General features: G+C 65.0%; 46 protein-coding genes and 2 pseudogenes (1 of these 48 cut by a window edge). 18 read left to right on the top strand and 30 right to left on the bottom strand.

Annotation, left to right across the window (positions count from 1 at the left end):
• Positions 1–303, top strand: the end of a protein-coding gene (locus DL237_RS04185; protein ID WP_199671971.1) for a Tex family protein. It extends 2,067 nt beyond the left edge of the window; 303 of the gene's 2,370 nt are visible here — the last part of the coding sequence; its start codon lies beyond the left edge, outside the window; its stop codon occupies positions 301–303.
• A 1-nt stretch (position 304) separates the two neighbouring features.
• Here the strand turns inward: DL237_RS04185 and DL237_RS04180 are convergent, their stop codons facing one another.
• From DL237_RS04180 to DL237_RS04170, 3 genes are all read right to left on the bottom strand, one after another.
• Entirely contained in the window at positions 305–1,540 is a 1,236-nt protein-coding gene (locus DL237_RS04180; protein WP_119397784.1) for a TetR/AcrR family transcriptional regulator, read from the bottom strand.
• A gap of 235 nt (positions 1,541–1,775) precedes the next feature.
• Entirely contained in the window at positions 1,776–2,210 is a 435-nt protein-coding gene (locus tag DL237_RS04175; RefSeq protein WP_119397783.1) for a hypothetical protein, read from the bottom strand.
• A 161-nt stretch (positions 2,211–2,371) separates the two neighbouring features.
• Positions 2,372–3,220 (bottom strand): MurR/RpiR family transcriptional regulator, encoded by an 849-nt coding sequence (locus tag DL237_RS04170; protein ID WP_119397782.1) that lies wholly within the window; start codon positions 3,218–3,220, stop codon positions 2,372–2,374.
• A 108-nt stretch (positions 3,221–3,328) separates the two neighbouring features.
• Here DL237_RS04170 and DL237_RS04165 point away from each other — a divergent pair, with 108 nt between their 5' ends.
• The 5 genes and pseudogenes from DL237_RS04165 (at position 3,329) to DL237_RS21055 (ending at position 7,509) form a co-directional block, all read left to right on the top strand.
• A complete protein-coding gene (locus DL237_RS04165; protein ID WP_119397781.1) occupies positions 3,329–4,066 on the top strand; it encodes a 5-formyltetrahydrofolate cyclo-ligase in 738 nt (245 codons plus the stop codon).
• 116 nt (positions 4,067–4,182) lie between these two features.
• Positions 4,183–5,154 (top strand): ABC transporter substrate-binding protein, encoded by a 972-nt coding sequence (locus DL237_RS04160; protein ID WP_119397780.1) that lies wholly within the window; start codon positions 4,183–4,185, stop codon positions 5,152–5,154.
• A complete protein-coding gene (locus DL237_RS04155) occupies positions 5,154–5,942 on the top strand; it encodes an ABC transporter ATP-binding protein (protein WP_119397779.1) in 789 nt (262 codons plus the stop codon). Before DL237_RS04160 ends, DL237_RS04155 begins: the two co-directional genes overlap by 1 nt.
• Positions 5,833–6,624 (top strand): annotated as a pseudogene (locus DL237_RS21060) (ABC transporter permease); the annotation flags it as partial. The gene DL237_RS04155 and the pseudogene DL237_RS21060, both read left to right, overlap by 110 nt.
• A gap of 171 nt (positions 6,625–6,795) precedes the next feature.
• Positions 6,796–7,509: an ABC transporter permease gene (locus DL237_RS21055; protein WP_407691899.1), complete on the top strand. Its 714-nt coding sequence runs from the start codon at positions 6,796–6,798 to the stop codon at positions 7,507–7,509.
• Between the two features lie 56 nt (positions 7,510–7,565).
• Here the strand turns inward: DL237_RS21055 and DL237_RS04145 are convergent, their stop codons facing one another.
• The 7 genes from DL237_RS04145 to DL237_RS04115 form a co-directional block, all read right to left on the bottom strand.
• Positions 7,566–10,664 carry an efflux RND transporter permease subunit gene (locus DL237_RS04145; RefSeq protein ID WP_119397777.1) on the bottom strand — a complete coding sequence of 1,033 codons (3,099 nt, stop codon included), beginning with the start codon at positions 10,662–10,664 and terminating at the stop codon, positions 7,566–7,568.
• Positions 10,665–10,667: 3 nt separating this feature from the next.
• Positions 10,668–11,903 (bottom strand): efflux RND transporter periplasmic adaptor subunit, encoded by a 1,236-nt coding sequence (locus DL237_RS04140; RefSeq protein ID WP_119397776.1) that lies wholly within the window; start codon positions 11,901–11,903, stop codon positions 10,668–10,670.
• Positions 11,904–11,908: 5 nt separating this feature from the next.
• Positions 11,909–12,415, bottom strand: coding sequence for a GbsR/MarR family transcriptional regulator (locus tag DL237_RS04135; protein WP_199671966.1), 507 nt, complete (start codon positions 12,413–12,415; stop codon positions 11,909–11,911).
• Positions 12,416–12,631: 216 nt separating this feature from the next.
• On the bottom strand, positions 12,632–13,642 hold the full coding sequence (locus DL237_RS04130; RefSeq protein ID WP_119397775.1) for a glycosyltransferase family 4 protein: 1,011 nt from the start codon (positions 13,640–13,642) through the stop codon (positions 12,632–12,634).
• A gap of 29 nt (positions 13,643–13,671) precedes the next feature.
• The gene (locus DL237_RS04125) at positions 13,672–14,670 is read right to left on the bottom strand and encodes a glycosyltransferase family 2 protein (RefSeq protein WP_233544860.1); all 999 of its coding nucleotides are present in this window, start codon (positions 14,668–14,670) and stop codon (positions 13,672–13,674) included.
• A 99-nt stretch (positions 14,671–14,769) separates the two neighbouring features.
• Positions 14,770–15,705 carry a glycosyltransferase family 2 protein gene (locus DL237_RS04120; RefSeq protein ID WP_119397774.1) on the bottom strand — a complete coding sequence of 312 codons (936 nt, stop codon included), beginning with the start codon at positions 15,703–15,705 and terminating at the stop codon, positions 14,770–14,772.
• A 1-nt stretch (position 15,706) separates the two neighbouring features.
• On the bottom strand, positions 15,707–16,945 hold the full coding sequence (locus DL237_RS04115; RefSeq protein WP_119397773.1) for an oligosaccharide flippase family protein: 1,239 nt from the start codon (positions 16,943–16,945) through the stop codon (positions 15,707–15,709).
• Between the two features lie 315 nt (positions 16,946–17,260).
• On the opposite strand from DL237_RS04115, the gene DL237_RS04110 reads away from it, so the two are divergent.
• Entirely contained in the window at positions 17,261–18,442 is a 1,182-nt protein-coding gene (locus DL237_RS04110; RefSeq protein WP_119397772.1) for a polysaccharide biosynthesis/export family protein, read from the top strand.
• Positions 18,443–18,507: 65 nt separating this feature from the next.
• Here DL237_RS04110 and DL237_RS04105 read toward each other — a convergent pair whose 3' ends face one another.
• The 5 genes and pseudogenes from DL237_RS04105 to DL237_RS04090 all read right to left on the bottom strand — a co-directional run bounded on the left by DL237_RS04105 (position 18,508) and on the right by DL237_RS04090 (position 24,260).
• Complete coding sequence (locus DL237_RS04105; protein ID WP_119397771.1) at positions 18,508–21,135, bottom strand: ATP-binding protein; 2,628 nt, start codon at positions 21,133–21,135, stop codon at positions 18,508–18,510.
• A 45-nt stretch (positions 21,136–21,180) separates the two neighbouring features.
• Positions 21,181–21,711, bottom strand: a complete 531-nt coding sequence (locus DL237_RS04100; protein ID WP_233544859.1) for an oxidoreductase — start codon at positions 21,709–21,711, stop codon at positions 21,181–21,183.
• 177 nt (positions 21,712–21,888) lie between these two features.
• The gene (locus DL237_RS21020) at positions 21,889–22,311 is read right to left on the bottom strand and encodes a hypothetical protein (protein ID WP_321186023.1); all 423 of its coding nucleotides are present in this window, start codon (positions 22,309–22,311) and stop codon (positions 21,889–21,891) included.
• Positions 22,312–22,424: 113 nt separating this feature from the next.
• A pseudogene (locus DL237_RS21015) lies at positions 22,425–22,727 on the bottom strand (UTP--glucose-1-phosphate uridylyltransferase); the annotation flags it as partial.
• A gap of 120 nt (positions 22,728–22,847) precedes the next feature.
• On the bottom strand, positions 22,848–24,260 hold the full coding sequence (locus DL237_RS04090) for a WecB/TagA/CpsF family glycosyltransferase (protein ID WP_233544858.1): 1,413 nt from the start codon (positions 24,258–24,260) through the stop codon (positions 22,848–22,850).
• Between the two features lie 350 nt (positions 24,261–24,610).
• Between DL237_RS04090 and DL237_RS04085 the strand changes: the two genes are divergently transcribed.
• The 3 genes from DL237_RS04085 to DL237_RS04075 all read left to right on the top strand — a co-directional run bounded on the left by DL237_RS04085 (position 24,611) and on the right by DL237_RS04075 (position 28,162).
• Entirely contained in the window at positions 24,611–25,225 is a 615-nt protein-coding gene (locus DL237_RS04085) for a response regulator transcription factor (protein WP_119397770.1), read from the top strand.
• Between the two features lie 109 nt (positions 25,226–25,334).
• Entirely contained in the window at positions 25,335–26,825 is a 1,491-nt protein-coding gene (locus DL237_RS04080) for a GumC domain-containing protein (protein ID WP_119397769.1), read from the top strand.
• A gap of 8 nt (positions 26,826–26,833) precedes the next feature.
• A complete protein-coding gene (locus DL237_RS04075; RefSeq protein WP_119397956.1) occupies positions 26,834–28,162 on the top strand; it encodes an O-antigen ligase domain-containing protein in 1,329 nt (442 codons plus the stop codon).
• Here DL237_RS04075 and DL237_RS04070 read toward each other — a convergent pair.
• Genes DL237_RS04070 through DL237_RS04055 form a run of 4 tightly spaced genes read right to left on the bottom strand, consistent with a single transcriptional unit; the run spans position 28,159 to position 34,113 of the window.
• Positions 28,159–28,845, bottom strand: a complete 687-nt coding sequence (locus tag DL237_RS04070; protein WP_119397768.1) for a TetR/AcrR family transcriptional regulator — start codon at positions 28,843–28,845, stop codon at positions 28,159–28,161. The two genes, DL237_RS04075 and DL237_RS04070, sit on opposite strands and share 4 nt — an antisense overlap.
• Positions 28,842–31,925 carry an efflux RND transporter permease subunit gene (locus tag DL237_RS04065; RefSeq protein WP_119397767.1) on the bottom strand — a complete coding sequence of 1,028 codons (3,084 nt, stop codon included), beginning with the start codon at positions 31,923–31,925 and terminating at the stop codon, positions 28,842–28,844. The genes DL237_RS04070 and DL237_RS04065 overlap by 4 nt, the downstream gene beginning before the upstream one ends.
• Positions 31,922–33,013 carry an efflux RND transporter periplasmic adaptor subunit gene (locus DL237_RS04060; RefSeq protein ID WP_119397766.1) on the bottom strand — a complete coding sequence of 364 codons (1,092 nt, stop codon included), beginning with the start codon at positions 33,011–33,013 and terminating at the stop codon, positions 31,922–31,924. Before DL237_RS04060 ends, DL237_RS04065 begins: the two co-directional genes overlap by 4 nt.
• Positions 33,010–34,113, bottom strand: a complete 1,104-nt coding sequence (locus tag DL237_RS04055; RefSeq protein WP_158585584.1) for an efflux RND transporter periplasmic adaptor subunit — start codon at positions 34,111–34,113, stop codon at positions 33,010–33,012. Before DL237_RS04055 ends, DL237_RS04060 begins: the two co-directional genes overlap by 4 nt.
• A gap of 318 nt (positions 34,114–34,431) precedes the next feature.
• Here DL237_RS04055 and DL237_RS04050 point away from each other — a divergent pair, with 318 nt between their 5' ends.
• The 4 genes from DL237_RS04050 to DL237_RS04035 all read left to right on the top strand — a co-directional run bounded on the left by DL237_RS04050 (position 34,432) and on the right by DL237_RS04035 (position 41,411).
• Positions 34,432–35,955 (top strand): efflux RND transporter periplasmic adaptor subunit, encoded by a 1,524-nt coding sequence (locus DL237_RS04050; RefSeq protein ID WP_119397764.1) that lies wholly within the window; start codon positions 34,432–34,434, stop codon positions 35,953–35,955.
• A gap of 3 nt (positions 35,956–35,958) precedes the next feature.
• Positions 35,959–39,099, top strand: a complete 3,141-nt coding sequence (locus DL237_RS04045) for an efflux RND transporter permease subunit (RefSeq protein WP_119397763.1) — start codon at positions 35,959–35,961, stop codon at positions 39,097–39,099.
• A gap of 160 nt (positions 39,100–39,259) precedes the next feature.
• Positions 39,260–40,387, top strand: a complete 1,128-nt coding sequence (locus DL237_RS04040; protein WP_119397762.1) for an FAD-dependent monooxygenase — start codon at positions 39,260–39,262, stop codon at positions 40,385–40,387.
• Between the two features lie 175 nt (positions 40,388–40,562).
• Positions 40,563–41,411, top strand: a complete 849-nt coding sequence (locus DL237_RS04035; RefSeq protein ID WP_119397761.1) for an IclR family transcriptional regulator — start codon at positions 40,563–40,565, stop codon at positions 41,409–41,411.
• A 12-nt stretch (positions 41,412–41,423) separates the two neighbouring features.
• Here DL237_RS04035 and DL237_RS04030 read toward each other — a convergent pair whose 3' ends face one another.
• On the bottom strand, positions 41,424–42,206 hold the full coding sequence (locus DL237_RS04030; RefSeq protein WP_119397760.1) for an IclR family transcriptional regulator: 783 nt from the start codon (positions 42,204–42,206) through the stop codon (positions 41,424–41,426).
• Positions 42,207–42,350: 144 nt separating this feature from the next.
• On the opposite strand from DL237_RS04030, the gene DL237_RS04025 reads away from it, so the two are divergent.
• Positions 42,351–43,298 carry a cupin domain-containing protein gene (locus tag DL237_RS04025; protein WP_119397955.1) on the top strand — a complete coding sequence of 316 codons (948 nt, stop codon included), beginning with the start codon at positions 42,351–42,353 and terminating at the stop codon, positions 43,296–43,298.
• 329 nt (positions 43,299–43,627) lie between these two features.
• Here the strand turns inward: DL237_RS04025 and DL237_RS04020 are convergent, their stop codons facing one another.
• From DL237_RS04020 to DL237_RS03980, 9 genes are all read right to left on the bottom strand, one after another.
• Positions 43,628–44,176, bottom strand: a complete 549-nt coding sequence (locus tag DL237_RS04020; RefSeq protein ID WP_119397759.1) for a CHAP domain-containing protein — start codon at positions 44,174–44,176, stop codon at positions 43,628–43,630.
• A 357-nt stretch (positions 44,177–44,533) separates the two neighbouring features.
• A complete protein-coding gene (locus DL237_RS04015) occupies positions 44,534–46,018 on the bottom strand; it encodes an aldehyde dehydrogenase family protein (protein ID WP_119397758.1) in 1,485 nt (494 codons plus the stop codon).
• The gene (locus DL237_RS04010) at positions 46,015–46,359 is read right to left on the bottom strand and encodes a cupin domain-containing protein (RefSeq protein ID WP_119397757.1); all 345 of its coding nucleotides are present in this window, start codon (positions 46,357–46,359) and stop codon (positions 46,015–46,017) included. The genes DL237_RS04015 and DL237_RS04010 overlap by 4 nt, the downstream gene beginning before the upstream one ends.
• A gap of 5 nt (positions 46,360–46,364) precedes the next feature.
• Positions 46,365–46,721 (bottom strand): cupin domain-containing protein, encoded by a 357-nt coding sequence (locus DL237_RS04005; protein WP_119397756.1) that lies wholly within the window; start codon positions 46,719–46,721, stop codon positions 46,365–46,367.
• A complete protein-coding gene (locus DL237_RS04000) occupies positions 46,718–47,995 on the bottom strand; it encodes a nucleotide disphospho-sugar-binding domain-containing protein (RefSeq protein WP_119397755.1) in 1,278 nt (425 codons plus the stop codon). The genes DL237_RS04005 and DL237_RS04000 overlap by 4 nt, the downstream gene beginning before the upstream one ends.
• Before the next feature lie 55 nt (positions 47,996–48,050).
• Positions 48,051–49,103, bottom strand: a complete 1,053-nt coding sequence (locus DL237_RS03995) for an ABC transporter ATP-binding protein (protein WP_119397754.1) — start codon at positions 49,101–49,103, stop codon at positions 48,051–48,053.
• A complete protein-coding gene (locus DL237_RS03990) occupies positions 49,100–49,888 on the bottom strand; it encodes an ABC transporter permease (protein WP_119397753.1) in 789 nt (262 codons plus the stop codon). Before DL237_RS03990 ends, DL237_RS03995 begins: the two co-directional genes overlap by 4 nt.
• The gene (locus DL237_RS03985) at positions 49,881–50,729 is read right to left on the bottom strand and encodes an ABC transporter permease (protein ID WP_233544856.1); all 849 of its coding nucleotides are present in this window, start codon (positions 50,727–50,729) and stop codon (positions 49,881–49,883) included. Before DL237_RS03985 ends, DL237_RS03990 begins: the two co-directional genes overlap by 8 nt.
• Positions 50,730–50,790: 61 nt before the next feature.
• On the bottom strand, positions 50,791–51,828 hold the full coding sequence (locus DL237_RS03980; protein ID WP_119397752.1) for a polyamine ABC transporter substrate-binding protein: 1,038 nt from the start codon (positions 51,826–51,828) through the stop codon (positions 50,791–50,793).
• 197 nt (positions 51,829–52,025) lie between these two features.
• On the opposite strand from DL237_RS03980, the gene DL237_RS03975 reads away from it, so the two are divergent.
• From DL237_RS03975 to DL237_RS03965, 3 genes are all read left to right on the top strand, one after another.
• Positions 52,026–52,958 carry a GntR family transcriptional regulator gene (locus DL237_RS03975; RefSeq protein WP_119397751.1) on the top strand — a complete coding sequence of 311 codons (933 nt, stop codon included), beginning with the start codon at positions 52,026–52,028 and terminating at the stop codon, positions 52,956–52,958.
• On the top strand, positions 52,955–54,232 hold the full coding sequence (locus DL237_RS03970) for a nucleotide disphospho-sugar-binding domain-containing protein (RefSeq protein ID WP_119397750.1): 1,278 nt from the start codon (positions 52,955–52,957) through the stop codon (positions 54,230–54,232). Before DL237_RS03975 ends, DL237_RS03970 begins: the two co-directional genes overlap by 4 nt.
• 344 nt (positions 54,233–54,576) lie before the next feature.
• Positions 54,577–56,475: an ATP-binding protein gene (locus tag DL237_RS03965; protein ID WP_119397749.1), complete on the top strand. Its 1,899-nt coding sequence runs from the start codon at positions 54,577–54,579 to the stop codon at positions 56,473–56,475.
• Between the two features lie 697 nt (positions 56,476–57,172).
• On the opposite strand, the gene DL237_RS03955 is transcribed toward DL237_RS03965, so the two are convergent.
• On the bottom strand, positions 57,173–57,586 hold the full coding sequence (locus tag DL237_RS03955; protein ID WP_119397747.1) for a response regulator: 414 nt from the start codon (positions 57,584–57,586) through the stop codon (positions 57,173–57,175).
• Positions 57,587–57,671: the final 85 nt, after the last annotated feature.

Raw genomic sequence — 57,671 nt, 5'->3', positions numbered from 1 at the left:
AAGGACCCGCACGAGGTGGTCAAGGCGGGCGATGTCGTCAAGGTGACGGTGACCGAGGTCGACGTGCCGCGCAAGCGTATCGGGCTGAGCATGCGCAAGGACGGGGGTGCCTCGGCCAGGGAGGACCGTGCGGCGCGGGATGGCAACCGGGATCGGGGCGGGCCGCGTGGCGGCCAGCCGAAAGGACGCGCGCAAAAGGGTGGATCGCACAAGGCGGGATCGCACAGCGCCGGCCCTGCCGCGCGGCAGGATGCGCCGGGGGGGTTTGGTGCGGCCCTGCTGGACGCGATGAAAAAGAAGTGACCTAGTCGAAAAAACCGAAGGCGAGCGGTCCGGCGTAGTCGCGGATCGCCGCCTGGGCCGATGGCCATCGGCCAGCGCGCGAGGCCATGTCGGCCGCCGAATTGACCATGCCCATCAGGCATTGCGCGGCGATTGTCGGATCGACAGGCCGGATCGAACCTTCGGCGATGCCGTCGCTGATCATGCCCGCAAAGCGCCGCGCCAGGCGGTCCGACCTGCGCACGACATGGGGCCGCATGTCAGGCGGCAGCGCCAGCATGGCGGTGTCGCGCAACAGCGGCAGGTGGCCGGCGACCTGCACCTCGAGCAGGCTGGCCAGGGCGCTGGTCAGGCGATGCCACTGGTCGCCGGGCAGCGCGATGGCATGGTGCTGGGCCGCCGAGACGCGGGAATAGCTGCGGTCGAAACAGGCGGTCACAAGGTCATCCTTGCCCGACAGGTGGTGATAGAAACTGCCCTTGGACACCTGTAGCTGCGCGACGATCCGCTCGACCGACGCCCCGCGATAGCCGCGTTCGTTGATCAGGCGCGTGGCGGTGCGCAGGTAGGTATCGGCGCTGATCGCGGCAGGCGCCGGCCCTTCGGGATCGATGGGAAAGACCTTTGGCTGCCATGTGGCGCCGGGGCGGGCAAAGCCGTGGGTCAGCAGATCAAGCAGGCGGGCCTGAACGCGCGGCAGATCCGCCTCGGCGTAGAGTTCCAGCCAGCTGCGGGACCAGTGCAGGATATCGCAGAGCAATTGACCGCGTGCGATATTGCGGGCCTTTTCCGCGCTGTCGGTTGCGATACCGAAGCGTGTCGAGACCTGCGCGACAAGGCGGAAGTAATCGGAAATCAGCCGCGTGCGATCCGGTTCCTCAAGTGCGCGGGTATCCGACAGGATGGTCAGCGGGGCCGCTTCGCCCCGGCGGATCGCGGCATAATAGGCACTGTTGCGACTGAGCACCCCGGCAAGATAGGTCCGGGGATCGGCGTCCAGGTCGGCCTCAGGCAGCAGGATCGCGGCAAAACGGTTCAGCGCATCCTGAACGGCCGCGGCGGCCAGCAGCTCCTTTCGCTTGAAATAATAGGTGATGGAGGTGGTGTTGAGCCCCACCATCTGCGCCACACCGACCAGCGTCAGCCCCTTTAGCCCACGCTGGGCGATCTGCACGGCTGCTGCGGCGACGATTTCATCCCGCTTGCGCAGGAATCGGTCGCTGTTGTCGGTGCTTGAGGCGGTGAATGTATCGTCCATCCGCCCTGATTAGCAGGCCGGAGCGGTCAGTGTCATCTGGAAGTGATCAGACGTCGTCGCGGCGACCACGGGCGTAGATGCGCGGTGGCGATCCCCGGCCGTTCAGTGCAGGCCGAGCCATTCAGCGCAGGCCGGGCCGTTCAGCGCAGGCCGGGCCATTCAGCGCGGGCCGGGCTGTTCAGCGCAGGCCGGGCCGTTCAGCGCAGGCCGGGATGGTCACCGCAGGCCGGGATGGTCACCGCAGGCGTCGTGACGTCCCGCGAAAGGGCGCCGGGGTCCGAAAGTGCGGCCTAGGCGCCCGAGGGACATCGCGAATGCGGGCGAGGCGTCGTTGCGGGCGGTATACCAGGCAGACGCCGACCAGGATGGCGAGCAGAGGTGTCACCGTGACATGCACCAGCAGGGAGAGGATGACACCGGCCCCGAAATGATAGGCAAGCGCCGCCATGAAGACACCGCCAAGACCGCCGAGGATGGCAATCACGAACCCCGGCCCGCTGGGCGACCCCCGAACGACGGCGCCTGTGTCGCCTGTCGCCGCCCCTTGCACGGACGCAGCCGCAGGGCGGACGTCGGGGCCGGATTCCCCACCGCGATGTGGGAAATCGTCTGAATGATCGGCGAGGCCACTGCCACCGTGCCTGCCGCCCGTGATGTGATGGTCAATCATGTGTGACTCTCCTGCGCTGCGAGGACAGTAGCGACTGAAATCTTAACGCCCGGTAACGATCTCTGCCGAAGACCGGAAAGATAAAGAAAACTTGTCGCTTTGAGGTGCCACATTCCGAGGCGCAGCGGGGGCCGTGTTGGCCGTCGCGCGGGCTGCCTGCGCTATTCGAACAGATCCAGTTCCTCGTTGATCGCGTCGAGGGTATCGGCGCGCTGCTTTACCGCCTCGGGGTTCTTGCCGATGTAGGCGATGGCCAGCAGGCGCAGCATCGACAGCAAGGTCGCGTGGGTCGGCAGGATGCCGAAACTGGAGACGTGGCAGGGCAGCACCGCTTCGGAAAAGCGTTCGGCCTGGGCCATGAAACCGTGATCGGTCAGCGTCACGATCCGCATCCGCGAGGTGCGGGCATAGGCCAGCAGCGCGCGCAGCATCCGCGGTCGCGGCTCCAGCGTCAGCAGGATCAGAACGTCCCGGGGACCGATCACCGCCAGGTCGCTGGCCCAGTCCTGTCCCGCGCCTTCCAGCTGGCGCACGCCGTGGCGCAGGCGCGAAAACAGCACCTTGCCCAGCCGCGCCGCGCCATCCTCGGCACCGAATCCCAGGAACCAGACCCGCGGCGCGGCCGCGATGATGTCGGCGATCTCGGGCAGACGATCCGAACGCAGTTCTTCGAAGGTGCGTGTGAGGTTGGCGATTTCAAGATCCAGGTGATCACCGATAGAACGCCCCAGAATCGTCGGGTCGGGGTGCGTTTCAGTTTTGCGGTAGGGTTCCAGGCTATTGCGTTCCTCGCGCGCCTGAAGGCGGACCTCTTCAAAGTCGGTGTAACCGAGAGTGCGGAAAAAACGGGCAGTCGTTGCTTTTGAGACGCCAGCGAAACTGGCCAGCTCGGTGGCCGTGTGCGTTTCAATAAGGCCCTGATTCTCAAGCAGAACCTTGGCGATCTTTTGCTCGCTGCCGGTCAGGCGCTGCTGCTTTTCATGAATGCGAAGGATGAGACGGGACGCCATCAGAGCCGGTTTCCCCTGACTTGTTTCAGATTTTCATTGACCATTGAAACACGAGTTTCAATAATATGAAACAGTGAAACGCGCTGCGAAACGAACAAGGGAACCACGATGTCAACCTCCAGGGTCATCCGCGAAAGAATATGGACAAGGCTGCGGGACGTGGCCAGACCGGATACCCGGTTTCACATGAACTTTGCCGAGGTGATCCCGGATTTCGACGGATCGGAGGCAGCGACCGAGCTGCTGGTGCAGGACCCGGCCTACCAGCAATCGCAATTTGCCTTCATCACGCCTGACAATTGCCTGGCAGACCTGCGCCGGCGGATGATCGAGGATGGCAAGACATTCGTGATGTCCACCTACGGGATCTATCGCGGTTTCCTGCTGCTGGACCCGGCGAAGGTGCCCGAGGGGGCCGCGCTGTATGCCAGCTGGCTGGACGGGATGGAGCATTTCGGCACGCCCATCACGCTGGAGGAAATCGCGGGCATGGGACGGTTCGACTATCTTGTGACGGGGGCCTCGGCGGTGTCGGTCAATGGCGTGCGCTTTGGCAAGGGGCACGGCTTCTTCGACCTGGAATGGGGCATGTTCACCGACCTCGGGCTGGTGGACGAGCAGACGCCGGTTCATGCCGTGGTGCATGATGTCCAGGTCGTGCAGGACAATCTGCAACCCTCGGAAACCGATATCCTGGTCGACCGGATCTATACGCCGGGCGGCTGCCACACGGTCGAGCGCCGCGCCCGCCGCCCCAAGGGCGTGAAATGGCCGCTGCTGGAACCCAAGCAGATCGAGGCAACGCCGCCATTGCAGGAATTGCAGCGCATTCAAGGGCTTGCCTGAGCATTGCACAGACTTGCGCACCACCGACAGACCATGCGCGGCGGCCCTTCGTGGCGCGTGGCCCCGATTAGCAAGACACCAGATAACAAACTGCACCCCAACAGAGGAGAGTGACCATGACCCTCAGACTGAACCGCCGCCATTTCCTTGGCACTGCGGCCTGCGGCCTTGCCGCCGCCGGCCTGCCGCTGCGCGCCCGTGCCGCGACTCCGTTCACCTTTCAGGCCAGCTGGATCAACGATGCCGAATTCAGCGGTTATTTCGCCGCGATGGACCTGGGGCTGTACCAGGCCGAGGGGCTGGACCTGACCTATCTGTCCGGCGGGCCTGACGTGATCCCCGAAAGCACGATCATCGCCGGGCGGGCCGACCTGACGTTGACCACCCCGGACACCACGATCAAGGCGATCAGCGAACAGGGCGCCCCCTTTCGCATCATCGGGGCGCAGTACCAGAAGAACCCACTGGGCATCGTGTCGCTGAAATCAAACCCGATCAACAGCCCCGCCGAACTGGTGGGCAAGACGCTGGCCGTGCCGCCGGTCAACGTGATTTCCGTGCAGGCAATGCTGAAGATGAACGGCATCGACGTGGCAGACGTCAATATCGTGCCCTATGCCTATGATCCGACACCGCTGATCAAGGGCGAGATCGACGCAAGCCTGGATTTCACCACGAACGTGCCCTACACGATCGGCCTTCAGGGGGCCGAGGCGACATCCTTCCTGCTGTATGACTACGGCTTCACCACCTACAACGACACGGTCGTCGTGACCGAAGAGACCCTGAAGACCCGCCGCGCCGACCTGGTTGCCTGGCTGCGCGCCAGCCGCCAGGGCTGGACAGCCGCACTGGAAGACCCGGCAGAGTGGCCTGCGAAATGGGCCGACAGCCATTTCGACGGCACCGGTCGCAGCATCGAAAACGAGATCTACTTCAACACCGCGCAGAAGCCGCTGATCGAAAGCCCCGCGGGCATTTTCGCGATGACCGAAGACGGGATCGAGGGGAATATCGCCGCGCTGGAGGCCGTTGGCATCAAGGCAACGCGGGACATGTTCGACACCACGCTGCTTGAGGAGATCTGATGCCTGCCCCGGAGCAAAACCTCCCTGACGGGATCGCGCTTACCGGGGTTGGCAAGACCTTCCGGGGGAGAGGACGTGATGTAGAGGCCTTGCGGGACATTTCCCTTTCCTGCCCCGCCGGGTCCTTTACCGCGATCATCGGTCCCTCGGGATGTGGCAAGTCCACCGTAATGCGTTTGGCGTCAGGTCTGGAAGAGGCCGACGCCGGGAACATCGCAATCGCAGGGGACATGCCACTGGCGGCCGCCAGGGCGGGGCTGACGGGGGTGGCGTTTCAAGACGCCGCGCTTCTGCCCTGGCGGAGCGTCCGCCGCAATGTCGAGTTGCCCTTGCAGGTGCTGGGGCGCAGACCCGCAGACCACGCCGACGATGTCGAGGCCCTGATCCGCCTGGTCGGATTGGCGGGGTACGAGAACGCGCTGCCGGGCGAATTGTCGGGCGGCATGCGCCAGCGGGTCGCCATTGCACGCGCGTTGGTCACACGGCCCCGCGTGCTGTTCATGGACGAACCCTTTGGCGCTTTGGATCAGATTCTGCGCCGGCTGATGAACGTCGAGCTGCAACGGATCTGGGCCGAGACGGGCGCCACGACGCTGCTGGTCACGCATGGGATCGACGAGGCGGTCTTTCTGGCCGACCGGGTGGTCGTCATGCACGCCAATCCGGGCCGGATCGTCGATGTCATCGAAGTGCCGTTCGCCCGCCCGCGCGACCCGGCAATTTTTTCCCACCCCGCGTTTCATGCGCTCTGTGACCGGATTGCCGAGGTGTTGCATGGCGGCGCGTGATCCGCGGCACCTGTTTCACAGGAGCGGCCTGCGCACCGCCCTGGCCCTGCTGATCCTGTGGGAAGTCATCGGCCAGCTGGATCTGGTGGCAGGCGGCGCCCTGCCCGCCCCGAGCGCCATCCTGATGCGACTGTGGATCGACGGAGCGGATTACCCCCGGCACGTGCTTGCCACGCTCTACGCCTCGGCGGCCGGGTTCGTGATCGGCAACCTTGCCGGGGTGCTGGCCGGTGTGATCTTTGCCCTGTCCCCCGCCATGCTGCGGCTGTTTCGTGGCGTGAACATTGCGGTTTTCGCGCTGCCCCCGATCGCCATCGCCCCGATCCTGGCACTGACGCTGAGCGGCATGGCCCCTCGGATCACGCTGGCCGCCCTGGGCGTCTATTTCGTGACGATGTCGGCCACGGTGATCGGGCTGAGCCAGGCAGACAGCCGCGCCACCGACCTGATCCGGGCCTACGGCGGCAATCGCCGCCAACAGCTGCGCCTGGTGTCGTTTCGCGGGGCGCTGCCGTCGATCCTGGCCGGGCTGCGCATTGCCGCACCGAACGCGGTGCTGGGCGCGATCCTGGCCGAATTCGGCGGCGGGGGCCGTTGGGGGCTGGGCGCCTATCTGCTGGGATCGCTGGGCCGGGGCGAGCCGGAGCGCCTGTGGGGAATCGGGCTGATCGCGACCGCCATCGCAGGGCTGAGTTATGCCGGGTTTGCCCTGCTGGCGGGCCGCTTGATCGGGGCAAGTCGGGCGGTGACGATGAATGCCGCCCTGCCCGACGCCCCGACCGAGAAGGAACACCCGCTGCTGGCGGTTGCGCTGCGGGCGGGCATGATCGCCCTGCCGTTCGCATTGTGGTGGATGTTCATCTGGGGCACCGGGGTGCCTGCGCTGATCGCCAAGACACCGCTGGGCGTGGTCGATTACCTGTTCTTTTCGCCCGCTTCTGCGTCCGCCCGTTCGCGGTTGCTGGAGGCCATGGGCCAGACCTTGCCCGTCACCGCGCTTGGCATGGTGGCCGGGCTGGGCTTTGCCTTTTTGCTGGCGATATCGTCGCGGCTGTTTCCACGTGCGATCCGGGCCTTCATGCCGGTCGCCCTGGTGACGCAGACCATGCCGCTGGTGGCGCTGACGCCGCTGCTGGTGCTGGTGCTTGGGCGGGGCATGTCGTTGACGCTGTGGGTGACGATCTCGGTCACGTTCTTTCCCGCCTTCGTGACGCTGGCGCAGGGGATTGCCCTGGTGCCACGCTCGGCCCAGGATGTACCGCGGGCCTATGGGGCAAGCGCCTGGACCGAAATGAGGCTGGTCACGATCCCCGCCTCTCTGCCCTATCTTTTTGCCGCGACGCGGTTGACGGTGCCACGCGCATTGCTGGGGGTGATGATCGCGGAATGGCTGGCCACGGGAAAGGGCCTGGGCAACCTGCTGAACCAGTCACGCGGCTTCATGGATTATGGCATGATCTGGACCGTGGCCGCAGTGTCGGTGCTGCTGTCCGTCGTGTTCTACCAGTTGGTCGTCGTGGCGGAACGGCGGGTTCTGCGCCGATTGGGGATGCAGACCGCCGAATAGCCCCCTCTGCGCCCCCTCTGGCGGCGGCATCGCGACGGCAGGAGCCTGACCGGCGATCATGCGTGATCGGGGGCCCGGGGAAACAGGCCCGACACGCGTTTGCCGAAGGTATCGACGTAGGTCAGGATCACCGGCACAACGACCAGCGTCAGCAGCGAGGACGAGATCAGCCCCCCGATCACCGCATGTGCCATCGGCGCGTTCTGCCCGGAGCCACCGTGAATGTTCAGCGCCAGCGGCAGCATCCCGAAGATCATCGCCAGCGTCGTCATGACGATGGGACGGAACCGGGTCGCGCCCGCTTCGAGCAGCGCGTCGAACAGGTGCATGCCTTCGGCCGTGCGGTGATTGGCGTTGTCGACCAGCAGAATGGCGTTTTTCACCACGAGACCCATCAACATGATGAACCCGATGGCCGAGAACATGTTCAACGTCGATCCCCCCACCAGCAGTCCAAGCATCACCCCGACCAGGGCCAGTGGCAGCGACGACATGATCGCGAGCGGTTGCAGGAAGCTGCCGAACTGCGACGCCAGAACGAGGTAGATAAAGACCAGTGCCAGCAGTAGGGCCGTGCCTGCGGTGGCGCTGGTTTCGGCAATATCCTCGGCGTCGCCGCCCATCGTGGCACGGTAGCCCGGGGGGACCGCCAGCGCATCGACCTTGGCCTGTACCGCCTTGGTCACATCCCCCACCTTCTTGCCGTCCAGGTTGGCGGTGACCTGAACCGAGCGCTGGCGATCTTCGCGCGTGATTTCGCCAGGCCCTTGGGATTGCACGATATTGGCGACCTGATCCAGGCGGATGACCCCATCGCCGCTGGCATTGGCGGCAATCGGCAGCGCCCCGAGGGCACCGACATCGTCGCGATATGCCTCGGGCAGGCGGACGATGACATCCATGCTTTGTCCCTGCGGGTCGGTCCAGTCGGAAACGGTCGTCCCCCCCAGCATCGGGTTCAGCGCATTGCCCACCTGCGACAGTGTGATGCCCAGGTCGGAGGCCGCATCGCGGTCGATCTGCACGCCCAGCGTCGGCTGGGGATCATCGAGCGACGTCCCGATATCGACCAGGCCGTCAATGCCCTGCAAGCTGTCCGCAAGGTCCTGCGCGAGGCGTTCCAGGACATCCAGGTTGTCCCCGAATATCTTGATCACGACCGGGGCGGAGATACCACCGAGGCCCGGATCGGCGGCAACCTTGTATTTCGCCCCGGGAACGGTTTTCAGCGCATCGCGCACGAGGCCCGTCATCTGTTCGGGCGAGCGGGTGCGTTCCTGCGGCGGCGTCATCTGGGCATAGATGGTGGCCACGTTCGACGCACTGGAGGTGCCGGAATTTACCGTGGCATAGGTGCCGGTGAATTCAGGGAACTGGCGCAGGACGCGGTCGACCTGGGTGATCTTTTCCGCCGTGCGGTCCAGGGTGGAGCCGACGGGCGTGGTCAGTTCGACCTGCATCTCGGAATTGTCGGCGGGGGGCACGAATTCCGTCCCGACGATGGGAAAGGTCATCAGCCCGGCAACAAAGGCGGCCAGCGCAGCCAGCAGCGTCATCTTGCGCCAGCGCAGGCAGGTGCGCAGCAGGGACACGTAGCCGCGCGAGATCCATTCGAAGAAACGGTCGAACTGGGCCACCGCCCGCCCGATCGGGCCGCGCCTGGCACCCGGCATGGCCGAAGGGTCGTACCAGACCGACGACATCATCGGATCGAGCGTGAACGACACGAAGAGCGAGATCAGCACCGCGACAGACACCGTGATGCCGAATTGCAGGAAAAACCGCCCGATGATCCCATCCATGAAGGCGACCGGCAGGAAGACCGCACAGATCGACAGGGTGGTCGCCAGCACGGCAAGGCCAATTTCATTGGTGCCGTCCAGCGCGGCGTCGTGGTGCGATTTGCCCATGTGCAGGTGGCGCATGATGTTTTCGCGCACCACGATGGCATCGTCGATCAGCAGGCCGACCGACAGAGACAGCGCCATCATCGTCATCATGTTCAGCGTGAAGCCGAGGAAATAGATCGCGGCCATGGTGCCGATCACGGAAATCGGCAGCGTCAGCCCGGTGATCACCGTCGAGCGCCAGGAGTTGAGGAAGAGGAACACGATCGCGGTGGCCAGCAAGGCACCCTCGACCAGCATGGACTGGACGGATTCAAAGCTCGCCTCGACCGGCTTGGCATTGTCGCGCAGCACCTCGAGGGTGACACCCTCGAACTGCGGCTCGGTCATCATCTTGTCCAGTTCCTTGCGCACGCCTTCGGCAACGCCGACGGTGTTGGAGCCCTGCGTCTTGACGATATCGACCGCCAACGCCCTCTGGCCGTTGAGCATGGCAAGGGAATCGGCATCTGCCAGATCGGTCCCCACCGTCGCGATATCGCCCAACCGCACCGGCTGACCGCCGCGCCGCGCGATGATCACGTCATCGAAATCGCGCAGTCCGATGATGCGCCCTTCGACCTGAACCGATTGTTCGCTGGACCCGCTGGTGACGCTGCCGGCAGGCAGGTCGAGGTTGTCGGCCGACAGCGCACTGGTCACCTCGGCCACGCCGATGCCGAGGGCGGTCTGGCGATCCGGGTCGATCAGCACCTGCACCTCGCTTGGCAGGCCGCCGACGACCGAGGCGCGTCCTACTCCATTGATATTGGCAAGCCGGGTGGCGATCACGTCTTCGGTCAGCCGGGTCAGCGGCCCGGCAGACAGGGTTTCGGACGAGACGCCGATGGACAGCACAGGCAATTCGTTGGGATCGAACCGCAGGATCTGCGGATCTTCGGCGGCGTCCGGGAAATTCGCGGAGATCTGCTGGACCTTTTCACGCACGTCCTGCGCAGCGGTCGCACTGTCGACCTCAAGCTGGAACTGAAGCAGGACGATGGCGGCGCTGGTCTGGGCGGTGCTGGACACGGTATCGAGACCGCTGAGGGTCGAGACCGCTTCTTCGATCGGGTCGATGATATCGTTCTCGACCGCTTCGGGGGTGGCACCGGGATAGCTGGTGACAACGGCGACGATGGGAAAATCCACATCGGGCAACTGTTCCACCGGAAGACGCGAATAGGCGAACAGGCCGATCACCAGCATCGCCACCATGACCATGGTGGCAAAAACCGGCTGGTTGACGGAAATCCGGGTCAGGAACATGATCTATTCCCCCACGACCGAGATCGACGCCCCGGCGCGCAATTGTTGCAGCGGTTGCGAAATGATCACGTCGCCGGGCGCGAGACCCGAAGCGATTTCCACGATCCGCCCGCCGTCCCATTCACGCGCCACCTCGACAGCCTGGCGGATGACGGTATCGCCGTCGCGCTTGAAGACATAGCGTCCCGCATCATCGGTATAGACCGCGTCATAAGGGACGCCGATCGCCTGCGGCTTTTCCTCCAGGACGAGCCGACCGGATGCGAACATGCCGCCCCGCAACAGCCCGTCGGAATTGTCGATCCCGACATAGATCGGCAGCATCCGCGACCCGGAAATGGCGACCGGGTTGATCCGCTCGACCGCGCCCTGGAATTGCACGGATCCGACGCCTTCGACCGTCAGCTCGACCTCCAGACCGCGCTTCACGGAGGCTGCGTATCGCACCGGTACTGTCGCCTCGAATTCGAGATGCGACAGGTCCACGAGGGACATCAATGCGGACCCGATACCGACGTAGGCGCCGGGATCGACGCTGCGTTCGGATATCATCGCATCGAACGGCGCAGTGACGCGGGCATGGCCAAGCGAGTTTTCAGCGCTTTCCACCTGCTTTTCCTGCGCAGCCAGGCTGGCGGCAAGCTGATCGACATTCGCCTGCCCTGCTTCCAGCTCGGAGGACGGGGTCAAGCCACGGTTGACCAGACTTTGCGTGCGTTCCAGCTGGTTCTGCGCCAGTCGCAATTGGGCGCGCGTCGCCTCGGCACTGGCGCGCTGCTGTTCGAGCTGATTGGTCAGGGTTTCGATATCGATCTGGATCAGCTCCTGCCCGGCCTGTACCGCATCGCCTTCGCGACCAGTCACATCCTCGACACGGCCGGACACCTCGGCGGACAGGTGCAGCTGACGTTGCGGGGCCAATGATCCGGTCACCTTGACCGTTTCCCGCAGAAGGCGCGGTTCGATCGTCATCAGTTCGGATGGCATGATCTGCATCACCACCACATCTGCCGATGTCTGCGTGGTGCCTGCCTCGGCCTGTTCCGCGTCGGGCGTGGCGGAGGGCGATCTCATCCACCACAGAGCCGCCGCCGCAATCAGCACGAGCACGATGACGATCAGCCAACCGCGACGTTTACGAGGCGGGAGCCCGGCCTTGGCACGCTCGGCCGCCTTTCGTTCGCGCCCGGAGAGCGCCCAATCGGGTTTCCCAACCGTGTCGGGTTTTTCGCTGACCATGGGGATCAATCCTCTGACGTTCGGGAGGGGTGCTGCGGATGACCGCCCCCAGATTGCACGGCGGTTTCATCGGACAGGTGTGACAGCCATTCCTCGAAGAAGTCGGCGGACTGGCTATAGAATTTGTTGAAGTTTTCGACCCGTTCACGGGCGTCGGCGCGGTCTGACGGAAAGCTGGCGGCGATGTCTTCGATCACCAGATAGTTGCGCCGAAACCGATCGATCAGACGCGTGAGCAACTGGTAATGCGGGTCCGGGACCGTCTCCCACGCGTCCTGGCGGGACCCGAGGTGCGAAACCCGGTGCACCAGACCGTGCAGTTCCAACATCCGTGCATTGGTCGAGGCCGACGCCTTGGAAATGCGCAGCGCCGTCGTCATCTGCTGCAAGGTCCGGGGTTCGCCCTCGGTCAGGAGATAGGCCAGAATCTGGCCTGAGATCCGAGTGCCACCGTCGCCTTGCGACAACATTCCCATGGTCTCGATGAATCGGTTGATCGGGTTTTCGCTCATGCAACCGTGGCTGACAGATTCGTATGTATCGTTCAATAAGAAATGAACGTACTGAACAAGTTGTGATGCCGGCCGCTGACAGCTCTAATGAAAAGAGCCCGAGCGAGGGACTTCGCTCGGGCTCAGATACCCGCAACCTGCGGGGGCAGGTCTGGGCGGAATCGGGCACTGGGGATGCAATGGCGATTCCGCGCACGTGGCGGATCCGGGGTGGTCTCAGGCGACCAGATAGGGCGAGCGGCGCAGAACCTTGCCGGTCAGGTTTTCGAACAATCCGAGCCAACCTTCGCGGGTCTGGCGTTCCGGCGAGGGATCGGATGCGGAACGTACCGTCATCCCGCGCGTGTGATGGGCCATGTTGGCAAGCGTATCGGTCCAGTCACTGACCGACTGGCCGCGACAGGGGTGCGACACCGTTTCGGCGTGATCGCGCAGCCCGTCGACAAAGGAGACAGCCAGCAGACGGCCCGCGGCGCGTGCCTCCAGTGCGACGATGCCATAAGGTTCCCAGCGGGACGGCATCACGATGGCATCGCATTGGGCCATTGCCGCTGCCGGGTCCGCAACGAAGGGATGAAAGCGGATACGGGGGTCGTTGCCCGCCGCATCGCGCAGCGTCGCCTCTTCTGCGCCACTGCCATAGATGTTGAGGCGGACGTCTGCGTCAGGCAGGGCGCGGAAGGCATGGATCGCGATATCGAAACCCTTTTGCGCATCAAAGCGCCCGATCAGGCCAAAGGTTCGCGCGGGCCCGGCAATGGCCGGCAGCGCACGAAAGGCCGACAGGTCGACACAGGGGTGGATCACGTCGACCTTGGCTGCCGGAATCAGGTTTCGGCTGACCAGCCAGAACCGCTGCCCCTCCGACACCGCCACGACCCGATCAAACAGGGCGTAGGCGCAGCGCAGCAGCGCCTGGAAACGGGCGCGCGCCGTAACGCGCGCTGCGACAAAGCCGCCGGAATAGCTGTGTTCGACATGGACCAGCGGCGTACCGGCGTGGCGCGCGCGCAGCATCATCAGGCCGGGCAGCCCCCGCCAGGTTACGGTCAGGTGCGAGACGATGATGTCCGCAGTGATCGGCCGCAGCGCCGGACTGTTGCGTGGAACGGCGATGACATCGTGCCGGGCGAATGCCTGCATGGCCGGATCGCGCGTCAGGAAATCGAGATAACGGGTGACACCGCCGGGGCTGGTATCATCAACAAGGTGAGCGATGCGAAGCATGGGTTTCATCCTTTTACTGGATCACTAGATCAGCTGTTTGCGGCGCGGCGGCGCAGGCGGCGGCGAATGACGTCAACGGGTTTCGGCCCGACCAGGCGCAGAACAGCGGCTGCCGAAAGGGTGGAGAGCGTCTTGACCGGCTCTTCCCACAGGGGTCGGAACGACGCGGCAAATGCCTGCTGCATCAGGCACAGTGCCTCGTCCCGCTGGCCCGCACTGACAGCGCGCCGCGCGAGGTAGCGCAATTGGTAGGCGCGTGCCGCCGGCAGCGTGCGGGCAAAGAATGCGGGGTCCAGCGGTGCCAGCTTGGTCACCATGCGCTGCCAGTTGCCGTATTGGGCCGTGATACCCGCCGACAGCCCCTGCGCCGCAACGCGGTAGCTGGTCAGTGCCCCTGAGACACCTTCGACCACCCAGTCGGTCGTCAGCATCAGGCGCAACCAAAGCTCGATATCCTCAGACTGGCGCAGGCGTTCGTCGAAATACCAGTCGCGCAGTTCTTCGTGCATCGGACGAAAGGCAATGTCGTCAAGCGCCGCGCGCCGAATGACCGGGGACGACCCGTTGCCGATGGGGTTGCGGCGGAACATGTGCGCGGCGGTGATGCCACGCAGGCGGGGGCGCTGCGACAGCCCGATCGGCTGGCTGTCCTCGTCGATCAGGGTCGCGCCGGAAAAGCTGATCCCGATATCGGAGTTGCCATCTAGGTGCGCGACATGGGCCGCAAGCTTGCCCGGACGCCACAGATCATCAGCGTCACAGAACCCGATATAGTCACCACGAGCGGCGGCAATGCCGGTGTTGCGCGCCCCCGCCAGGCCCCGATTGTCCTGCGACACGATACGGATGCGGGCATCGCCAAGACCGCGCGCGATCGCAACGGTGTCATCGACGGATCCGTCATCCACCACGACCACTTCGAAATCGCCATAGGTCTGAGCCAGCAAGCTGCGCAGCGTCTCTTGCAGGGTGGCGGCAACGTTGTAGGCCGGAACGACGATGGTCGCCTTGGGCATCGACTGGGTCATCGGGATCTTCCTTTGATCGGGTTTTGGCGGGTACGGTCGGGACGGGTAGTGGCGAGGTGAGCGCGGCGTGGCAGAGCGGGTCAGAGGAGGCGGATCAGCTCACGCAGCAAAGAGGATGGCGCGCACAGGGCGCGGCAGCACAAGCGCCAGGACCGCGCCGATCGCCGTGAGTCCACCGCGAAACGGGTCCGAAAAAAAGCCGAGCGGGCTTTTGAGAACCCCCGCCGCAGTCAGGCGCAGGGCCTGGTGAGACGGCGCATTCGTGCGCAGGGCACGACGGGCCAGGTAGCGCAGATAGACGGCCTCTTGTGCCGCATTCGGCCGGTAGCCGTATTCGGCGGCAGCCTTGACCGCTGCGGCGCGACCGGCGCGCATCGCGTCGAGGTCGGCCGACAGACCCGCCGCGCAGGTGCGGTAGTAGGCCAGCAACTCGTCGATCGCGATCACCCGGTGACCTTCGGCCACCAGACGGATCAGCCACTCCAGATCTTCGTTGTGTACGATATTGCCGTCAAATCCGCCGGTGACGGCGAAAACCGAATGCCGCACGCAGAGGTTCGACATCGTGCAGACCGGGTTTTCGCCCAACAGCATCGGCACGCCCAGATCTTCTTTCGGGACCGAGGATTGGGTCCGACTGCGCGCGCCATCGAAAAAGGCAATGCGCCCATACGCGCCCGCCACCGAGGCGTCCTGAAACGCCGTATTCATCAGGGCGAGCTTGTTTGGTTCGAACAGGTCATCGGCGTCGCAGAACGACAGGATTTCACCGCGTGCCTCGCGCAGCGCCATGTTGCGGGCGTCGCTGGGGCCTTTTCCCGTGGGACGCAGGGCGCGATAGCGGGGGTCACGGGCAACGGCTTCGGCAATCAGGGTCGGCGTGGCATCGGTACTGCCATCGTCGATCAACAGGGCCTCCCAGTCGGTAAACGTCTGGGCGTCGAGGCTGGCAAGAGTTTCGCGCAGGGTCGCAGCGGCATTCCAGCAGGGAACGACAATCGTGAAACGGCAGGTGTACGCGGGAACAGTGGTCATTTCAAAAGGCCTCTTGACGGGTGAAGCTAAAGACCGGGGCAAGCACGAACAGGGCCGCGCCGATCTGGGTCAGGATCGCCACGGCCAGATAGCCGAAGGCGACGGAGGTCAGCCCGTAACGGGCCAGCACGGCAGTGTTCGCAACCAGGGCCAGCGTCATGCCGAGGGTCATCATCAGTTCCACGTGCGGTTGGTTGCGGGCGCGCAGCCACTGTGCCGCCCCCGACCAGAGCACCCCGGGTATGGCGGCCAGGCACAGAACGGAGACGATGATGTCGATGCCCTGCCAGGCGTCACCGAACAGGATCGGCACGTAAAAGGGTGCAGCCATGGCCTGGGCGATCACGACCGGCGCAATCACCGCAAGGCTGAGGCCCATGGCACGACGCAGCGCCGCAGCGGGGTCGCTGGCCGCGCACAGATGCGGGAACAGCGCGACCGAAAATGCCTGGGCAAAGGACGTCGCAAGGCCGAGACCCGCATTGAATGCCATGAAGTAGATGCCGAGAGCCTCGGTTCCCAACAGGGCGACGATAACCAGCTTGTCCGCCTGAAGGCGCAATGCCTTGACCACCTCGACCCCGAGAACCGACATGCCGTAGCGCACGAAGGGACGCAGCGGTGCCGGGCGCACCCGCAGATCGGGCGACCATGGGCGCAGGCGGCGCATGGCAATCAGCCAGATCGGCGCGGCCAGCAGACGCGGAAGAACCAGCGCGAGCGGGCCGGGAACGACCACGGCCAGGACGGCCGACATCACGTTGGCCCCGACGACCTGCCCTGCGGCGATGGCCGCGGTTTCCTGCAAACGGCCCTCCCGCATTGCGAGGGCGCATTGCACCAGGCCCGCAGGCATGAAGATGTATTCGCCGGCCAGAACCGCGATCAGCATGAACAAGGCCACATCGCCGTTCACGGCGAACACGAGGCCGCCAATTGCGATTTGCAGGGCGAACAGGCCAAAGCACCAGACGTCGAAGATGCGCCGAGCCGTCCGGCAGGTCGCCTCCAGCGCGTCGGGACGGGCGGAAATGATGCGCTGGCCGACGCCGTTGTCGGTCAGTGACTTCAGGATGTCGGCGGCGGCAAGGGCCGCTGCGGCCACGCCGATTGCGGTGGCGTCCATCGTCCGGGCGACCGCCACGACGACAAGAAGCCGCGATGCCTTTGCAGCCACTTCTGACAGGCAATAAGCCATCAGGTGGCGCGCAAATGGTCCGAGGCGATCCGTGATCATCATGGCGGTCTGTTCCGTGAGGTGTGCCGGCAATCGGCGGTGTGTGTTCTATACCGCGCCCGACGTGCAACCGTCGCGGTCCCGACGGGACAGTTGTTGCGCCCAAAGGTCGAGCGACCTATCCTTTCGGATATTCGCGACACGCCGCCAGACCTGCGGTCATCGCGTAGCCGACTTGTTCAAGGCGATGTAATCGCTACCGAATCCTCCGGAGGTGCCTGAGTGGCCGCTACTTTCCGTCCCGGTCCAGTTTCCGGCCCCACCCAAGGTGCCGCGCGACGCCGCGCTTTCGTCCGGCGGGGTACCGCGGTCGTCGTCATGGCCCTGACGGCCTGCGCTCCGCCGAAAAGCCCCGCGAACCTGGAACCAGCGGCGCAGGGCGGCGCCTACCAGGCGCAATACCGTGACCCCGAGGTCCGGCGCGAAGCACAGCCGTTTCTGCGTTCGGCCCAGATGAATGCCGCGCGCTGCCGACCCTTTGCCGGGGGGGCGGGTGACGGCAGCGGCGGCAAGCTGGGCGGGCGGGCCCCGATCGCACTGCGCGGGGAACTGCTGTCGCGTGGCGATCTGCTGGATCTGCGGCTGCCGGAGGATGCGACCTTTACCGACGAATACGTCGTGTCGCGTGATGGCACGCTGAAGCTGCCCTACCTGACCCCCATCCCTGCGCAGGGGCGCTCTACCACGGCAGTGGCGGGGGCTGTTCGCAGCGGCCTGGTAGAGGGCGGGTTCTATACCGAAGAGCCGGCGATTTCGCTGTTGGTCGAAGATTTCGCCGCGGCCCGCGTTGCCATTTCAGGGGCAGTGTTCGAACCGCGCACCGCTGATATCGGCGGTGTGCCGGGCGATCAGGTGGATGTGCGACGGCAAGGCGCGCTAGGCGACTCCACCGAGGGGCGCAACATTTCGGTCGCGCTGCGTGTGGCCGGCGGGGTGCGCCCGGATGCCGATCTGTCTGCGGTGCGGCTGACCCGCGGTGGCACCAACTATCGCCTGGATCTGCGGGGCGCGCTGGAGGGACGCAGCTTTGACGACGTGATGCTGATCACCGGCGACGAGGTCTTTGTGCCCACGCGCGACTGTTTCCAGGATTGGATGCTGGTGCCGGGTCCGATCAGCCCCCCTGGCGTGTCGCTGTACCTGTCGAACCTGACGCAACCAGCGACCGGAAATGCCCCGTCAGCCATTGGGCAAACCGTGCGCGAGGTGCCCTATGGTACGCGTTTCATGCAGGCGGTTGTGGATTCCAACTGTGTCGGCGGCGCACGTGCAACCAGCGCCAACCGATCCGCCGCGCTGTTTTCGCGAAACCCCGTGACCAAGGTTTCTGTCGTTATCGAACGGGGCATCGAAGACATGCGCACGCGCGCCGAGCGGGACGACTATGACCCCTACCTGCTGCCGGGCGATGCCATTGCCTGCTACGACAGCACTATCACCAACGTGACTGAAATCGGCAGGGTGCTGGGCATTGTCGGTGCCGCGACGCTGCTGAAATGATTGCACGACCCGGGCTGCGTGGCCCCTGCCCGCGCTGCCAGCCCAGGTGGGCGCGGGGCGCGATCTCAGGCCGTCTGGCGCGCTTCGTCGCACCAGATATCCAGCGCGGTGCGGCTGCGTGCCCACAGGTCCGGCAATGCCGCGATCAGAGCCGGGTCGACGATCTGCCCCTGCTTTAGCGCGGACTCGATCTGCCCGAGGTGCCCGCGCAGGGCCTTAAGTCCGAAGGCGGCACAACTGCCCGCGACCCGGTGGGCCCGGGCCTGAAGACCCGGATCATCTGCCGCCCGGCCCACGAACCAGCTGATGTCCTTTTGCGTTTCCTCGACGAAGCGGCGCAGCAACGCGTCGCGCGCGCTTTCGGGCAGATCGATCCAGAAGCGTTCAAGATGGGCCGTATCCAGCAGCGCATCGAGCATCGAGGGCGACAATTCGGGCGGCACGTCCAACTGTGCACCTGCATCGCCCGCTTGACCGCGCGCGGCGGCCAGAGTTGCCAGCAACTCGCCCCGGTCCAACGGTTTCGATATGCAGTATTCCATTCCTGCGTCACGGAACTGGGCAATTTCTTCGGGCAGGGCATGGGCGGTGACCGCCAGAATGGGCGTGCGCACGCAGGGGCCATTGCCCGCACGGATTCGCCGTGCCGCGGCCTGCCCATCGAGGACCGGCATGGAAATATCCATCAGGATCATATCAAAGGCACGGGTATTGGCCATTTCGACGCCTGCCATGCCATCGTTTGCCTCGACGACCTCGTGTCCTTCGGCGGTCAGCATCTGGCGGGCAACGAAGCGGTTTATCTCGTTATCCTCGACCAGCAGGATCGACATCGGCGCCAGCGTGGTCTGGCGGGACGCCGCTGGGGTTTTCGTCCGTCTGTCGGGCCCTTCGAACGCGGGCATTTGCGCAACCGGGATCATCGGGATCCGAATCCAGAACAGGCTGCCCTCGCCCACCTCGCTTTCGGCGCCGATCGCCCCCCCCATCAGACCGACCATGCGTCGGGCGATCCCGAGGCCAAGACCCGTACCCCCGGCCTGGCGCGCGTAGGACGAATCGAGTGTCTCGAAATCCTGGAAGATCCGCTCCAGATCGCTGTCGGCGATGCCGATCCCGGTATCGATGACGCGAAATTCCAGCTGGGGGTCGCGAAAGCCGAGAGTCTCGACCTCGATATCGACCCGGCCGCCACGCGTAAATTTCACCGCATTGCCAAGCAGATTCAAAAGCACCTGCCGCAATCTGCGGGCATCCCCCGCGATCGCATCCTGTGCTTCGCCTTCCCAGTGCCATTCAAGGGCCGTGGCATTGGCGGCCGCCAGCGGTGCGATCGTTTCCACCACGCCATCCAGCAGACGCGTGACCGAGAGCGGTTTCTGCTCGACCGACAGTTTTCCGGCTTCGAACTTCGCAAGGTCCAGAACGTCATTCACCAAGCCCAGCAACAGCTGACCCGAGGACTGCATGTGGTCCAGCAGATCGCTCTGCGCCTCACTCATCTGATGGTCCCTCAGCAATTGCATCGTGCCGAGCAGGCCGTTCAGGGGCGTGCGCATCTCGTGGCTCATCACGGCGAGGAACTCGGCCTTGGCGCGTTCGCCAGCCAGCGCCCGGTCCCGTGCGTCGGTCAGCCCCTCTTCGGCGGCTTTGCGACGAGAGATATCGCGGATGAATGCCACGTAGACGGGCCCATCCGTGCCCTCGGCCCGGTCAAAGGTGATTTCAGCGGGAAAGGTGCGCCCGCCGCGCGCCATCGCCACGACCTGCAGCGTCCGGTCAGCCGCCTGAAGCGCCGGGGCATTCGCATCGGGGTCGAACTGGTCGCGGGCGAGGCGCATGATCTTTTCCCGGCTTTCGGGCACGATCAGCAATTCCAGCATGTCCCGCTCGCGCGCTTCATCCCTCGAATAGCCAAAGATGGTCTGGGCTGCGGAATTGAATTCTCGGATGCGCCCGTCCGCATCGCTCAGCACCATCGCGTCGAGCGAGGTTTCCACGATGGTGCGCATACGGCCCGCCGTACGCTCGACCTCGGCTTCGCGCAGAGAGGCGAGACGGTTCAGGCGCCAGAGCGCCAGAGCCAGCAACATGAGGCCGGCCAGAACGATGGCCAGCACGGCTGCAAGGCGGATCAGCGTCCCCATGACCTGCTGACGCTGGCGATCGGACTCATTGGCAAAGGCGGCAAGGCCAGCAAGCGTAAGGTCGCGCACATCCCCCATGATCGCATTGGCCCGCGCCTGCATCTCTGGCAATCCTGCCCGCAGATCCGCATCCGATCCGTCGATGATCGGGACCGCGAAGTCCATGAATTCACGAATGTTTTGACGCGGCTGGATCAGTTCGCTCTTATCCCGCATCCCGCGATAGACTTCGCCGGACTCGAGCGTGTTGAGCCGGCTGTAGAAAATGTCGAAACGGCGCCGCACGTCCTGCAGGGTGACCTGATTTTCCTCGGCCAGCTCAAGGGCCAGCCGGAACTGCATGTATTCGACGTCAGCCTGGGCCAGGCTCCATTGAAGGTTGTCCGAATTGGACGTGCTGAGCGTATCGATCTCCCGCAGGACGCCGAGAGCCATTGCGCCGACCAGTCCGACGCAAAAGACCAGCGCGAGGACCGTCGCGGTGGTGCGGGTCCACAACCGGGCGGCAAGGGTGCGGACGCGCGGCTGATCTTCGGGCAGGCTCATGTGTCGCTCCGTTGTCCGGGGGGCGACGACAGCCGCCCTGTTCCGCTACTCCATCTCGATGCGATCAAGCTGCCAGATGCTGCGCGAATATGCGACCTCTGACTGATACGCGGGTTTGCTGTCATAGGGATAGATCACCCAAAGCGGGCCCTTGTCACGCAGGCTCATCGGTGCGCCGTTATTGAGGTAGGCGATGATCGGACCACCATCGACCCAGTCTTCACCGGGAATGGTGACCGCATAATCATTGACCGCCATGGCGCGCAATTCATCGGCATCGGTTCCAACGGCGGCAGCAAGATCAATCAGTTGCACGCCGGTGAAGGTCTGCACGCCCTCGGTCCAGATGGTGCTGGTGCGGATCGTCACGGCGGGCAGCGCCTCGAGCATTTTTCGGTCAAAGCGCGCGGCATTGTCGGCATTGGTGTTGGTGATCGCGCCGGTCACGGTCAGCAGAACGTCACCTTCGGGTGCGGCGAGGTCGGCGGCCTGCGTGCCGAAGGGAGCAGAGGCCAGCAGTCCCGCCACGACAAGGGAAAGGACCGGGAAACGGGGTTTGTGGGGTGCGATGGTCATGACGTCTCCTGCTGTTGAGGTGGTTACTGTGTGCCCTGAAACCGGCCTCTGCGGCAGAGGGGCATCGGCACATCCGGCCTATCCGAACGGATAGGTTTCACGTCGGTATCTGGTCGGTGTCTTTGCGGTGTCTTTGCGGTGTCTTTGCAGTTTTTCGCCCTGCCGGGCGGCGCAAGGTCACGCGACACCTTGGAGGGAGCGCGCCGACCCGGAGGGGTGTTCAGGGTGCAGCGAGCAGCCTGGCCGCACATGCGCCAGGTGGCGCCGCATGGCCGCAGCGACGGCGGGGCCGACATCGGCGCGTTGCATCGCATGGGCCAGTGTCGCCGCGAGGTAGCCCGCGACCGAGCCGCAGTCGAAGCGTTCTCCTCGAAAGCGCAGGCCCGTGATAACGCCCGTCGCGGCATCCGCGTTGATGGCATCGATCCGTTGAATTTCGCCGCCCGCGCCCGGCCGGGTTTCCGACAGACGCGCGAAGATCGACGGCTCCAGGATGTAGCGCCCGACAACGGCCAGGCGCGATGGTGCCTGTGCGGGTTCGGGTTTTTCCACCAGACCACGCGGGAATGCGATCGGCCCTTCGCTGCGGTCGACGTCCATGATTCCGTCGGCAGGATTCCGTCGGCGCGCACGGCGTCGGGTGCGACCTCCATCGCGGCAACCATCTGCGCCAGGCAGCCCCTTGGCGCCATGATCACATCGTCGGGCAGCAGCAGGGCAAAGGGTTGATCCCCCACCAGATGACGCGCCAGGCCCACGGCGTGACCAAGCCCGAGCGGGCGATCCTGACGCAGGAAACGGGCGGTTCCGCGCGGCAGGATACCCGCCTGAACGGCCTGAAGGGCGGCGGTCTTGCCCGCACGGTGAAGCCTGCGTTCAAGATGCGGGACCCTGCCATAGTGCGTTTCGATCGCAGGTTTGTCGCGCGAGGTGACGAAGATGAACTGTTCGATCCCCGCCGCGCGGGCCTCCTCGACCGCGTCGTCTATCAGGGGGCGATCGACCAGCGGCAGCATCTCCTTCGGGACGGCCTTGGTGGCGGGGCGAAAGCGGGTTCCGAGACCGGCGACGGGAAAGACTGCGATCTTGACATGGGACATGCGAGAGCTCCTCGCTCAGATGCGTGGGCAGTGCGGTCAGTAGGCGCCACGCCCGCCGACGACGGCACGAAAGGTCATTGCCATGATGACAAGGTCCAGCAGGGTCGAGCGGGCATCGGCATAGGCAAGATCCATGTCGACCATCCGGTCGAAGCCGATCTCGGCACGGCCCGAGACCTGCCAGATCCCGGTCAGGCCGGGGTTGACGGCCAGCCGGCCAAGGGCGCGGTCGGGATAGGCCGCGACCTCTTCCGGCAGCGCGGGGCGGGGGCCGACGATCGACATGTCGCCGCGCAGGATGTTCAGCAACTGGGGCAATTCATCCAGCGACAGGCGACGCAACAGGCGTCCGACGCGGGTCACGCGTGGGTCGTTGCGGGATTTGAAACAGATCCCTTCGCGGTCCGAAGTGGCCAGCAACGCGGCGCGGCGCTGCTCTGCATCGGCGTACATCGAGCGGAACTTGTACATCGTGAAGGGTTTGCCATTGCGCCCGATCCGGGTCTGGCGAAACAGGACGGGGCCACCGCTTTCGATACGGATCGCGGCGGCCAGCACCAGCGCGACCGGGGCCAGAAGGGCCACCGCCGCACCTGCCGACGCGATGTCCATCACCCGGCGACGAAGGCCGTATCCGTCGACCCGACCCACGGCGTGGGCGGCGGCACGGGCCAGAAAGGTGACGTTTCCGGCAAGATAGCGTCTGGCCATGCGACGCGGTTCGCAAGCGAGCCGCCAGGCCCATTCGGCGCGCGCCCGGCGCACCAGCGCAGGGGCACGACGGACACGCCCGGCCAGGAAATCCAGCAACGCACCGACACCCATCGTGATACGGGCGTCAAGGCGGTGCGCATTGCGCGCCAGCCAGACATCCTGCATCGGCACGCCCAGTGCGGTGATCAGGATATCCGGTCGGGCGGCATTGATCGCGGCAATCACGGCGTCTTCGTCGGCCATGCCGTCGTAGCCGTCGCGGGTGCCCACGATGCGCAGGCCGGGGATCGACAGGCAGAGCTGGCGGGCGGCGGCCTCGGCCACCCCCGGGCGGGCGCCCAGCAGGTAGACACCCAGCCCCTTTGCCGCCGCCGCCTTGAGCAGGGCCGGGGTGAAATCGGTGCCGTTGAGGTTTTCCGCAAAGCGTGCTCCGCAGAACCTGGCAGCCAGTTCGATGCCGATCCCATCCGGCAGGATCATGTCAGCCGTGGCCAGCGCATCGGCATAGGTGGCGTCCCTTGCCATCACGTTGCCGCAGTGGGCGTTCAGGAAGGCCACCCGGCGGCGACCGGTGGTGTGCAGCAGATCGTGAATGACCGCCGCGGTTGTGCCGCTGACGAGGTCGAGGCCGAACAGGCTGACATGCGACAGCCGCGATTGGCGCGGTGCAAACGCGTTGAGCGCATCGAGCGCCGGGCGGGGCGCGGGCATCTTGGCAGAATCTACGAAGGTCATGGCGGTCTCCAGTTTGCGTGAGTTGCCAATGAGATGCCGCCAATCCCCCCGCCCTTTCAACGGCGCGGAGGGAGGGCGGGACGCCCCGCGCGGCCAGCCCCGCTGACCGCGCGGGTAGGCCCCGGCCCCGTTTGTGCGGCCCCCACCATCCACACGGATAGCGCGATAGCCGAAGGGGTAGCGGCGCAGTGGCAACACGGGTGGCCTTGCCGTTGTTTTTGTTCGCCAATGGGCAAGTGATGATCTACGTTCGACACAAAGCTGGTCCGTTCCCATGCCATCCGGCGCCGCGCCCTGGGGCCGGCGCGGCGCGCGGCCTGGTTCGCACCGGTGCATTGAGTGGAGAAGAGATGCGCATTCTGATCGCTGACGATCACGATCTGCTGCGGGATACGCTGGTGCTGTACCTCGAAAACGAGAGCGGGTTCGAAGCCGACACCGCTGCCGATTTCCCGTCGGCCCTGCAGATGGTGCAGCAAAATCCCGGATACGATCTGGTGCTGCTGGATTTCATGATGCCCGGTATGGACGGGCTGGAGGGATTGCGGCGGATGTCGCGGGAACCCGGTGCCGCCCATGTCGCCATCATCTCGGGCACCGCGAACAAGGAGGTGGCCGAGGAGGTACTGGCCTCGGGCGCGGCAGGGTTCCTGCCCAAGACCTTGTCGGCAAAGTCTCTGGTGAATGCGGTACGCTTCATGTCCATGGGCGAGCAATACGCCCCGCTGGATTTCCTGCGCGCCAGTGACGATACCCCGGCGCATCCGCTGGCGGAAAAGCTGTCGCAACGCGAATACGAGGTGCTGGAGGGGCTGACGCAGGGCAAGTCGAACAAGGAAATTGCCCGCGATCTGGATATCCGCGAGCCGACGGTAAAGCTGCATGTGAAAACGCTGTATCGCAAGATCGGCGCGGCCAACCGGACACAGGCCGCGATGATCGCCAAGGAACAGGGGCTGTTCTGAACCTACCCTTTCGGATGGGTGCACTCTCCTCCTGCGCGGTGCGCACATACCGTCGCGCAGGCACATCGGCGGGCGTAACCTTGTATGTCCAGGGGCAAGGAGAACCGCCATGCCCAGCAAGACATACCGCCCTGCCCGCCCCTTCGGACTGCCCAGGATCGTGCGCCTGCCGCTGCGCGACCTGTCGGTTTCGCGTCTGTTTCGCGGCGGTCGCCCGACCGATCTGGGCCGCCTGCCACGGTATGCCGGGATCTTTTCCATCGGGGTGGCCTGCATCTGGATGCCGATTTCGAGCTACCTGGCCACGGCACCGCTGCGCTATACCAGCCATCTGTCGCTGATCCTGCCCGGTTCGGGGGCCTCTTCCTCGGTCAGCCTCAGCCAGATCGGGCAAGCGTCCTCCTTTGCGAATTCGGCCTTTTCCAACGGCTCGGTCAGCCCGACCGAAACCTACAAGCGCCTGTTGGGGGCCGAGCGTATCCTGACCGCCGCCTCTGGGTCGATGGGGATGCAGAGCCGCGATTTCGGGCAGGCCCGGATCGAGCTGGTCGATCAGACCGGGCTGATCCACGTCGCCATCACCGGCAATTCCCCCGAGGACGCGCAGGCCCGCAACCAGGCGTTGCTGGCCGCGTTCTTTTCCGAGATCGAGGCACTGCGCGCGAACGAGGTGCGGATGCGCCAGGACAGCGGCCAGTCCGCCATCGACGAATACCGCAACTCCGTCATCGCGACGCGGGCGGAAATATCCGCATTGCAACGCGAAAGCGGTCTGATCTCGGCGGAACAATATGATGCGCTGGTGGCCGAAGCCGACGCGCTGGCGCGCGCGACGCGGGATCTGTCGGTGACGCTGGATGAAAAGACCAAGGCGGTGGAACGTCTGGAAGCGGCACTGGACACCAGCCCCCACCTGGCGGCGGCGGCGCTGCGCCTGCATGCCGACACCCAGTTCGTCGCGCTGACCGAGGAAATGTCGCTGCGCGCGACCGAGCTTTCGCAACTGCGCGGGCGGTTCGGTGAACGGCACCCGCAGGTCGCCAGCGCCCGTGCCGGCCACGCAGCCGCGGAAACCGAGGCGAACATCCGCGCCAAGATGCTGACCGGCCTGTCCGCCGAAGAACTGACCACCCTGGACATCAGCCATGTCGGCAGCCGGGCCGCGCTGCTGAGCGACCTGGTGAAACTGGACGCCGAGCGGGCCGGGTTGATCGCGGAACATGACGCCATGACCACGCGCCTGCAAACATCGCAGGCGCGCAAGCTGGCGCTGATCGACGTCGCGGCGCGGCTGGAGGATCTGCAACGCGACTTTTCCGTTTCCGAGGCCGTCTTTGCCTCGGCCATGGCGAAATCGCAGACCTCCAAGACCGATCTCTATGCCTCCTACCCGTTGGTGCAGGTGCTGGAAGATCCGTCGCTGCCGGTCGAGCCGTCATCGCCGCGCCGCAAGCTGGCCCTGGCCGCGGGTATCGCCGCCACCTTCTTTCTGTTCATGGGCCTGCTGCTGGGCTGGCTGCGCCGCCCCCTGATCGGCAGCCTTCTGCATGAGGGGCGCACCGCCCCGTCGACGCCCGGTCACATGGTTGCGGCAGAGTGAAAACCGAGATGGACATTCGCCCCGCCAATCCCGCCGAAGCCGTCGTGTTCAAGGCGCTGAAATGGACCTGGCCCTTCTACTTTGTCGGGGCCTTGTACGTCGTCGGGCCGATCCTGGCCTGGAGCCTGGCCGCGCTGGCGTTCCTGTCGCTTTACCTCGGCCCGGCGATCCGGGCCGACCTGCGGGCGCGGGGTCCGGTGCCGGGCGCCGTCTGGCTGTGGTTCGCGGGCATGGGCGTGATGCTGATCGCGCTGTGGGTCGGGCACCTGGATTGGGGCCTTGGCACCAAGCAGACGATCAAATCGTCGATCGGCTGGGCCAAGGGCTGGGCGCTGCTGGCGCTGTTTCCGTTTGTCGGGTCGGTCCTGCCGATCCGGCGCGAGGTGCTGATCCGGGCGCAGTGCATCGTCGGTCTCTGGACGTTGTGCCTGACGCCGATCCTGTTCATCGCGCCGCAGATCGGCCTGCCCGAGCGCCTCTTTACCTCTCCGCTCAAGGCCATCGGGGGGCCGGGGCCGGAATATTTCAGCGTCTTCCTGTTCACCTGGGACCCGTCGAGCTGGACCCCGAGGTGGCAGTTCTATGCGCCCTGGTCGCCCTTTGCCGCCCTGCTGGGGGTGCTTCAGGTCTGCTTTGCCCTGGAGGAGAAATCGATCAAGTGGCGCAGCATCGGCATTGCGGCCGGCATCACCATGATCCTGCTGTCGAAGTCGCGCATGGGGATGATCGGTCTGGTCGCCTGCACCGTCGGGCCGCGCATGCTGCCCCTGCTGCTGAAGGGCTGGGCCTGGCAGGTGCTGGCGGGTATCACGGCATCGCTGGCCGTTGTCGGCACCTATCTGTTGCAGGCGTTGAAGGATGGCGTTGCGGCCTTCAAGGGCGCGCGGGCCGACAGCACGCGGGTGCGGGAAACCCTGCAACGCATCGCCGGAGAGCGGTGGGAGAACGAGGCCTACTGGTTCGGACATGGCACGGTACAGCCCGGGGCGCATGTGGTCGAATTCATGCCGATCGGCAGCCACCATACCTGGTGGGGGCTGCTGTTCGTGAAGGGGCTGGTGGGTATGTTGGCGTTGCTGGTGCCGCTGGCCTACCAGACGTTGCTGGCGCTGACCGATGCCGCCCGAGGCCCGCGTGGTCGGCTGCCGCTGGCCGTCATGATGACGATCATCCTGCTGTCGTTTGGCGAGAACCTGGAGATCGAGGCCTACATGCTGTGGCCGGGCCTGATGATCCTGGGCATTCACGCCGCTGAGATGAGCCGGGACGCCCGCGCACGCCGACAGGGCCACGTGCAGGCCGCTGGTCCGGCTCTGGTCGCGGCACCGGGCCGCTAGTCGGGGGCGTGCTGCTGGCGAACTGCCTCGGCGCGCGCGATCAGGCTGTCCGCCGGGGCATCAAGCGGGTCGCAGGGTTGATGCGACAGCACTTCGGCTTCTGCGTGAGGGACGCCGAGCAGCCGCAGCAGGGCGGCGACGGCGGCGGCACGGTCGGTCTGGTAGCCGTCGCGTTCGCGCTGAAGCACGCCCATGACCCCCGCTTGCAGGAAATAGCAGGCAAGATAGTCGGGCATGGGGCAGAACCGTCCCGTCTCCAGCCCCCACGCAAGCAGCCGTGGCGCGACATCCTGGATGGCGGCGCTCGGCCCGCCGGGCTCGTCCACGCCGAGCTGCGCCGCGAACTGGCCGATCAGGGGGTAGCGGTGAAACGTCGCCATGAACCGCAGGATGCTGAGGGCAACCGCAGCGGCGGGATCCTTGCTGGTCTGATCCGCTTGCATGACAAGGTGGATCAACTCGTCCTTGAGGGCGATCTTGGCGGCCAGCAGGACGTCGTTCACGGTGGCAAAGTACTTGTAGAACGTGCCCCGCGACACCCCGGCCTCGGTGATGATGTCGTCGATCACCGCGCCCGCCGGGCCTTTGGCGGCGATCACGAAGATCGTCGCCTCGACCAGGCGGGCATGCATCTTTTCCCGTCTCTGGGCAGCAACCGCGATGCGGTGGTCGGGTTTCGTCATGCGGAGGCGCTTTCGGTTTCGGCCCTGGCCTTGTCCGCCTTGTCGGGCGGGCGGACGCCGAAGACGGCGCAATACAGGGCCGGTGCGAACAGCAGCGTGATCATCGTGCCGGCGATGATGCCGCCCATCATGGCATAGGCCATCGGCCCCCAGAACACCTGCCGCGAAATCGGAATCAGCGCCAGGCTGGCGGCGGCGGCGGTCAACAGGATCGGGCGCGCCCGGCTGTCGGTGGCGCCGAACACCGCGTCCCATTTGCTGCGCCCGGCCAGCAACAGATCCTTCACCTCCTGGAACAGGATGATCGAATTCCGGATCAGGATGCCGATCAGTGCAAGGACGCCGAGGATCGCGACAAAGCCCAGGGGGGCACCCGCAGGCAGCAATGCGGCGACCACGCCGATCAGGCCCAGCGGCGCAACCGCCAGAACCACGAACATCAGCCGGAAGCTCTGCATCTGCACCATCACCAGCGTCAGCATGATCAGCAGCATGATCGGCACGACAGCCACGATGGGCGCCTGACTTTCGGCGCTGGATTCCGCCGATCCGCCCACTTCGACCAGGTAACCCGCGGGCATCGTCTGGCGGAAATCGTCGATCACGCCGGCGAGGTCCTTGACCAGTGTATCGGGCTGATCACCGCCCAGGATGGCGGCCTTGACCGTGATCGTGGGCACCCGGTTGCGCTGATAGATCACGGGCTGTTCCGTGGTCCATTCAAGGCGCGCGAAGGAGGACAGCGGGATCGGCTGGCCCTGCGCATTGCCGAATTGCAGGTTTTCCAGCACGTCGAGCGACGTGCGGTCCTCTCTCACGCCGCGGGCCAGCACCTCGACCAGCTTGTCGCCATCGCGCAGGTCGGTAACGCTCGACCCTTCGAAAAGCTGGTAGAGCGATTGCGCGACGTCGGACTGTGTCAAGCCGAGCTGGCGCAGCTTGGCCTGATCCAGCACGACGCGCACGACGCGGGCCGGTTCGTTCCAATCCAGGCTGATCGACGTCAGGCGGACATCGGTGGAAATGGCCGCCGCCAGTTCGCGCGCGGTATCGCGCAGCACATCCGGGTCCGGTCCCGAGACGCGGTACTGGACGGGCTTGCCGACGGGCGGACCCAGTTCGATGTATTTCGGAAAGAACTCGGCGCCGACTGTCTGGGCGTCATACGCGCGGATCTTGTCCGCCAGGGCATCGCGGGCATCCAGGTCCGGGGTCATGATGACCAGCTGCCCGATATTCGGCGTCGCTGTCAGCGAATCCAGCGTCAGGATGAACCGTGGCGCACCGCGCCCGATATATGTCGACCAGAAGGAGGTTTCCTGCTGCTGGCCCAGCCAGTCTTCGAAGCCCTTGATCATGGCATTCGTCGCCTCGAAATCGGCGTTCTGGCGCAGTGTGACGTCGACCAGGATTTCCGGTCGGTCCGAGGTTGGAAAGAATTGCTGTTCGACGCGGCCCAGGCCCACGACAGAGAGGGCAAAGATCAAGATCGTGGCGAGAATGGTGACCCATTTGAAACGCATCGCGGCGCGCAGCACGACGTGGAACATGCGGCGAATGCGACCGGCCTTGTGTTCTTCGTGATGCTTCATCTTCCTGGACAGGAAGGTCGAGCCGAGGACCGGGGCAAACAACACCGCCACAACCCAGCTGAGCACGAGCGAGATGGCGATCACGTAGAAAAGCGACCGGGTGTATTCACCTGCCTGGCTGCTGTTGAGGCCGATGGGGATGAACCCCGCCACGGTGACCAACGTGCCGGTCAGCATGGGGAAGGCGATGGATGTCCAGGCATAGGACGCCGCCTTTCCGAGGCTTTCGCCCAGTTCCAGGCGGGAAATCATCGTCTCGATCGCGATCATCGCATCATCGACCAGCAGCCCGAGCGCAATGATCAGCGCCCCGAGCGAGATCCGCTGAAGCGTGATCCCCATCGCGTCCAGGATGACAAAGGTCATGGCCAGCACCAGCGGGATCGATAGCGACACCACCATCCCCGCCCTGAACCCGAGAGAGACGAAGCTGACCGCCAGCACGATCACCACCGCCTCGATCAGCGAACGGATGAAGTGGCTGACGGATTCCTCGACCACGTGGGGTTGATCCGCGACGCGATGCACCTCGATCCCGATGGGCAGATCTGCCGCGATCTTGTCCATCATCGCGCTCAGCTGCTCTCCGAAATCGAGGATGTTTCCGCCTGCGCGCATCCCGATCATGAGACCGATCGCTTCCTTGCCATTGTACCGGAACAGTTCGGATGGCGGATCTTCGTAGCCTGCGGTCACATCCGCGACATCGGCGAGCGTGAAGAACGTGTCGCCGCTGCGCAGCGGCGCATAGGCCAGCTCTTCTGCTGAATCGAATTGTCCGCTGACCCGCACGAGGATCTGTTCCGCCCCTGTGTGGATGATTCCCGAAGGCACGATCGCGTTTTGCGCCGCAAGCGTGCTGAGCACCGTCTGGCGATCCAGCCCAAGCGCGGCAAGCCGGCTGTTGGAAAATTCGATGTGCACGACGGGATCACGCACGCCAACCAGATCGACCTTGCCGGCCTCGTCCAGTTGCAGGATCGAGGTGCGCACCTTTTCAACGCGCTGCTCCATCTCACGCGGGGAGAAGCCGTCGGAGGTGAAGGCATAGATGCTGCCGTAGACGTCGCCGAAATCGTCGTTGAAGAAGAAGCCGCCGAATTCGTCGGGAAAATCGCCCTCGATATCGTGCATCATGTTGCGCACCTTGGACCAGGTGCCGGGCACGTCCTGCGGCTTGGTATCGGCGCGCAATTCGACATAGACCACCGCCGCGCCGGGGTAGGTGACCGAGCGTGTATAGTCGAGCGGATCGAGTTCCTGCAGCTTTTTCTCGATCCGGTTGGTGACCTGGGTCACCGTTTCCTCGGCCGTGGCGCCCGGCAGGACCGCGCTGACGACCATCGTCTTGATGGCGAATGTCGGATCCTCCTCGCGGCCCATCGAGACATAGGCGAAGGCCCCGGCGAACAGGGACACGACCATCAGGAACCACACGAAGGAGCGATGATGCAGCGCCCAGTCCGACAGGTTGAAACCCTTTTTCATTGTGCGCGCTCCCCGACGCTCTGGCCTTCTTCCAACGAGTTGGCCCCCTTGACGATGATTTCGTCCCCGACGGACACACCCGCCATGACCTCGATACGGTCACCGATGGCAGACCCCAGGGTGACCGGGATCGCGTTGACCGTGCGCGCCGGGCCGGTGACGCGCCACACGGTCGGCTGGTCTGGGCCACCCGTGATCGCGCTTTGCGGCAGGGTGATGATCTCGTCCCCGACGGCGGCATAGGTCGCGCTGACAAGGCTGCCGATGCGGAACCGGTCCTGATCATCGTCGATCGCCAGCCGCAGGCGACGCCCGCGCAGGGTGTCGTCGGCCACGGGTTCGATCAGGCGCAGCCTGGCCATCACAGGATCGTCGGCGCCTTCGTGACCCGACAGCCTGAACGCGGCATCCGGCGCCAGCAGCGCAAGGAATTCGCTGGGCACGTCGATCACCGCTTCGCGGCCTTTCAGGTCGGCCAGCGTCACCACCGTGGTTCCGGCGGACACGACAGTGCCCTGTTCGACCGGTGTATCCAGAACAACGCCCGCCTCGGGCGCGGACAGGCTGCCATAGCTCAGCGCCTCTCTTGCGCTGGTCAGATCTGCCTCGGCCGCCTTCACCTGGGCGGCGGTGGCGTTTCGGTTCGCCTCGGCCTTTTCGACATCGGCCTTGGTGGCGATGTCGCGGTCGGCCAGCGCCCGTGCCCGGCTGTAGGATTGTTCGGCAAAATCCGCAGCCGCCCGCGCCGAGGAAAGTGCAGCCTCGGCCGAGGCGACGTCTTCTTGCAGCGAGACCCGGTCGAGGGTCGCCAGCACCTGGCCCGCATCGACGAGGTCGCCGGGGGCGGCGTCGAGGCTGGCGATCCGACCGATGGTCTGAAAGGCCAGATTGGTTTCATGCGCCGCCTCGATCACACCGGGGAACATGCGTTCGCGGGTCGGATCTGCGGTGACGATTTCGCTGACGGCGGGGCGCGGCCCGGCAGGTGGCGCCCCGGCCTCTTCCGCCGATGCAAAGGCGGGGGACACAGAGACGGGCCACACGAAAACGGGGCAAAGCAGTGCCACGACAAACAGCAGACGGTTCATTGCCCGGCCTCCTTGATGATAACGGACCGCCCCGGAAACAGCGATTGTGCACCGTCGGTGACAACGATGTCGCCATCCGTCAGCCCCTCCGAAATCTCGACCTTGTCACTGGAATAGGCGGCGATGGTGACCTGGCGCAGTTCCGCGTGCAGATCGCCTTCGCGCACGATCCAGACGGCCGGGCCGGCGTCCTGTGCGGTCAGTGCCGTCCAGGGAACGCTGATCACCGGGTCGCCTTCGATGGTCAGTTCCCCGATCACCGGCTCTCCGATGGTAAAGGTGCGCGCCGCGTCGCCCTCGATCGCCGCCTTGGCGGTGACCGTGCCGTTTTCCGAAACGACGGGTGAAATCTCGGACACGGGCACGACAATCTCGTCGCCGCCCTCAAGCGGGGTCAGTCGGATCGGCTGACTGAGGAATTCGTTCAGATCCGGCAAATCCGGGGTCAGGAACACCGCTTCGCGGCCCGCCGAATTGGCCAGGGTGACGATGGCCTGCCCCGCGCCGACGACCTGCCCCGGTTCTGCGGAGCGGTCGGTGACCACCGCGTCTTCGACCGCGCGCAACACGGTATCTTCGGAGGCGCGCTTGGCCGAGGCCAACTGGGCCTGCGCCTGATCGCGCGACGCCTTGGCCTTGAGATAGGTTTCGGTGGCGGATTCAAGATCGGACTGCGTTCCCGAGCCACGCTTGAGCAGCCCGGACGCGCGATCGCGCGCCTGTTCGGCCTGCACCAGGGCCGCCGCAGCAGCATCGAGCGAGGCCTGCGCAGCCCGCAGCGATGCATCGGTCTGGGCCGGGTCGACCTGCGCGATTTCGTCGCCGGCGCGCAGCACATCCCCGACATCGACATTGACAGAGATCACCCGCCCGCCGTCGCGGAACCCGGCAGAATAGCTGTCTTTTGCGGCAATCGTGCCGGTCAGGTGAAAATCGCGGGTGCGCGGGGTCGTGGCAACGGTGACCACGTGAACCGGCAAGGCCGCAGGAGCAGAGGGGCCTGCGGGATCGTCCGCAGCGTCGTCGGCCGCGCGCGCAAGTCCGGGATCGAGCAACAGCGCCATTGCGCCGAACGCCACCAACAAAGCCTTAGGGGTCATGTCGCCTCCTGCGGCGCCGAGACGCCAGTGAGTCATTCCTTGCAGGCTGCATCCTCAATAGTGACAGTAATGTCAACATGACAGATCATTCAATTTGAGATATCTTGCGAAACCCCGGTGCAACAGCATGCCGCATGTGCACTCAGGGCCGTCGACAGCGCCGGGAAAAGCCAGTATCGCGAACAGATACGCGCCATCAGCCAGCCCAGATCAAGGCCCCGCGCAAAACCCCCGGGCGGATATGCACGCGCGAGGATTTTTTTCCGACGGAAGCCGCCAGCCCGGACGTAGTACCAACGAGATTTGAGGGAGACGCCGATGCGGGTGATTTCACGGCTGGCCGTCGTGCTGGTTCTGACATGCCTTGCGGGCTGGGCGGCGGTCGTCGAAGGCCATCGCCTGTATCAGCACATGCAGGCCGACACGACGGGCCGACCCGGGGGTGGTGCATCCCGCGCGGGCGGATTTCGCGCGCCCGAAGTCGCGGTGGAGCGTACGCAGGTTGCCACGGTGCACCCCGTCATCCAGGCCTATGGACGGTTGGCGAGCCGCGCCGAAGTCACGTTGCGCGTGCCCGATGCAGGTACGGTGGCCGACGTCAGCCCCGCGCTGGCCGATGGCGCCGACGTGCGCGCCGGCAGCGTTCTGATACAACTGGATGACACGGATGCGCGTGCGGCCCTGTCGCTGGCCCAGGCGGACCTGGCGCGCGCCGAGCTGGCCCTGCGCGATTCCGTGCGCCAGGCGGCGACGTTGGAGGCCGACAGCACCCCACTGGTGCAGGTTCGCGACATCCGGCAGGAAGAGGTAGACCGGGTAAACGCGCTTGTCACCAAGGGCCGGGGGCTGAAGACCGATCTGGACACCGCGAGGCTGGCCCTGATTTCGGCGCAACAGGCGCTGGCGGCCAACAGGAGCGCGCAGGACGATCTGGTTGCCCTGCGCGAGCAGCAGAAGCTGGATATCGAAGATGCCCGCCGCGCGGTTGCCAGCGCCGAGCGCACGGTTTCCGATCAGCAGATCAAGGCCGGGATAACGGGCACCTACCACGGCAGCGTCCCGGTGGTCGGCGAACGGCTGGCCAGCGGGGCCGAGCCGGGCGCGATCATCGACATGACGTCTCTTTCCGTGCAGCTGGATCTGACGGCACAGGAAATCGCGCGGGTTACCGCGCCGCAGGGCGGGCTGATGCCGCTGCCGGTCACGCTGTCCGCGCCGGGCAGCGATCGGCGGTTCGAGGCACGGCTGCACCATATTTCCCTGACCGATTCAACCGAAACGATCAGCCTGCGCCAGGTGGTGGCCTTTGTCGATCCGGCAAGCTGCCCCTGCCTGTTGCCGGGCGATTTCGTGGCCGCGACGATCCATGAACCGGCGCTGGAGAATGTCAGCATGTTGCCCGCCGAGGCGCTGACATTTGATGGCGAGTTGCTGGTGCTGGGCGAAGGGGACACGCTGGAGGCGCGCCAGATGCAGGTGCTGCGCCGCCTGGGTGAGCGCGTCGCGGTGACGCCACCGGCGGACCCCGTCGAATACGTCGCCGAACGCACCCCGCAGCTGGGTGCGGGGCTGGTGATCGCGCCGCAACGCACTGACGGCCCCGACGGGACAGCCGGTGCGGCGCAATCGCAGCCCGAAGCGCCCACCGGCCCGCGCCCGCGTGGCCCTGTGGCGATGGATGGCCCCGCCATCAAGCTGGAACCCGAGCGCCGCGCCGCGTTGATCGCGCGCCTCGAAGCCTCGGACCAGATGCCCCCGCGCGCCCGCGAACGGATGTTGCAGATGCTGCAATCCGACGAGGTGCCCGAGGCGCTGGTAAACCGTATCGAGGCGCAGGACTGAGCCATGGGCATCCTGCGGTTCTTCACCCGGCACGGCACTGCGGCCAACCTGCTGCTGATGGGCATACTGGCCTTTGGCCTGTATGCCGCGACACAGATCCGCACCCAGTACATGCCTGATGTCGTTATAGAATCCATCTCGGTTTCGGTCGAATGGGACGATGCCGCCCCCGAGGACATCGACAAGAGCATCATTGCGGTCGCCAGCCCGCCGCTGTTGGCCGTCGAAGGCGTGACCGAGCTGTCGGCCGTGGCCCGCGAAGGCCGCGCGCGCATCATGCTGGAGTTCGAGCCGGGTTGGAATCTGGACCGCGCGCTGAACGACGTCGAAGCGGCCATGCCGGGCGCCGCATCGCTGCCCGAGGGCGCCGAAACCCCGGAAATCAGCCGCAGCGCCTGGCGCGATCAGGTGCTGGACGTGGTTCTGTCCGGCGATCTGGACCGCAGCCAGATGGAGCGCCTGGGCGAGCAGCTTGAAAGCGCCTTGCAACGGGCCGGGGTGACGCGGGCCAGCCTGCGGGGCCTGACCGCGCCGCGCATCGCCCTGATCGCGGATCCGGCGGCCCTTGCGGAATACGGGCTGACGCTGTCCGACTTGGCCAGCGCGGTCGGCACCGAAGCACAGCAGACCGCGTCAGGGCAGCTGGACAATTCGGCGGCGCGATTGCGGGCCGGCACCGACAGGCGCGATGCCGACGCGATCCGCGGGATCGAGATCGAGACGGCGACCGGCCCCGTGCCGATCGACCAGCTGGCCCGGATCGTGGTCGATTCCGCGGGCAGCGGGCGGGCCTATTACCTGGAGGGGCGTCCCGCCGTGTCGATCGGGGTGGAGCGGGGCGTCGGGGGCGATGCCCTGAAGTTGCAGTCGAGCGTCAAGGCGGTTGCCGACAGCTTTCTGGCGACGGCACCGGAGGGGCTGAAGATCGACCTGATCCGCAACCGCGCCGCCGAGATCGGTGACCGCCTGGCGCTGCTGATCGACAACGGGGTCTTTGGCCTGCTGCTGGTGCTGGGGCTGCTGTACCTGTTCCTGTCTCCCTCGGCCGCGATCTGGGTGGCGGCGGGCATTCCGGTGTCGGTGGCAGCCGGAATAGGGCTGATGTGGATTTCGGGACAGTCGCTGAACATGATCTCGCTGTTCGCGCTGATCCTGTGCCTGGGCATCATCGTCGACGATGCCATCGTCATCGCGGAACACACCGAGCACCGAAACCGCACGCTGGGCGAACCCCGTGCCCGCGCCGCCGAACGTGCCGCGATACGGATGCTGGGGCCGGTGCTGGCATCGACCGTGACGACCGTGGTGGCGTTTTTGTCGCTGGAATTCGTCGGCGGGCGTTTTGGCGCCTTCATCGCGACCATTCCGCTGGTCGTGGCGGCGGTGCTGCTGGCCTCTCTGGCGGAGTGTTTCCTGGTGTTGCCGCACCACATGGCGCACGGGCTGAACCGGTTGGATGCAAGTTGGGTCGGAGCCCCTGCCCGGCTGGTCACCCGTGGCTTTGACTGGATGCGGCTGCGGGCCTTCGCGCCGCTGCTGCGGCTGGTCATCCGCCTGCGGTATGCGGTCGTGCTGCTGGCGCTGGCGGCGCTGTTCCAATCCATCCTGATGGTGACCGACCGCGACGTGGCCTGGCGGTTCTTTTCAGCCCCCTCGACCCCGACGATCAGCGCCAATATCGCGATGCGTGACGGGTCGAGCCGCAGCGACACCGTCGCCATGCTGGAGGAGCTGAACCGCGCCGCAGGCGTCGTGCGCACCCAGTTGAAGACGCAGTATGGCACTGATCCGGTTGTGTTTATCCTGAGCGAAATCGGTGGATCCTCTGGCCCTGGCCTGGCCACGTCGGACGACAAGGATGCCGATCTGATTGCCGCGATCACCATGGAGCTGGTCGACGAAGACCGCCGCCCCTATGGAACGGACGTCTTTATCCAGGCGCTGGAGGCCGAGCTGAAACGCCCTGACGCGCTCGAGACATTTTCGTTTCGCGGGGGGCGGTTCGGACCCGGCGGCGACAGCCTGGACGTGGTGTTCTACGGGCAGGACCTGGAGCGGCTGAAGGCGGCCTCGCTGGCGTTGCAGGACGCGATGGCGCAGGTACCCGAGGTGACAGGGGTCGAGGATAACCTGACGTTTTCGGGCTTTGATCACGCGCTGACGCTGAACGGCTATGGCCGGGCCCTGGGGTTTTCGGCGGCGTCGCTGGCCAGCGAGCTGCGAGCGCGGATTTCAGGGATCACCGCGCTGAGCTATCTGGATGGCAGCCGTGACGCGACCATCGAGGTGGAACTGCCCGAAGGCAGCATCACGGCGGCCTACCTGGACGAGATCCGGCTGGAGGCCCCGACCGGCGAATGGGTGCGGCTGGGCGAGGTTGTCGATGTCGGCGCGACCCCCGCGGTCACCAGCCTGCGGCGCGAGGCCGGACTGAACCTGATCCGTGTCACCGGGTCGGTGGCGGACGAAGATGCCACGCGCGCCGAAGACATCATGACCGAGGTGCAGGAGGTCACGCTGCCCCGCATCGCCCAGACCTATGGCGTGAGCTATCGGCTCGACGGTCTTGCGGCGCAGGAGGCCGACTTTCTGGGGCAGGCCGCCATCGGCTATGGCATCTGCCTGCTGGGCATCTACATGACGCTGGCGCTGGTGCTGGGCAGCTGGACGCAGCCGTTGACCATCATGGCCGTCGTGCCCTTTGGCGTGACCGGCGTGATCTGGGGCCATTATGCGCAAGGCCTGCCGATGTCGATCTTTTCCATCGTCGGGCTGATCGGGATGAGCGGGATTATCGTGAACGATTCCATTGTGTTGGTGTCGGCCTTTGGCGAAAAGCTGCCGCGCCGCGCCACCATTCCGGCAGTGATCGAGGCAACCTCGGAGCGGCTGCGCCCCGTCCTGTTGACCACGCTGACGACGGTTCTGGGGTTGGCACCGCTGTTGTTCGAACGCAGTTCGCAGGCCGAATTCCTGAAACCGATGGTGGTGACGCTGTGCTATGGACTGGGCGTGGGGTTCTTCGTGGTGCTGCTGATCGTGCCGTCGCTGGTGGTCATCCAGCATGACCTTGCGCGGGCCCTGACCACCACGCGCCGCATGGTGCGATACCGGCGGGTTCGCCGTGCACGCCGCACCCCCTGATCACCGCCCCCGGGGCCATGTGCGCAAAATTACCGCGACAGGTCAGCGAGGCAGGCCCCAATCACGAGACAAGGCGCAAAATTGTTGCGACTCCCGGCCCGATGCAATATAGAACATATAGTTCTTTATTGAACATATCGATCAAGAGACGGAGAATGACATGCTTAGGATCGGGATCTGCGGCGGCGGCGTGGGCGGCTTGGTTGCGGCGATTGCCCTGCTGAAACAGGGGCATGACGTTACCGTCTTTGAACGCGCCCGCCAGTTCGGCCGCATCGGTGCGGACATCAACCTGACCCCGAACGCCGTACATGCCCTTGACGGTCTGGGCATCGGCGCGGCGCTGCGCGAAACGGCGGCCCGCCCGCAATATCGCATCAGCCGGACCTGGGACACGGGCGAGGAAACATCCCGCCTTGAAATGCAGGGCGGACGCTATGACACGCCGCAACTGACGATCCACCGTGCCGATCTGATCACCGCCCTGTCGACCGCCCTGCCCGAGGGGGTTTTGCGTCTGGGCAGCAGCATCGAAGCGGTCGAGCATCTTGACCAAGGTGCCAGCGTCACACTGGCGGACGGAGGTAAAGAAACCTTTGATCTGGTGATCGGTGCCGATGGCATCCACTCCGAGGTGCGCCGCACGCTGTTTGGCGAGGACGATCCGAAATACACCGGCCTCGTGTCCTATCGCGCCGTGTTCCCGCGCGAACGCGCTGTCGATATTCCCAACCTCGACAGTTTCACCAAGTGGTGGGGCGAGACGGCGGATCATCAACTGGTCGTCTTTCCGCTGCTGCGTGGCGAAGAGGTCTTTGTCTTTGCGACCACCCCGCAGGACGCATGGTCGGAAGAGGGCTGGACCCTGCCCGGCGACATTGACGAGCTGCGCGGGATCTATGCCGATTTCCACCCCGAGGCGCGCGCCATCCTGGACTGCTGCACCGAGGTCACGCGGTCTGCCCTGCATGTGCGCGAACCTATGGACTGCTGGTCGAAGGGGCACATCACCATCCTGGGCGATGCGGCGCATCCCATGGTGCCGTTCATGGCGCAGGGGGCGACGATGGCGATCGAGGACGGCGTCGTGCTGGCGCTGGCGCTGGCCGATACGGATGTCGACGGCGTGCCCGCCGCGCTGGCCCGGTACGAAAATGCGCGCCGCGACCGCACGGCCCGTGTGCAACGCGGATCGCTGGCGAACGAATGGCTGAAAAAGCCGGAGAACGCGGATTGGGTCTATGCCTACAAGGCCTGGAACGTCTTTGCTGACGACGTTGCCGCCTAAGCACAGGATTTCAAGAGGTTACCTCCCCGACTGCCCCGGCACAGCGATGTGTCGGGGTTTTCTTTTGCACAGGCCCCCGGTGGGTTGTGGCGGGTGCTTTTCCCGCAACTCTTTGGCGGCCGTTGGGGGCGGCCGACGCGTTTGCGCGTCACGCCCCTTGCCATCGCATCGGCCCATGTTCAAAATATTGGTGAGTGTTCACAAACCGACAGACAGTGGAGCCGGTCCCATCGAAGACGTAGCCGAAAAAAAGACCGCCTATGATGTGCCGCCTGTCACCCGCGCATTCAACCTGTTGCGCTATATCGCGGCGGGCAACCGGTGCCGGAACATGTCGCGCGCCGCAGCGGACCTGAGCATCAATCGCACCACCCTGATCCGCCTGCTGCACACGCTGGAACGCGAGCAGATGATCGAACTGGACCCAAAGGGCACCGGCTATGCGCTGTCTTATGGCGTGTTGGAGCTGGCCTCCAACCTGTTGTCCAGTCGCGATATCGTCCGGGTGTCGCGCCCGGTGCTGAGCCATCTGGCGGCGCAGACGGGGCTGTCGGCGCATCTGGGCGTGCTTTCTGGAACGGATGTGATCGTCCTGGTGCGCGAAACGCCGGACGTGCAGCTGGTGAGCAATATCCGCGAGGGCAGCCGCCTGCCCGCCCATGCCACGGTGATGGGCCGGATGATCCTGTCGAACATGCCCCGCGCCGAGGTCGAAGCCCTGCTGAGCGATTACAACTTTTCGGCCATCACCGAGAAAACCGCGACAACGATGGCCAGCCTGGGACGGCAGCTGGATGCGGACCGGGAGGCCGGGCTGGCCTGGTCCGTGGCCTATTTCGAACAGGGCATCGGGTCGTGCGCCGGCGTCGTGCGCGATCACAATGGCGCCCCGATTGCCGCGATCAGCGTGTCCGGGCAGCAGGCCGTGTTCGACGAGGCCGCCGAGGAACGCGCGCTGATCGCCACCTCGGTGCGGCAGGCGGCCGAACGCCTGTCGTCGATCATGGGACATATCGCCATCTGAGCCGCCGGGCGATCAGGCCGCTGCCCCATCCCATCCCAGCAGGGTCGAGATGCGCCGTGCCGTGGCGATCAGATCATCGCGCAACGCCCCTGACACCATGCGCTGAGTCTCGCTCGACTGCGGGGCCGTGACGTTGATCGCGGCGATGACGCGGCCCGTCATGTCGCGCAGCGGCGCGGCGGCAGAAACGATGCCGGCCTCGAAATCCCCTGTATGAACAACGCTCTGGCTGTGGGCATCCTCGGCCGCCTGCTTGACGATGCCGGGCAGAGATGGCCCCTTGCCCCGCGCCCCGTCCGAGCGGAACAGGGCCACCAGCTCCTCCTCCGACAGGTCCGCAAGCAGGACGCGGCCCATCGTCGTGGCACGGGCCGGCAGGCGGCTGCCGACCTGCACGATGGAGGTGTCGCGCTGCGGCCCCGGCACCCGCAGCACATAGAGAACCGATGTCCCCTCCAGCACGCCCAGATGCGCCGACCAGCCGATGCGGTCGCGCATCCGTTCCAGTTCAGGCTGAGCGATTTCAACGACTTCGCGGGTGGCGACATAGCCGTAGGTCAGGCGCAGCACGCCGGGGCCGAGGGAATAGAGCTGGCTGCGCTGGTCATGCAGCAGGCAACCGGCCTCGTTCAGGGTGTAGACCGTGCGGAAGGCGGCGGACCGGGTGATGCCCAAAGCCGCGGCAATATCGCTGAGCGACAGGGCAGAACGATCCGGGGTGAACAATTTCAACACTCCGAGGCCACGCATCAGCCCGGGCACCAGGTACCTGTCATCATTACGGTTTTCCGTCATTCCGATCCCTTTTCGCGGCCATCGCGCCAACCATGTCTCATGGATGGATGTTTTACCAGTAAAACGCGACATGCCATGCAAAACGCAAGCAGGGTAGTTTTGGATCAGACGGATCAGAGACTCAACATCGAAAAGGATGGCACCATGACGGTTCAGGATACTGAGTTCAAAACCCTTAAGGACGCATTGAAGGCCCATACGGGGCGCTTTGTCGACAAGACCTTCGACTGGCACGCGTTTCCTTCGAACGAAGGCTATGACGATCTGGCGCGCGCGCAGATGCGCTATATCGGGGCGGGCGGTTCGCCCAAGGTCGGCGACACCAGCACGCTGAAACCCGACCATTTCACCGTCTCGCTGATCTATAAGGAGCCGGGCAAATACGCCGCCTGCCACAGCCACGAGATCGAGGAGTCTTTCCTGATCATCGACGGCGCGCTGATCGTCGGCTGGGAAAAGGATGGCGAGGTCGTCGAGGTGAACCTTGGCCCCAAGGACATGATCCTGAACGCCCGCGAAATCGGCCACGGGTTCCGCGTTGACGGGGTCGAGCCGGTCGTGATGTCGATCAGCGTCGACGTGGGCAAACCGCTGCCGCCCGTCTACCACTATCACCCCAAGGAACATGCCCCCGAGCTGGCCCGCGCCTTTGGTGCCGAGCCGGGCAAGACCTTGAAATTCGACGCAAACGGCGACCACCCCCTGCAACAGCTGATGGCCAAGTACGTCGTGCGCCACAGCGAGCTCGAGACCCGCTGGGATGCCGCAGGCTTTACCCGCAAGATCTATTGCGGCCCCGGCGGCGTGGAAACGGACACCTGCCGCAAGGAGATGCTGGGCATCCCCAGCCGCGTCGGCGTGAAACCCTTTGTGCGCGACGTCGAAGATGCCTTCATGGTGCTGGAAGGGTCGCTGATCGTGGGTTGGGAAGAGGACGGCGAAACCGTCGAGACCGAGCTGGGACCGCGCGATCTGGTCAAGACCCCCGCCGGGCGCAAGCACTGGTTCCGCAACAACGGCGCGCAGGCCGCGACGGTCTGGTATCTGATCGGGTCGGCCGAGCCGGAACTGGTCAAGTTCGAAGCCGCGTAAGGCAAAAGCCACGCACGGGTCGGGCCGTTCCCCAGCGATGGGGGGCGGCCCTTTTCATGGGCGGGTGTTAACGCAGCGGGCGGCGTGACGGTGCGGGTTTCGGTGCATGTGTCGGTGCAGCCCCCCGAAATCGCCGGTTAATTCAGGAAACCCGCGAATCCCGACGTCGGTATCTTGACGGTGTCTGAGCGGTATCTGAACGGTTTTTCAAAGCGGTTCCTGTCCCGGCGGGGCCGGGTTGACGGACCGTGCTTAACCTATGCAAAACGCCCCGGCCCTGCGGGATCCGGGGCGCGCGCATGGTCAGGTGCCTGGCCGGGATCGGCCGATCACTCGGTGATCTTGGCGGGCAGGATGAAACCGTGGGTGGGATAGACGCTGCCGAACTGGTTGGGATTGCTTTCAAGGCGCACCTTGGTCCAGTCGTTCTTTTCCGACACGTCGATCACGTCCATCGCGACCGAAATCTCGTTGCGTTCCCAATTGGCGTGGTCGACCAGGATTTCACGGCTCGACTTGATGCCGGAAACGACGGCGACATGGCCCAACGGCATGGAGCCGGTCGCCTTGAAGGCCATCACGGCGCCGACCTTGGGCGTCTGGGCCTGCACGAATGTGCCGCGGGCCTGGCTCCACCATGTGCGGGCATCGCCGTAGATGTCGATACCGCTGACGTTGCGCGCGAAGGGCACGCACCAGACGCGGCGTCCGGCAGCCTTGAGGCTTTGCACTTCGGCAAAGGCGAAAGCTTCCCGGTCAGGGTCCAGGCCAGACATCGTCTGGGAGGAATTGGTTTGCGAACAGGCCGCAGCGGTCAGAAGGAGTGCGCAGAGCATCGGCAGCTTGAGCCAAGGCGCACGGGCGTTTGTCACGCTCATTCGATCTCTCTAGGTCTAGGTATGCAAACAGGCCCCTGTCCCGAGCGGCCCTGACCGACCATCGGAAATTTCTTGGTAAATTCAAAGTGCGCAATTGGTGAACGGCGGCTTTTCGCCGTCAACTTTTCAGTAACCGCGCACCAATGCAGCATCGGCGCGCTGATTTATTGGGGAAAGCGTTGTTTTATTGGGTGGCGGCGGGCCGCCGAGCGGGGTTTTTCCCGCATTTATCGGGCAATTCGGCACGGAATCCGAGGCTGTTTTGCCGTTCTCGCCGCCTCACACAGCGTCCAAAGCGGCGTGAGGCGGCGGAATCATGGTGAACTTTTTTGCGATTGGCGCGTTAGCCGAGGTTGATCACACCAGTTTGCGCCCGCCCGCATCGAGGAACCATTCGTCCGGGTAGGGATACCACCAGTCGTGACGTTTCGGTCTGTGATCGAGGATCACCATTTTCGAGCGCCGGAAGGCATCGAGGCCCTGCCGCCCCAGTTCGCGGCCCATGCCCGACGCCTTCCAGCCGCCGAAGGGCAGCGCATCGTTGTCGATCATCGGGTTGTTGATCCAGACCATGCCGGAGTCGAGCCGCTCTGACGCCTCGTGCGCCTCGGCCAGGTCGGTGGTGAAGATCGCCGCGCCGAGGCCGAAGGGCGTGTCGTTTGCCGCTGCGATCGCGGCGTCGAAATCGGGCACGCGGCAGATGGCGGCGACGGGGCCGAAGCATTCCTCGTGCAGGATATCCATGTCGGGGGTGCACCCGGTCAGGATGGTCGGCGCGTAGAACCAGCCGGGGCCGTAGGTGCCACGCGTGCCGCCGGTGATCAGGGTCGCGCCCTTGGCCAGCGCATCCGCGACAAGGCGTTCGACCTTCTGGCGGGCCGGTTCACTGACCAGCGGGCCGATTTCGGATTTTTCCAGCCCGTTGCCGATGCGCAGGGCCTCGGTCTGGGTTTTGAATTCGGCCACGAAGGCATCGTGGATGCTGTCCACCACATAGAGGCGTTCGGTCGAGGTGCAGACTTGGCCCGTGAGGTGGAACGCGCCGGTGACTGCGCCTGCGGCGGCGATCTCGATCGGCGCGGAGGCGGTGATGATCATCGGGTCCGAACCGCCCGCCTCGATCACCGCGGGTTTCATCCGGGCCCCGGCGGCGGCGGCAACCGCGCGGCCTGCGGCGACCGATCCGGTGAAGGCGACGGCATGGGTGCGCGGGCTTTCGACCAGCGCCTGACCGGTCGCGGCCCCGCCCGGCAGGCAGGCAACAAGGTCTTGGGGAAGGTCATCGAAGACGCGGCAGAAGTCGAGGGTCGACAGGGTCGTCGCCTCGGCCGGTTTGATGATGCAGCCGTTGCCGGCGGCCAGCGAGGCCGCGACCGTCCAGCACATCAGCAGCACCGGAAAGTTGAAGGGCATGATGTGGACCGACACGCCCAGCGGTTCGTAGCGGGCGTATTGCAGCGATCCCGCCTGCGTGGTGCCCGCGATCTTGCCCGCGTCATCGCGCGCCATTTCGGCGTAGTAGCGGAACACCGGGGCGACGTTCGCCAGCTCGCCTATGGCGTCGGGATAGGGTTTGCCCATCTCGCGGCTCATCAGGATGGCGCAGTCGGTGAAATCGCTGGATTCGATGCGGTTGGCGAGGCGGTGCAGGATCTGGGCGCGGGTCTTGGCGTCGACCTTTTTCCAGAGGGCCTGTGCGGCGTCGACGCGGGTGATCGTGTCGTCGAGTTCGGTTTGCGTCACCGTGACGCGCTGGCCGACGGTTTCCAGCGTGGCCGGGTCGATGACGGGGTGCTGGGGGCCTGCGGAGGGGTGCAGACCGGGGGCGCGGTAATAGCTCATCTGATCATATAGACCTTCTTGACCGTCTCATGCACGGTGCAGGTGCCGCGCCAGTCCTGCGGAAAGAAGGCGGCGGTGTCGGGCGTGATCTCGATCACCTCGCCATCCTCGTGGACGTAGGTCGCGCGGCCTTGCAGGAAGTGGCAGAATTCGTCACGGGTGACGTGGCAGGCCCATTTGCCGGGCGTGCAGATCCAGAGGCCGCATTCGTTTTCACCATTCGGCCCCTTGTGCAGCAGCTTGCCGGAGGTGTGGCTCTCGCCCTCGATCATCGTGGGGATCAGGCCCCAGTCGGTGGTGTCGGTGATGGAGAGGGGGGAGGTCATGACGGGGGTTTTCATATGTGTCAGCTCAGCATGTAGATGTTGCGGATGGTCTGGTGAATCGTCGCCTGTCCGCTCCAGCCGGCGGGGAACAGGACGCAGGTGCCGGGGGTGACCTCGATCACCTCGCCGTCGTCGCTTGTGTAGGTGGCGCGCCCGGCGGTGAAATGGCAGAATTCGTCGCGCGGGATGGACAGGCGCCAGGTGCCGGGGGTGCAGACCCAGATGCCGGTTTCGGGGCTGTTGTTGGGCCCCTTGAACAGCAGGCGGCCGGTGTTGTGCGACTGACCCGCGATCATGTCGGGCTGGTCGCCCCAGTCGACAAGGTCGTCGTACGTGCTGGCGGCGTGGATATGCGGGGCGGAGGAGGAAAGCGTCATTCTGTCAGGCTCACGAGGATCTTGGCGGCCTTTTCCTGGCCGTTTTGCGATTGCATATGGGCGGAGGTGGTGGCGAGGCGCGCGGCCATGTCGGCATCGCTCAGGCAGGCCTCGATCTTGGCGATCAGCTCCTCGTCGGTCCACTCGTACCGGTCCGAGCGGAAGCCGTGGCCGGTTTCCTGCACGCGCATGGCGTTGTCGTGGCCATCCCAGACATAGGACATGATGATCGCGGGTTTGCCGAAATAAAGGCATTCGGTGAAAGAGTTGTTGCCGCCGTGGTGGATGACCGCATCGACCTGCGGGATGACCGAAGGCTGGGGGAACCAGCTGTCGATGATGACGTTGTCGGGCAGGTCGCCGTATTGGTCCTTGTAGTCGCCCACGTTGACCAGCGCTCGGTAGCGGGTGGTGCCGATCAGGGTGATCAGGCGTTTCAGCAGGTCGGTATCCCCTGCCCCTAGCGAACCGAAGGAGATATAAAGCAGAGGGCCGTCGTTGTTGGCCTTGAAGGTCGGCACCGTGTAGGGGGCATCCTGACGCACGCAGCCTTCAAGGTATTGAAACTGCGCGGGGTTCAGCGGTTCGGGGCGGTGGTATTTCACCTGCTCGGGGTAGAGCAGCAGGTTCATGAAGGGCGACGCCTCGAAGAACTGGCCGAGGGGGTACGGATCTTCGCCGGTGGTGGCGAGGAAGGCGTTGAAATCGTCGTGGATCGGCTTGATCACCTCGTGGAATTTCGCGCGAAAGGCGGCGTGGCCTTCGGTGTCGGTTTCCGACATGCCCGAGAGGTGCGGCGGGATCGCGTCATCCTCGATCTCGTTCTCCGAGCAGGAGATGATGCGGACCCAGGGCACGCCATATTGCTTGATCGCGGGGAACAGGATCACGTTGTCGACGGAAATCACGTCGGGTTTGATCGCGGCGAGGACCGAGGGCAGGTCCTTTTCGGCCCATTTGGCGGAATCCACGATCGCCTCCCAGCACTCCTTCACGTAGTTGTCCAGCTGGTCGATGGGGGCCTTGCGGAAGTTCGGGATGTGGCCGTTGATGAAATCCTCCCAGAACTTTGCCATCTGTTCGGGGGGCATGGGGGCGGAAAGGTTCACGGCGTGGGCCTCGAACCCGTAGCCCTTGTAGACATCGACAAAGCCGGGGTCGGACAGGAAGACGGCCTTGTGGCCCATGCGTTCGACCGCCTGCGCGATGCCGACCGAGTTGAGGGCGGGGCCAAAGGCGGCCTCGGGGAAGAAGGCGAAGGTTTTCTGGGTCATGGTGGCTCCTCTGCGGTGGGATCGGCCCTCTGGCGGGGCGTTTTCTTGGGACGGGTCAGGCGGGAAAGACGCGGGTGTCGCGGGCAGACCAGCCGAGGGTGACGGTATCGCCGGGCCTTGGCGCGCGGGATTCGGCCTGATCGGCGGTCAGGCGCAGGATGACGGGGCGCGGCGACAGCGGGGTTTCGACGTGCAGTTGCAGATCCAGCCCGTGATAGGCCAGCGCGGTGACCCGGGCCGTCAGGGCATTTTCACTGGCATAGCCATCGAGGTGCAGGCGTTCGGGGCGGATCGCGGCAATCGCCGCCCCCGTCAGACCCGGCGGGATCGGGGCGGCAATCTGCGTACCGTCGTCGGCGCGCAGGATGGTGCCGTCGCTGTGAACGGGAAAGAAGTTCATCACGCCGATGAAGTCGGCGGCAAAGCGGCTGGTGGGGTGTTCGTAGATGTCGTGCGGGGTGCCGACCTGAAGCAGCGCACCGTCTTTCAGGATGGCGATGCGGTCGGCCATGACCAGCGCCTCTTCCTGATCGTGGGTGACGACGATGAAGGTGATGCCGAAATCGGCCTGAATGCGTTTCAGTTCCAGCTGCATGTCGCCGCGCAGTTTCTTGTCGAGCGCACCGAGGGGTTCATCGAGCAGCAGCAGACGCGGGCGTTTGACCAGCGCGCGGGCCAGGGCAACGCGCTGGCGCTGACCGCCCGACAGTTGGTCAGGCTTGCGGTTGGCGAGGGCGGAGAGCTGGATGGTTTCCAGAATGTCCCCGACGCGGGATCTGATTTCGGCGCGCGGCAGATGCTCCATCTCAAGCCCGTAGGCGATGTTCTTGGCGACGGACATGTGCGGGAACAACGCGTAGCTTTGAAACATCAGGTTGACCGGGCGCTTGTTCGGCGGGATCTGGGCGATGTCGCGGCCATCCAGCAGGATCCGGCCGGCGCTGGGCAGTTCAAACCCCGCAAGCATCCGCAGAAGGGTGGTCTTGCCCGAGCCTGACGCGCCGAGCAGGGCGAAGAATTCATTCCCGGCAATATCGAGGGACACGTCATCGACGGCGCGCATCTTGCCGAAGTCTTTTTGCAGGTTCTGGAGGGAAAGCAGGGTCATTGGCCGGGTAGTCCACCGCGGTTGAGGCGTTGCGACAGGGTGAGGGCAAGCACCGAGATGCCCATCACGATGGTCGCAAGCGCGTTGATTTCCGGGGTCACGCCGAACCGGATCATGGCAAAGATCTGCATCGGCAGCGTGGTCGAGGCCCGCCCGGCCCCGGCGGTAAAGAAGGCGATGACGAATTCATCGACCGACAGGGTAAAGGCCAGCAGCGCGCCGGCGACGATGGCGGGGCTGAGGACCGGCAGGATGACGCGGCGCAGGGTGGTCAGGGTCGGCGCGCCGAGGTCGGTCGAAGCCTCGACAATCGACCAGTCGAAGGTTTTCAGCCGGGCCCGCACGACGGAGCAGACGAAGGCGAGGTTGAAGACGACATGCGCCAGGATGATCGTGTGCAGCCCCATGGTCACGCCGAGCAGCGAGAAGAACGACAGCAGCGCGATGGCCAGCACGATGTCGGGGATGATCATCGGGGCGAAAATGATCGTCTCAAGAAAACGCCCCTTGCGGCGGCGGATCTCGACCCCGACGGCCAGCAGGGTGCCGAACAGCGTGGCGAGGATCGTCGAGACGACAGCGACGATCAGGGTGTTGAGCGCCGCGCCGATGATGTCGGCGTTGCTGAACAGCTCTGCGTACCAGCGGGTCGAAAAGCCGGTCCAAGCGGTCGGCAGGCCGCCGTCGTTGAACGACAGCGCGACAAGGACAGAGATCGGCAGGTAGAGGAAAGCGAAGACAGCGGCGAGGATGGCCAGCATCAGGGGCAGCGGGGCGTTACGCATTGCGGCCACCGGAGGCCTTTTCCGACGCGAAGGTCTGGAGCGTCAGCAGGCCCATCATGATGGCGATCAGGAAGATCGACAGCGCCGCGCCAAAGGGCCAGTCATTCGCCGTCAGGAACTGCGCATAGACCAGGTTGCCGATCATCTGGAACTGTCCGCCGCCCAGCAGCGCCGGGGTGACGAAATTGCCGATGGACAGCACGAAGACGAAGGTGAACCCGGTGGCGATGCCGGGCACGGTCATCGGCAGCACGACGCGGCGAAAGGTGGTCCAGCCGCCCGCCCCCAGATCGCGCGAGGCCTCGGACACCTCGGGGTTGAGGCGCGACAGGGGCGCGTAGCAGGCGAGGATCACGAAGGGCAGGTAATTGTAGACCAGGCCGACGACGACGGCGGTTTCGGTATAGAGCATGCTGGGCAGCTCTCCCTCAAACCCCAAAAGCCGGGCAAGGTGGACGATCAGCCCTTCGCGGTTCAGCAGCACGATCCAGGCATAGGTGCGCACCAGGTAGTTCGACCAGAACGGCAGCACGGCAAAGAACAGCAGCAGGGGCTGGTGGCGGCGGGGCATGGCGGCGATGGCATAGGCGGCGGCATAGCCCAGCACCACCGCGATCAGCGCCGACAGCCCGGCAATCCAGGCCGATTTCAGAAAGATGCCGGCATAGAGCGGGTCGAACACCAGGCGGATGTTTTCCCAGGTCAGGGTGTATTCGATGCCGCCGTAAAGCCCGCGCCGAAAGAAGGCGAGGCCGAGGATCAACAGGCAGGGCACCACCATGAAGGCCGTGAGCCAGCCCAGCGCGGGCGTCATCAGGTAGAGGGGTCTGCGGTCACGCATCAATGCACCTTTGCGCCGCCCCGCGCATGGCGGAGCGGCAAAGAGCCAGGGGAGGGAGGCCTCAGTCGGCGGCCTTGATTTCGGACACGATGCGCGAATAGGCGCGCTGTGCCTCGCCCACGTCGAGCAGCTGTTCGTAGCCCAGCAGGTCCTCGGGGGTGATCCCCATGTTCGGGAAGGTCGCGATCAGCGACGGGTCAAGACCCTCCATCGCGGCCTTGTTCGGCACCTTGTAGAGGATGTTTTCCGCCGCCCAGCGGTGGTGTTCGGCGTCCAGCATCCAGTTGACGAAGGCATAGGCGGCGTCCTTGTGCTCGCTGCCCTTGATGATCACCATGGTGTCGACCCACAGGTCGGAGCCCTCGGCCGGGATCACGTACTTGATGTCGGCGTTTTCCGCGATGCCGTAGTTGCACCAGCCGTCCCATGCCTGCACCAGGTCCGCCTCGCCCGAGACCAGCTTGGCGTAGAAGGTGGTGTCGTCGTAGGCCAGCAGCGTCTGCTTGGCCGAAATCAGGTCTTCCTTGACCTTGGCCAGCTCGGCCTCGTCAGTCGTGTTGACGGAATAGCCATTGGCCAGCTGCGCCGCGGCCAGCAGCCAGCGGTCGGTCGCCAGCATCGTCACCTTGTCCTTGAGATCATCCGGCGGGGTCAGCAGATCCCACCAGCTGTCGGGCGTCTCGTCGATGAGATCGGCGCGGTAGCACAGCCCGGTGGTGCCCCAGGCGTAGGGCACGGAGAAGGCGTTGCCCGGATCGTGCTTGAGTTCGTTCGCAGCCGGATAGAGGTTGGCGATATTGGGCAGCTTGGCATGATCCAGCGTTTCCGCGATGCCGAGCTTGTTCAGCACCTCGGCAAAGGGAGAGGAGACGAAAACCACGTCGTAGCCCGCGCCCTTTGAGGCAATCAGCTTGCCCATGATCTCCTCGTTCGTGCCGTGCAGCACGAGTTCGGCGGTATTGTCGGTGTCGGTGTTGAAGGCGTCGATGGCGTCGGGGGCCATGTAGCCATCCCAGTTGGAAATGACGAGGTCGTCGGCACTGGCGGCGCTGGTCAGCGCGGCGATCAGCGCAAGACCGGTGAGAGGTGTGCGGAACATGAATGTCCTCCTGTTGGCTCTGTTGGATGCACCCCGGTTGGCGGGGGATCTTTTTGTGATGCTTTTCAGCTGCGGTTCTTGATGACCGTCATGATTGTCAGTATTGTTGACGTGAAAAATACGTCAACTTGTATTCGCTGTCCTTTGGCGCCAGGCGCCGCCAGATGCCAGCGACAGCGCCCCACAGGACAGATTTCATGGCCGAGCCTCGCAGAAACGCGCGCCAGAACCACCTGGCCCTGGCCAAGCAGGTGATTGGCATCGCGCTGGAACGCGGCCTTCAAAGCGGCGAGCACCTGCCCGAGCAGGTCTATTCCGAAGCCTGCGGCGTTTCCCGCACCCCCATGCGTGCAGCCTTCAAGATACTGGAAGAAAACGAAATACTGTCCTGGCGCGAGGAAGAGGGATACTTTCTTGAGACCGGGCCACAAGACGGGCTGACCGAAGCCGCGCAGCTACTGGAGGAGATGGAGGATTCGCTGGCAACGCGCATCCTGTCGGATCGTGCCGCGCGCCGCATCAGCGATGTGCAATCGGTCAGCGCCCTTGTGCGAAGATATGGCAGGTCACGCAATACTGTTCTAAATGCGCTAAAAATACTGGCCCGGGACGGAATCGTGACGCAATTGCCCGGCCGGTCCTGGGCGTTCCAACCGATTCTGGACACCCCGCGCAGCATCGAGGAAAGCCTTCAGTTTCGCCTGATCCTGGAACCTCAGGCAATCACGGCACCCGGATTTGCGCTGGAGTCAAAGAAGGCCGGATTGCTGCGCGCGCAGATGCAGGCGCATTTGCAGACGCGGCAGGGGCGCATCGGGTCGGCCAGTTTCATGCGGATCGACACCGAATTCCACGGCTTTATCGCGGAATGTTCCGGCAACCGATTTGCGCGCGGGGCCTTGCTGGCGCATCACCGGCTGCGGCGGGCGACGCAAAAGGATATCTCGATCCCCGATTTCCGTCTGCGACAGTCGCTGGAGGAGCATATGGATATCCTCGACAGCCTGGAAAAGCTGCAATTCGACGTGGCCGCCGATCTGATGACACTGCACCTGCGCCGGTCGCGGATTCGCCGCCCCGATGCCGCGAACCGGGGTATCGTGCCGCTGATGCGGGGGCCGAACGCATGAGGGGGCGCAATGAAGCCCCCGTGATCGCCTTTTTCCCCGAGGCCAGTTTCGGCGCCGCGCTGAATTGTGTCGGGATCGCACAGGAGCTGGCGAGGATGGGGGCAGAGCCGGTGTTCGTCTGCCATCCCGGCTTTACCGGCGTCTTTGCGGACTACGGGTTCAAGGAATACCACCTGCCGGAACCGCCCGGCGGCAGCGCGCAGGCCAGCGCCGATTACTGGCAGGCGTTCATCAACACCCATATGCCGCATTTCAACCTTGATGCGCAGGCGCAGCTGGACACCTATGTCGCCCCGACATGGGAGGCGATCGTCGACACCGCCATCGACGCCGAGGCCGGGCTGGCCGCGCTGCTGGACCAGATCCGCCCGGACGCCATCGTGCTGGACAACGTGATCATGTTCCCCGCCATCGCACGGGCCGGGTGCCCCTGGGTGCGCATCGTGTCCTGCGCCGAGACCGAGCTGCCGGATGCCCACGTGCCGCCGTACCTGTCGGGTCTGGCGGCCGATGATCCGGCGCGCGCAGGGTTCGAAAAGGCGTATGCCCGCGCCACCCGCGCCGCGCACCGCCGCTACAACGACTTTCGCCGCGCGCAGGGGATCGCCCCGCTACCACAGGGTATCTTTCTGGAAAACGGCGACCTGACGCTGCTGCTGTCGCCCGAAGCGGTGCGCTATGAGCGCGCCCGCCCCCTGCCCGCGGATCGGTTTGCCTATCTGGATGGCTGCGTGCGCACCGAGAGCCGCTTTGACCTGCCGCGTCTGCCGGTGGCCGAGGGGCCGATGGTGTACCTGGGCTTTGGCAGCCTGGGGGCCATCGACACCGCGCTGATCACCCGGATGATCGCGGTCTTCGCCACCCTGCCCGCGCGCTTTGTCGTTAATGTCGGCGGCTTTCTGGATGCCTATGATCATGTGCCCGACAACGTGTATCTGGGCGATTGGTTTCCCCAGCCCTCGGTCGTCGAGCAGAGCGCGCTGTTCATCCATCACGGCGGCAACAATTCGTTCTGCGAGGCGCTGTATCACGGGGTGCCATCATTGGTGATGCCCTATTGCTGGGACGGTCACGACAATGCGCAGCGCGCCGAAGCGACCGGCACGGGGATGCGGATCGGGCGCGCCGACTGGAACGGCGAGACGCTGCGCACCGCGATCCTGCGCCTGCTGGACGATGAGGCGATGCGCACGCGTCTGGCCGCGATCTCGGGCCGGATGCAGGCCAATCCCGGGACACGCCGCGCGGCCGAGGCGATTCTGCGCCTGCTGTGACACCCGTCGTGCCGCCCATTGCCGTGCAACCGATGGCCTGACAGGCGGCCATTCCGGGGTGTGGTCGTCTGGGCCTGCGGTGTTATACGTTTGGTAAGGTCCGACCTCTACCGTCCGGCTTGGCGCCACCCGGCCGAAGATCGGGCGGCGTACCGCCAGCACGGATCACGCAAGGGGCCGTTTCCCGGCCGCGAAGAGGACAGGTACAGGATGACGCCCGACATGCTAAAGCTGTTTCGTGTTTTTTTCGTACATGTTATAGCTGCAAGCGTGCGGGAGCGGGGTCGTGGCCTGCCACCGCTTGTGTGTGTGCGGATCTGGCGATCCGGTAGAGGTACGTGCCAATGAACACCGATCAAAAAGCGGCCACATTCAGTCTTCGCAACCTCATGTCGCAGCTGTTTCAGGATCGGTCGATGCGGCTGATCATCCTGATCGTCGCAGTGTGCTGCATGATCGCCATTCCCGGCCTGAACTTTTTCGCACGGTCCCAGCAAACCCAGGCACAGGTCGCGGCGAACGAACTGCCCCTTGCCCTGCATCGGCTGGAACGCGAACTGGGCTATTCCGGGTTCATCCACAATTTCAAGAATGCGATCCTGCGACCGGACGAGCCGAAATATTACGAACGGACCCTGACGGATTACAACGACGCGATCGCGACCCTGGACGAGATCGAGGGGCTGGGCCTGAGCATCGGGCGCAGTTTCGATTTTTCCGCCCTGAAAAGCACGCTCGATGCCTACAGGGGCAACCTGGATGCCGCGCGCCGCGCCGCCGCCGACGGAATGAGCATTGCCGAAGTCGATGACCTGGTGCGGGTGCCTGACGATGCGGCGACGCTGGACCTTCAGGCCTTGCATGACCAGGTGAGGATTGCGCTGCGCGATTGGCTGCGCCAGGATCTGGCGCGATCACGGCTTCAGCTGCTTGGCCTGTCCGTGATGTTCTTTACGATTGCCGCGGTGCTGATCCTGTTCGTGATGGTCAGCTACTTTGCCCAGCGAGAACGCGAGCGTCAGTCGACGGAGCTGCACAATCGCCTCGCCTCGCTGGGCCAACTGACGTCGGGCATTGCGCATGACGTCAACAACCTGCTGGCCACCATCTATTACGCGGTCGACCTGACACTGGGCGAAACCATCCCCGAGACGTCGCGCCGGTTTCTGCATTCGGCCCAGAGAGCGATCGAACGCGGCCAGGACCTGACCGCGCGCCTTCTGTCCTTTGCCCGCCCGCAGCCCGGCAACGCCAAGACGCTGATGATCAGCGAAGTGTTTCACAACGTGCGCGAACTGGCGCTGCCGAACCTGGGCGACACGATCCAGCTGCGCATCACCGAGGAACGCCCCGGCCTGACGGTGCATTGCGACCAGTCCCAACTGGAAAACGCGATCCTGAACATGGTGCTGAACAGTCGCGACGCGATGGAAATGTCGGGCAAGGGCACCAGGATCACCCTGCACGCCGTATTGCACGGCCCCGACTTCGTTGTCGACGACGCCAGGTCGACGACCACGGTGCACCCCGCGCGCGTCTACGAAACCGCAGGCCCGGACCGTGGCCCCTCCATGAAAGATCCGACCACCTGTGTGCTGCTTTCGGTGATCGACGACGGCCCCGGCATGCCCGATGACGTGCGCCAGCGGGCGCTGGAACCGTTTTTCACCACCAAGGCGGCGCATTCCGGTACCGGCCTGGGCCTGTCGATCGTCTATGGCTTTGCCCAGAGCGCGGGCGGCGACGTTCAGATCGTTTCGGCCCCCGGCAAGGGAACGTCGGTGCAACTGTTGCTGCCGCGCGGGCTGGAAAAATCACATCACGACGCGCTTGAGGTAACACGTGGCCTGGACGCCGGGCGCGGCCAGCGCGTGCTACTGGCAGAAGACGAGGACGGATTGCGTGAATTGCTGGGCGTGACGCTGGAACAGATGGGTTACAGCGTGATTGCAGCGGAACACGGCCAGGCGGCGCTGAACATGGTAAAGGCGGGGGTGGAGTTCGACCTGCTGCTGAGCGATATCGTCATGCCGGGCAAGATCGATGGCTATGAGCTCGCCCGGCAGGTGCGCGAACTGCGTCCCAGCGTGCCGATCCTGTACCTGACAGGCAACGCCGGCCCGATGCTGGACAGGAACATCGCGGTAAAGGCCCCGATTCTGCGCAAGCCCTGCCCGCCCGACCGCCTGTCGGACGCAATTGCCGCCGCGCTGGCCCCGACGGCAACTGCGGGTACCTGCTGAGCGGACAGCTGCGTGCCAAGTGGGTTTGGTCCATGCCTGCGCCCCTTAGAATTTCGCGCAGGATCACGGCACCGGCTCCCCTTTGACCCGGCGCGCTACGCACCACTGCCTTGCGGGCCATTAGCCGTTAGCGGCTTGCAACTGGGGGCCCTTCCACGCGCGGCGCACGGCATTGCGGACCATTCCGCTGGGGACCATACAATTGCGACGTCGGAATTGGTCTTTCGGCCATGACATGATGCGTCGGGCTGCCTTGACCGGTGCCGAGAGTGCCGGAGACTTGTACTGCGTCTTAGTTGGTGACCCTCAGTTCGGCGGCAGCAGATCGCCCGTGACCACGATGGCAAAAATGACCAATGACGGCGGGGGTGTGATCGCGTGCCCATGTCGGACCAGACCTCCGACCGCGCCCGAGAGGCGGCAGCGTTACGGCAAGTGTCACGGACCGACCGACGCCCCGCGACCGCCATTGCTCCGCGGGGTCTGCCGCCGACCGTTTCACATCGCTGCAATCCGAGGCTCAGGGCTCAGGGCTCAGGGCTCAGGGCTCAGGGCTCAGGGCTCAGGGCTCAGGGCTCAGGGCTCAGGGCTCAGGGCTCAGGGCTCAGGACGCAATGCGGCATGCAATCCTGATGGAGAAGATATTCTGGAACGCGCCAGACCGCCCCTGATGACTGCTGAAGGGGGGGCGAGAGCATCAGGGGGCCAGCAGCTCGTTTATGACGTCGTTCAGGTATGAGGGCGAGACCGGTTTTTCCAACCGCCTGTTCGCGCCCACACTCTCGGCGATCTTCAGGAAATGGCTGTCCGTGGGACCGCCCATCACACCCGACAGGGCAATGACAGGCACGTCGAATGCCGTGGCCTGTTCGCCCTTGCGCGCCCCGTTGCGGATATAGCCGATCAGCCGAAGCCCGCCATTTGAAACCAGCACACCCTTTTGACGCACGAACAGATCGCTGACCACCAGATCAAAGCGTTCCTGTCCGACGCGATCAATGGCGGCCGCCGCATCTGCGGTGACCGTCACGTCATGCCCTTCGCGGATCAGAATCATGGCAAGCAGTTCGGCCTGATCCTGATCGTCTTCCATCAGCAGGATCCTGGCCATTGGCGCGCCCTTGTCCCAACTCGTTCACACAGCAGTCCTACCGCAATGGTTGCACACCACGCAACGCTTACGAGGTTAAAATTGG

It is taken from the genome of Pseudooceanicola sediminis (assembly GCF_003575965.1).
In the GTDB taxonomy this organism is placed as follows: domain Bacteria; phylum Pseudomonadota; class Alphaproteobacteria; order Rhodobacterales; family Rhodobacteraceae; genus Pseudooceanicola; species Pseudooceanicola sediminis.
Note: the sequence above shows the minus strand (reverse complement) of the source record. Positions and strands in the feature narration are given on the sequence as shown.

Excerpts from the sequence above, each read along its gene's own strand:
- DL237_RS04180 (WP_119397784.1), bottom strand. The coding sequence starts at position 1,540 with ATGGACGATACATTCACCGCCTCAAGCACCGACAACAGCGACCGATTC.
- DL237_RS04175 (WP_119397783.1), bottom strand. The coding sequence starts at position 2,210 with ATGATTGACCATCACATCACGGGCGGCAGGCACGGTGGCAGTGGCCTC.
- DL237_RS04170 (WP_119397782.1), bottom strand. The coding sequence starts at position 3,220 with ATGGCGTCCCGTCTCATCCTTCGCATTCATGAAAAGCAGCAGCGCCTG.
- DL237_RS04165 (WP_119397781.1), top strand. The coding sequence starts at position 3,329 with ATGTCAACCTCCAGGGTCATCCGCGAAAGAATATGGACAAGGCTGCGG.
- DL237_RS04160 (WP_119397780.1), top strand. The coding sequence starts at position 4,183 with ATGACCCTCAGACTGAACCGCCGCCATTTCCTTGGCACTGCGGCCTGC.
- DL237_RS04155 (WP_119397779.1), top strand. The coding sequence starts at position 5,154 with ATGCCTGCCCCGGAGCAAAACCTCCCTGACGGGATCGCGCTTACCGGG.
- DL237_RS21055 (WP_407691899.1), top strand. The coding sequence starts at position 6,796 with ATGTTCATCTGGGGCACCGGGGTGCCTGCGCTGATCGCCAAGACACCG.
- DL237_RS04145 (WP_119397777.1), bottom strand. The coding sequence starts at position 10,664 with ATGTTCCTGACCCGGATTTCCGTCAACCAGCCGGTTTTTGCCACCATG.
- DL237_RS04140 (WP_119397776.1), bottom strand. The coding sequence starts at position 11,903 with ATGGTCAGCGAAAAACCCGACACGGTTGGGAAACCCGATTGGGCGCTC.
- DL237_RS04135 (WP_199671966.1), bottom strand. The coding sequence starts at position 12,415 with ATGAGCGAAAACCCGATCAACCGATTCATCGAGACCATGGGAATGTTG.
- DL237_RS04130 (WP_119397775.1), bottom strand. The coding sequence starts at position 13,642 with ATGCTTCGCATCGCTCACCTTGTTGATGATACCAGCCCCGGCGGTGTC.
- DL237_RS04125 (WP_233544860.1), bottom strand. The coding sequence starts at position 14,670 with ATGACCCAGTCGATGCCCAAGGCGACCATCGTCGTTCCGGCCTACAAC.
- DL237_RS04120 (WP_119397774.1), bottom strand. The coding sequence starts at position 15,705 with ATGACCACTGTTCCCGCGTACACCTGCCGTTTCACGATTGTCGTTCCC.
- DL237_RS04115 (WP_119397773.1), bottom strand. The coding sequence starts at position 16,945 with ATGATGATCACGGATCGCCTCGGACCATTTGCGCGCCACCTGATGGCT.
- DL237_RS04110 (WP_119397772.1), top strand. The coding sequence starts at position 17,261 with ATGGCCCTGACGGCCTGCGCTCCGCCGAAAAGCCCCGCGAACCTGGAA.
- DL237_RS04105 (WP_119397771.1), bottom strand. The coding sequence starts at position 21,135 with ATGAGCCTGCCCGAAGATCAGCCGCGCGTCCGCACCCTTGCCGCCCGG.
- DL237_RS04100 (WP_233544859.1), bottom strand. The coding sequence starts at position 21,711 with ATGACCATCGCACCCCACAAACCCCGTTTCCCGGTCCTTTCCCTTGTC.
- DL237_RS21020 (WP_321186023.1), bottom strand. The coding sequence starts at position 22,311 with ATGGACGTCGACCGCAGCGAAGGGCCGATCGCATTCCCGCGTGGTCTG.
- DL237_RS04090 (WP_233544858.1), bottom strand. The coding sequence starts at position 24,260 with ATGACCTTCGTAGATTCTGCCAAGATGCCCGCGCCCCGCCCGGCGCTC.
- DL237_RS04085 (WP_119397770.1), top strand. The coding sequence starts at position 24,611 with ATGCGCATTCTGATCGCTGACGATCACGATCTGCTGCGGGATACGCTG.
- DL237_RS04080 (WP_119397769.1), top strand. The coding sequence starts at position 25,335 with ATGCCCAGCAAGACATACCGCCCTGCCCGCCCCTTCGGACTGCCCAGG.
- DL237_RS04075 (WP_119397956.1), top strand. The coding sequence starts at position 26,834 with ATGGACATTCGCCCCGCCAATCCCGCCGAAGCCGTCGTGTTCAAGGCG.
- DL237_RS04070 (WP_119397768.1), bottom strand. The coding sequence starts at position 28,845 with ATGACGAAACCCGACCACCGCATCGCGGTTGCTGCCCAGAGACGGGAA.
- DL237_RS04065 (WP_119397767.1), bottom strand. The coding sequence starts at position 31,925 with ATGAAAAAGGGTTTCAACCTGTCGGACTGGGCGCTGCATCATCGCTCC.
- DL237_RS04060 (WP_119397766.1), bottom strand. The coding sequence starts at position 33,013 with ATGAACCGTCTGCTGTTTGTCGTGGCACTGCTTTGCCCCGTTTTCGTG.
- DL237_RS04055 (WP_158585584.1), bottom strand. The coding sequence starts at position 34,113 with ATGACCCCTAAGGCTTTGTTGGTGGCGTTCGGCGCAATGGCGCTGTTG.
- DL237_RS04050 (WP_119397764.1), top strand. The coding sequence starts at position 34,432 with ATGCGGGTGATTTCACGGCTGGCCGTCGTGCTGGTTCTGACATGCCTT.
- DL237_RS04045 (WP_119397763.1), top strand. The coding sequence starts at position 35,959 with ATGGGCATCCTGCGGTTCTTCACCCGGCACGGCACTGCGGCCAACCTG.
- DL237_RS04040 (WP_119397762.1), top strand. The coding sequence starts at position 39,260 with ATGCTTAGGATCGGGATCTGCGGCGGCGGCGTGGGCGGCTTGGTTGCG.
- DL237_RS04035 (WP_119397761.1), top strand. The coding sequence starts at position 40,563 with ATGTTCAAAATATTGGTGAGTGTTCACAAACCGACAGACAGTGGAGCC.
- DL237_RS04030 (WP_119397760.1), bottom strand. The coding sequence starts at position 42,206 with ATGACGGAAAACCGTAATGATGACAGGTACCTGGTGCCCGGGCTGATG.
- DL237_RS04025 (WP_119397955.1), top strand. The coding sequence starts at position 42,351 with ATGACGGTTCAGGATACTGAGTTCAAAACCCTTAAGGACGCATTGAAG.
- DL237_RS04020 (WP_119397759.1), bottom strand. The coding sequence starts at position 44,176 with ATGAGCGTGACAAACGCCCGTGCGCCTTGGCTCAAGCTGCCGATGCTC.
- DL237_RS04015 (WP_119397758.1), bottom strand. The coding sequence starts at position 46,018 with ATGAGCTATTACCGCGCCCCCGGTCTGCACCCCTCCGCAGGCCCCCAG.
- DL237_RS04010 (WP_119397757.1), bottom strand. The coding sequence starts at position 46,359 with ATGAAAACCCCCGTCATGACCTCCCCCCTCTCCATCACCGACACCACC.
- DL237_RS04005 (WP_119397756.1), bottom strand. The coding sequence starts at position 46,721 with ATGACGCTTTCCTCCTCCGCCCCGCATATCCACGCCGCCAGCACGTAC.
- DL237_RS04000 (WP_119397755.1), bottom strand. The coding sequence starts at position 47,995 with ATGACCCAGAAAACCTTCGCCTTCTTCCCCGAGGCCGCCTTTGGCCCC.
- DL237_RS03995 (WP_119397754.1), bottom strand. The coding sequence starts at position 49,103 with ATGACCCTGCTTTCCCTCCAGAACCTGCAAAAAGACTTCGGCAAGATG.
- DL237_RS03990 (WP_119397753.1), bottom strand. The coding sequence starts at position 49,888 with ATGCGTAACGCCCCGCTGCCCCTGATGCTGGCCATCCTCGCCGCTGTC.
- DL237_RS03985 (WP_233544856.1), bottom strand. The coding sequence starts at position 50,729 with ATGCGTGACCGCAGACCCCTCTACCTGATGACGCCCGCGCTGGGCTGG.
- DL237_RS03980 (WP_119397752.1), bottom strand. The coding sequence starts at position 51,828 with ATGTTCCGCACACCTCTCACCGGTCTTGCGCTGATCGCCGCGCTGACC.
- DL237_RS03975 (WP_119397751.1), top strand. The coding sequence starts at position 52,026 with ATGGCCGAGCCTCGCAGAAACGCGCGCCAGAACCACCTGGCCCTGGCC.
- DL237_RS03970 (WP_119397750.1), top strand. The coding sequence starts at position 52,955 with ATGAGGGGGCGCAATGAAGCCCCCGTGATCGCCTTTTTCCCCGAGGCC.
- DL237_RS03965 (WP_119397749.1), top strand. The coding sequence starts at position 54,577 with ATGAACACCGATCAAAAAGCGGCCACATTCAGTCTTCGCAACCTCATG.
- DL237_RS03955 (WP_119397747.1), bottom strand. The coding sequence starts at position 57,586 with ATGGCCAGGATCCTGCTGATGGAAGACGATCAGGATCAGGCCGAACTG.